This window comes from Coleofasciculus sp. (assembly GCF_046539235.1).
Lineage (GTDB): Bacteria > Cyanobacteriota > Cyanobacteriia > Cyanobacteriales > Coleofasciculaceae > Coleofasciculus.
Map to the genome: position 1 here is coordinate 1 of NZ_JBKHHI010000003.1, position 57,671 is coordinate 57,671.

At 45.0% G+C, this 57,671-nt stretch carries 51 protein-coding genes, 1 tRNA gene and 1 pseudogene (1 of these 53 running past the window's edge); 29 read left to right on the plus strand and 24 right to left on the minus strand.

What is annotated here, in order from left to right:
• The 9 genes from ACLFWI_RS00675 to ACLFWI_RS00715 form a co-directional block, all read left to right on the plus strand.
• Positions 1-284 (plus strand): roadblock/LC7 domain-containing protein (locus ACLFWI_RS00675; protein ID WP_446411292.1); only part of this gene is annotated, 284 nt, incomplete at its 5' end.
• 572 nt (positions 285-856) lie between these two features.
• A complete protein-coding gene (locus ACLFWI_RS00680; RefSeq protein WP_446411293.1) occupies positions 857-1,372 on the plus strand; it encodes a hypothetical protein in 516 nt (171 codons plus the stop codon).
• Between the two features lie 89 nt (positions 1,373-1,461).
• Positions 1,462-1,833, plus strand: coding sequence for a roadblock/LC7 domain-containing protein (locus tag ACLFWI_RS00685; RefSeq protein ID WP_446411294.1), 372 nt, complete (start codon positions 1,462-1,464; stop codon positions 1,831-1,833).
• A gap of 419 nt (positions 1,834-2,252) precedes the next feature.
• Positions 2,253-2,768 (plus strand): hypothetical protein, encoded by a 516-nt coding sequence (locus tag ACLFWI_RS00690; protein ID WP_446411295.1) that lies wholly within the window; start codon positions 2,253-2,255, stop codon positions 2,766-2,768.
• A gap of 89 nt (positions 2,769-2,857) precedes the next feature.
• The gene (locus ACLFWI_RS00695) at positions 2,858-3,229 is read left to right on the plus strand and encodes a roadblock/LC7 domain-containing protein (protein WP_446411294.1); all 372 of its coding nucleotides are present in this window, start codon (positions 2,858-2,860) and stop codon (positions 3,227-3,229) included.
• Positions 3,230-3,681: 452 nt separating this feature from the next.
• A complete protein-coding gene (locus ACLFWI_RS00700) occupies positions 3,682-4,065 on the plus strand; it encodes a hypothetical protein (RefSeq protein WP_446411296.1) in 384 nt (127 codons plus the stop codon).
• 397 nt (positions 4,066-4,462) lie between these two features.
• Positions 4,463-6,457: a tetratricopeptide repeat protein gene (locus ACLFWI_RS00705; RefSeq protein WP_446411297.1), complete on the plus strand. Its 1,995-nt coding sequence runs from the start codon at positions 4,463-4,465 to the stop codon at positions 6,455-6,457.
• Positions 6,458-6,808: 351 nt separating this feature from the next.
• The gene (locus ACLFWI_RS00710; RefSeq protein ID WP_446411298.1) at positions 6,809-7,363 is read left to right on the plus strand and encodes a protoglobin domain-containing protein; all 555 of its coding nucleotides are present in this window, start codon (positions 6,809-6,811) and stop codon (positions 7,361-7,363) included.
• Between the two features lie 157 nt (positions 7,364-7,520).
• Complete coding sequence (locus ACLFWI_RS00715; protein WP_446410528.1) at positions 7,521-8,168, plus strand: GTP-binding protein; 648 nt, start codon at positions 7,521-7,523, stop codon at positions 8,166-8,168.
• A 176-nt stretch (positions 8,169-8,344) separates the two neighbouring features.
• Here the strand turns inward: ACLFWI_RS00715 and ACLFWI_RS00720 are convergent, their stop codons facing one another.
• Entirely contained in the window at positions 8,345-9,889 is a 1,545-nt protein-coding gene (locus ACLFWI_RS00720) for an IS200/IS605 family accessory protein TnpB-related protein (RefSeq protein WP_446411299.1), read from the minus strand.
• A gap of 163 nt (positions 9,890-10,052) precedes the next feature.
• Positions 10,053-10,136: pseudogene (locus ACLFWI_RS00725) on the minus strand (MerR family DNA-binding transcriptional regulator); the annotation flags it as partial.
• A gap of 470 nt (positions 10,137-10,606) precedes the next feature.
• Here ACLFWI_RS00725 and ACLFWI_RS00730 point away from each other — a divergent pair.
• Complete coding sequence (locus tag ACLFWI_RS00730; protein WP_446411300.1) at positions 10,607-12,742, plus strand: pentapeptide repeat-containing protein; 2,136 nt, start codon at positions 10,607-10,609, stop codon at positions 12,740-12,742.
• Between the two features lie 317 nt (positions 12,743-13,059).
• Positions 13,060-15,366: a pentapeptide repeat-containing protein gene (locus tag ACLFWI_RS00735; protein WP_446411301.1), complete on the plus strand. Its 2,307-nt coding sequence runs from the start codon at positions 13,060-13,062 to the stop codon at positions 15,364-15,366.
• On the opposite strand, the gene ACLFWI_RS00740 is transcribed toward ACLFWI_RS00735, so the two are convergent.
• The 5 genes from ACLFWI_RS00740 to ACLFWI_RS00760 form a co-directional block, all read right to left on the minus strand.
• Positions 15,367-15,792, minus strand: a complete 426-nt coding sequence (locus ACLFWI_RS00740; RefSeq protein WP_446407313.1) for a type II toxin-antitoxin system VapC family toxin — start codon at positions 15,790-15,792, stop codon at positions 15,367-15,369.
• 17 nt (positions 15,793-15,809) lie between these two features.
• Entirely contained in the window at positions 15,810-16,022 is a 213-nt protein-coding gene (locus ACLFWI_RS00745) for a hypothetical protein (protein ID WP_446357187.1), read from the minus strand.
• Positions 16,023-16,241: 219 nt separating this feature from the next.
• Positions 16,242-17,600, minus strand: coding sequence for a D-alanyl-D-alanine carboxypeptidase (locus tag ACLFWI_RS00750; RefSeq protein WP_446411335.1), 1,359 nt, complete (start codon positions 17,598-17,600; stop codon positions 16,242-16,244).
• Positions 17,601-17,676: 76 nt separating this feature from the next.
• The gene (locus ACLFWI_RS00755) at positions 17,677-18,564 is read right to left on the minus strand and encodes an inositol monophosphatase family protein (RefSeq protein WP_446411302.1); all 888 of its coding nucleotides are present in this window, start codon (positions 18,562-18,564) and stop codon (positions 17,677-17,679) included.
• Positions 18,565-18,672: 108 nt separating this feature from the next.
• Entirely contained in the window at positions 18,673-18,867 is a 195-nt protein-coding gene (locus ACLFWI_RS00760; protein ID WP_446411303.1) for a hypothetical protein, read from the minus strand.
• Between the two features lie 319 nt (positions 18,868-19,186).
• Here ACLFWI_RS00760 and ACLFWI_RS00765 point away from each other — a divergent pair, with 319 nt between their 5' ends.
• Positions 19,187-19,612 (plus strand): DUF1824 family protein, encoded by a 426-nt coding sequence (locus ACLFWI_RS00765; RefSeq protein WP_446411336.1) that lies wholly within the window; start codon positions 19,187-19,189, stop codon positions 19,610-19,612.
• Between the two features lie 49 nt (positions 19,613-19,661).
• On the opposite strand, the gene ACLFWI_RS00770 is transcribed toward ACLFWI_RS00765, so the two are convergent.
• Positions 19,662-20,633 (minus strand): vitamin K epoxide reductase family protein, encoded by a 972-nt coding sequence (locus tag ACLFWI_RS00770; protein WP_446411304.1) that lies wholly within the window; start codon positions 20,631-20,633, stop codon positions 19,662-19,664.
• A 56-nt stretch (positions 20,634-20,689) separates the two neighbouring features.
• On the minus strand, positions 20,690-21,541 hold the full coding sequence (gene btpA / locus ACLFWI_RS00775; protein WP_446411305.1) for a photosystem I biogenesis protein BtpA: 852 nt from the start codon (positions 21,539-21,541) through the stop codon (positions 20,690-20,692).
• A gap of 537 nt (positions 21,542-22,078) precedes the next feature.
• Between btpA and rimO the strand changes: the two genes are divergently transcribed.
• Both rimO and ACLFWI_RS00785 read left to right on the plus strand, forming a co-directional pair.
• A complete protein-coding gene (gene rimO, locus ACLFWI_RS00780; RefSeq protein ID WP_446411306.1) occupies positions 22,079-23,416 on the plus strand; it encodes a 30S ribosomal protein S12 methylthiotransferase RimO in 1,338 nt (445 codons plus the stop codon).
• Between the two features lie 116 nt (positions 23,417-23,532).
• Positions 23,533-24,927, plus strand: coding sequence for a DEAD/DEAH box helicase (locus ACLFWI_RS00785; protein WP_446411307.1), 1,395 nt, complete (start codon positions 23,533-23,535; stop codon positions 24,925-24,927).
• A 51-nt stretch (positions 24,928-24,978) separates the two neighbouring features.
• Here ACLFWI_RS00785 and ACLFWI_RS00790 read toward each other — a convergent pair whose 3' ends face one another.
• On the minus strand, positions 24,979-25,128 hold the full coding sequence (locus tag ACLFWI_RS00790) for a hypothetical protein (protein WP_446411308.1): 150 nt from the start codon (positions 25,126-25,128) through the stop codon (positions 24,979-24,981).
• Between the two features lie 22 nt (positions 25,129-25,150).
• Between ACLFWI_RS00790 and thrC the strand changes: the two genes are divergently transcribed.
• Positions 25,151-26,281 (plus strand): threonine synthase, encoded by a 1,131-nt coding sequence (gene thrC / locus ACLFWI_RS00795; protein WP_446411309.1) that lies wholly within the window; start codon positions 25,151-25,153, stop codon positions 26,279-26,281.
• A 246-nt stretch (positions 26,282-26,527) separates the two neighbouring features.
• A complete protein-coding gene (locus tag ACLFWI_RS00800) occupies positions 26,528-28,168 on the plus strand; it encodes a sensor histidine kinase (protein ID WP_446411310.1) in 1,641 nt (546 codons plus the stop codon).
• 90 nt (positions 28,169-28,258) lie between these two features.
• On the opposite strand, the gene ACLFWI_RS00805 is transcribed toward ACLFWI_RS00800, so the two are convergent.
• The 4 genes from ACLFWI_RS00805 to ACLFWI_RS00820 all read right to left on the minus strand — a co-directional run bounded on the left by ACLFWI_RS00805 (position 28,259) and on the right by ACLFWI_RS00820 (position 32,077).
• Entirely contained in the window at positions 28,259-29,659 is a 1,401-nt protein-coding gene (locus ACLFWI_RS00805; RefSeq protein WP_446411311.1) for a DICT sensory domain-containing protein, read from the minus strand.
• A gap of 174 nt (positions 29,660-29,833) precedes the next feature.
• The gene (locus ACLFWI_RS00810; RefSeq protein ID WP_446411312.1) at positions 29,834-31,345 is read right to left on the minus strand and encodes a UDP-N-acetylmuramoyl-L-alanyl-D-glutamate--2,6-diaminopimelate ligase; all 1,512 of its coding nucleotides are present in this window, start codon (positions 31,343-31,345) and stop codon (positions 29,834-29,836) included.
• A gap of 240 nt (positions 31,346-31,585) precedes the next feature.
• Positions 31,586-31,849 (minus strand): glutaredoxin family protein, encoded by a 264-nt coding sequence (locus ACLFWI_RS00815; protein WP_446411313.1) that lies wholly within the window; start codon positions 31,847-31,849, stop codon positions 31,586-31,588.
• Positions 31,850-32,003: 154 nt separating this feature from the next.
• A tRNA-Arg gene (locus ACLFWI_RS00820) sits at positions 32,004-32,077 on the minus strand.
• 451 nt (positions 32,078-32,528) lie between these two features.
• On the opposite strand from ACLFWI_RS00820, the gene ACLFWI_RS00825 reads away from it, so the two are divergent.
• From ACLFWI_RS00825 to ACLFWI_RS00850, 6 genes are all read left to right on the plus strand, one after another.
• Complete coding sequence (locus tag ACLFWI_RS00825) at positions 32,529-33,188, plus strand: Npun_F0813 family protein (protein WP_446411314.1); 660 nt, start codon at positions 32,529-32,531, stop codon at positions 33,186-33,188.
• A 135-nt stretch (positions 33,189-33,323) separates the two neighbouring features.
• Complete coding sequence (locus tag ACLFWI_RS00830; RefSeq protein WP_446411315.1) at positions 33,324-34,364, plus strand: hypothetical protein; 1,041 nt, start codon at positions 33,324-33,326, stop codon at positions 34,362-34,364.
• A gap of 8 nt (positions 34,365-34,372) precedes the next feature.
• Positions 34,373-35,383 (plus strand): hypothetical protein, encoded by a 1,011-nt coding sequence (locus ACLFWI_RS00835; protein WP_446411316.1) that lies wholly within the window; start codon positions 34,373-34,375, stop codon positions 35,381-35,383.
• A gap of 211 nt (positions 35,384-35,594) precedes the next feature.
• Entirely contained in the window at positions 35,595-36,689 is a 1,095-nt protein-coding gene (gene bchI / locus ACLFWI_RS00840) for a magnesium chelatase ATPase subunit I (protein WP_446411317.1), read from the plus strand.
• Between the two features lie 370 nt (positions 36,690-37,059).
• Positions 37,060-37,842, plus strand: a complete 783-nt coding sequence (locus tag ACLFWI_RS00845) for an ABC transporter ATP-binding protein (RefSeq protein WP_446411318.1) — start codon at positions 37,060-37,062, stop codon at positions 37,840-37,842.
• 94 nt (positions 37,843-37,936) lie between these two features.
• Entirely contained in the window at positions 37,937-39,340 is a 1,404-nt protein-coding gene (locus ACLFWI_RS00850) for an MlaD family protein (RefSeq protein WP_446411319.1), read from the plus strand.
• 96 nt (positions 39,341-39,436) lie between these two features.
• Here ACLFWI_RS00850 and ACLFWI_RS00855 read toward each other — a convergent pair whose 3' ends face one another.
• Positions 39,437-39,742, minus strand: coding sequence for a DUF3288 family protein (locus ACLFWI_RS00855; RefSeq protein WP_446411320.1), 306 nt, complete (start codon positions 39,740-39,742; stop codon positions 39,437-39,439).
• Positions 39,743-40,178: 436 nt separating this feature from the next.
• On the opposite strand from ACLFWI_RS00855, the gene psaC reads away from it, so the two are divergent.
• Positions 40,179-40,424, plus strand: a complete 246-nt coding sequence (gene psaC / locus ACLFWI_RS00860) for a photosystem I iron-sulfur center protein PsaC (protein WP_006616272.1) — start codon at positions 40,179-40,181, stop codon at positions 40,422-40,424.
• A 523-nt stretch (positions 40,425-40,947) separates the two neighbouring features.
• Here the strand turns inward: psaC and ACLFWI_RS00865 are convergent.
• Both ACLFWI_RS00865 and ACLFWI_RS00870 read right to left on the minus strand, forming a co-directional pair.
• The gene (locus ACLFWI_RS00865) at positions 40,948-41,205 is read right to left on the minus strand and encodes a hypothetical protein (RefSeq protein ID WP_446411321.1); all 258 of its coding nucleotides are present in this window, start codon (positions 41,203-41,205) and stop codon (positions 40,948-40,950) included.
• Positions 41,206-41,255: 50 nt separating this feature from the next.
• A complete protein-coding gene (locus ACLFWI_RS00870; protein WP_446411322.1) occupies positions 41,256-42,584 on the minus strand; it encodes a hypothetical protein in 1,329 nt (442 codons plus the stop codon).
• A gap of 126 nt (positions 42,585-42,710) precedes the next feature.
• On the opposite strand from ACLFWI_RS00870, the gene ACLFWI_RS00875 reads away from it, so the two are divergent.
• From ACLFWI_RS00875 to ACLFWI_RS00895, 5 genes are all read left to right on the plus strand, one after another.
• Complete coding sequence (locus ACLFWI_RS00875; RefSeq protein ID WP_446411323.1) at positions 42,711-43,301, plus strand: CpcT/CpeT family chromophore lyase; 591 nt, start codon at positions 42,711-42,713, stop codon at positions 43,299-43,301.
• A 255-nt stretch (positions 43,302-43,556) separates the two neighbouring features.
• Entirely contained in the window at positions 43,557-48,353 is a 4,797-nt protein-coding gene (locus ACLFWI_RS00880; protein ID WP_446411324.1) for a CHAT domain-containing protein, read from the plus strand.
• Positions 48,354-48,520: 167 nt separating this feature from the next.
• The gene (locus ACLFWI_RS00885; RefSeq protein WP_446411325.1) at positions 48,521-49,474 is read left to right on the plus strand and encodes a glycosyltransferase family 10 domain-containing protein; all 954 of its coding nucleotides are present in this window, start codon (positions 48,521-48,523) and stop codon (positions 49,472-49,474) included.
• 5 nt (positions 49,475-49,479) lie between these two features.
• Positions 49,480-50,487 (plus strand): Npun_R2821/Npun_R2822 family protein, encoded by a 1,008-nt coding sequence (locus ACLFWI_RS00890; protein ID WP_446407793.1) that lies wholly within the window; start codon positions 49,480-49,482, stop codon positions 50,485-50,487.
• A 33-nt stretch (positions 50,488-50,520) separates the two neighbouring features.
• Complete coding sequence (locus tag ACLFWI_RS00895) at positions 50,521-51,435, plus strand: Npun_R2821/Npun_R2822 family protein (RefSeq protein WP_446407792.1); 915 nt, start codon at positions 50,521-50,523, stop codon at positions 51,433-51,435.
• Positions 51,436-51,495: 60 nt separating this feature from the next.
• Here ACLFWI_RS00895 and ACLFWI_RS00900 read toward each other — a convergent pair whose 3' ends face one another.
• The 4 genes from ACLFWI_RS00900 to ACLFWI_RS00915 all read right to left on the minus strand — a co-directional run bounded on the left by ACLFWI_RS00900 (position 51,496) and on the right by ACLFWI_RS00915 (position 54,710).
• Positions 51,496-52,359, minus strand: a complete 864-nt coding sequence (locus ACLFWI_RS00900) for a sulfotransferase family protein (RefSeq protein ID WP_446407791.1) — start codon at positions 52,357-52,359, stop codon at positions 51,496-51,498.
• A gap of 592 nt (positions 52,360-52,951) precedes the next feature.
• Complete coding sequence (locus ACLFWI_RS00905; protein ID WP_446411326.1) at positions 52,952-53,857, minus strand: hypothetical protein; 906 nt, start codon at positions 53,855-53,857, stop codon at positions 52,952-52,954.
• A gap of 40 nt (positions 53,858-53,897) precedes the next feature.
• A complete protein-coding gene (locus ACLFWI_RS00910; protein ID WP_446411327.1) occupies positions 53,898-54,560 on the minus strand; it encodes a TenA family protein in 663 nt (220 codons plus the stop codon).
• Positions 54,561-54,569: 9 nt separating this feature from the next.
• Positions 54,570-54,710 carry a hypothetical protein gene (locus ACLFWI_RS00915; RefSeq protein WP_446411328.1) on the minus strand — a complete coding sequence of 47 codons (141 nt, stop codon included), beginning with the start codon at positions 54,708-54,710 and terminating at the stop codon, positions 54,570-54,572.
• Positions 54,711-54,914: 204 nt separating this feature from the next.
• Here ACLFWI_RS00915 and ACLFWI_RS00920 point away from each other — a divergent pair, with 204 nt between their 5' ends.
• Positions 54,915-55,487: a pentapeptide repeat-containing protein gene (locus ACLFWI_RS00920; RefSeq protein ID WP_446411329.1), complete on the plus strand. Its 573-nt coding sequence runs from the start codon at positions 54,915-54,917 to the stop codon at positions 55,485-55,487.
• A gap of 54 nt (positions 55,488-55,541) precedes the next feature.
• Here ACLFWI_RS00920 and ACLFWI_RS00925 read toward each other — a convergent pair whose 3' ends face one another.
• The 3 genes from ACLFWI_RS00925 to infB form a co-directional block, all read right to left on the minus strand.
• Entirely contained in the window at positions 55,542-55,745 is a 204-nt protein-coding gene (locus ACLFWI_RS00925; protein ID WP_446352016.1) for a hypothetical protein, read from the minus strand.
• Between the two features lie 288 nt (positions 55,746-56,033).
• The gene (locus ACLFWI_RS00930; protein WP_446411330.1) at positions 56,034-56,666 is read right to left on the minus strand and encodes a low-complexity tail membrane protein; all 633 of its coding nucleotides are present in this window, start codon (positions 56,664-56,666) and stop codon (positions 56,034-56,036) included.
• Between the two features lie 64 nt (positions 56,667-56,730).
• A protein-coding gene (infB, locus tag ACLFWI_RS00935) for a translation initiation factor IF-2 (protein WP_446411331.1) crosses the window boundary here: on the minus strand, positions 56,731-57,671 show its 3' end. Its footprint extends 2,083 nt past the window's final position; the window shows 941 of its 3,024 coding nt (coding positions 2,084-3,024); its start codon lies beyond the right edge, outside the window — the gene reads right to left on this strand; it ends in the stop codon at positions 56,731-56,733.

Below are 57,671 nucleotides of genomic sequence, written 5' to 3' on the forward strand. Positions count from 1 at the left end.
CGGATGGTTTACCTCTGGCGACGACTTTACCCAGTGGTATGGATGACGAACGAGTCTCTGCAATGTCGGCGGCGATGCTTTCCTTAGGGGAAAGGATTGGTAAAGAATTAGTTCGCGGTGTAATTGATCGTATCTATGTTGAGGGTGATCAGGGTTTGAGTATCCTCACCAGTTGTGGTGAAGATACCGTCTTTCTAGTTTTGGCGACTAAAGCGGCGAAGCAAGGACTGTTGATGCTGGAAATCAAGCGCACCCTTGATGAATTGCGGATGGTTCTGTCGTAATCACCTTGATGGGTAAGGGTTAGTAACTGCAATCTAATCCCTATTCACCTTTCATCACGGTTTCTTCACTTGTGCAGCAAGCCCTATGTAGGGTGGGCATTGCCCACCCTACCCATATATAGCACTACCGGGATACGTTAGGACATTCCCCTGTTGCCTGTTGCCTTTTCACCCAATTTTATTGTCCTAACAACAGGTGTCAACCCAACTGATAAATTATTCCACTGTTGAGATGATAAATAAATTAAACAAACTATCGCTAAAATTAATTAATAATCACTGTATTATGAGAGAATATAAATTAAAAGAACATAAATTTTACATTTATTTTTTATGGGGCGATCAATTTTATTTTTGAGTATTACTACGAGAGTTAATTTAATCATAAATTCTATAGTTAATTATTTTAAGAAATGTTTACCATGCAGACATATTAAAAACAAACTGCTAAAACAAAAAGAGAAAACATTTACTAAGACCCCTACCATGCTTTGGCTGTTTAAACATAGTTTTGTCTGAACAGCTAAACTCTTAATGCCAACAAATTTTTAGCATCAAATGAGGAAAATATTATGGCAGATTCAGCGAAAGATCCACGTCAAGAACTGGGAGACTTTGGCAGTATTGGAGAAATGAAGGCAATCGTTAGCGGTATCGAGGATGCGCTGGGTGAAAAAGCCGCTGCGATCGCAATGCTTTCTGCAGGTCGCCAACGGGGTAAAGAGCTAGCCAAAAAACTCAATTTGGTAGACAAGGATGCCTCCGTCTCCCTGGAAGAAATTACCGAAAAAGCCCAGCTAGCCTTGGGCAAAGAGGGAACTCGTTTGTGCGTAATTGACAAGATTATCCAAGAGGGCGATGTCTACAAAGTCTATACTCGCGAAACCTTTGACTCCTTCGGTGAACTTCAAGGCTCAACTCGGGTCGCTTCTTTCACCATGGGGGCGATTCAAGGGTTTCTCGAAGCCTTTCTGAATCAGCGCTTGCAGGGAACTCAAATTGAATCACTCTTACAAGGGGGTAGCTGTGATCTGTTCGAGTACACCATTATGGGTGAAATCAACAGGAATGTCCGCCCTGAACTCTAAGAGTAACAGCGTCGGGGGAACAGGAGAAATCTCAGCTTTCAGTATCTATTACTGCAAAGACTGTTGGAAATTAAACAAGGAGTATCCAAATGGCGATTAACGCCGAAAAACTAGGAATGATCATCAAAGACTTTGCTTCAGCTACCTCTGATGTTGAAGGAGCAGCGGTTGTCACCCCGGATGGTTTACCTCTGGCGACGACTTTACCCAGTGGTATGGATGACGAACGAGTTTCTGCAATGTCAGCGGCGATGCTTTCTTTAGGTGAACGGATTGGTCGTGAATTAGTTCGCGGTGCAATTGACCGGATCTATGTTGAGGGTGAAAAGGGCTTTAGTGTCTTGACCAGTTGTGGTGAAGATACCGTCTTTCTAGTTCTGGCGACTAAAGATGCGAAGCAAGGACTGTTGATGCTGGAAATCAAGCGCACTGTTGGTGAATTGCGGATGGTTCTGTCGTGATTGATTGCTCATCTAGCTGACCAAATAAAAGTATAAGGCTGCTAGGCTTTATTAGCCTCTCAATCACCATTAGTAGGGACAGGACATGTCCTGTCCCTACTGGTGTGACACAGCTAAAATTCTGGGATATATTTTGCCATTTTTTTGCCGTATATGACCGGGTTTTATTATTTTGTTTTTATTGTTTTTTTGAGGTAATATTTTTATTCATTAATTCATTTTTTTTAGCCAAACTAATTTTCTGTTCACTTAATTAAGAAAGTATAGACTATTCGGTAATTTCGGTAATTCTCGGCTATAACAAAAGTAGGTACTATTTTCCCAGTACCCGACCAAGATTTTGCTGTTTAAACATATTTTTGTCTGAACAGTTGAACTCTTAATACCAACAAGAATTGAGATCAAATGAGGAAAATATTATGGCAGATTTAGCGAAAGAGCCACGTCAAGAACTGGGAGACTTTGGCAGTATTGGAGAAATGAAGGCAATCGTTAGCGGTATCGAGGATGCGCTGGGTGAAAAAGCCGCTGCGATCGCAATGCTTTCTGCAGGTCGCCAACGGGGTAAAGAGCTAGCCAAAAAACTCAATTTGGTAGACAAGGATGCCTCCGTCTCCCTGGAAGAAATTACCGAAAAAGCCCAGCTAGCCTTGGGCAAAGAGGGAACTCGTTTGTGCGTAATTGACAAGATTATCCAAGAGGGCGATGTCTACAAAGTCTATACTCGCGAAACCTTTGACTCCTTCGGTGAACTTCAAGGCTCAACTCGGGTCGCTTCTTTCACCATGGGGGCGATTCAAGGGTTTCTCGAAGCCTTTCTGAATCAGCGCTTGCAGGGAACTCAAATTGAATCACTCTTACAAGGGGGTAGCTGTGATCTGTTCGAGTACACCATTATGGGTGAAATCAACAGGAATGTCCGCCCTGAACTCTAAGAGTAACAGCGTCGGGGGAACAGGAGAAATCTCAGCTTTCAGTATCTATTACTGCAAAGACTGTTGGAAATTAAACAAGGAGTATCCAAATGGCGATTAACGCCGAAAAACTAGGAATGATCATCAAAGACTTTGCTTCAGCTACCTCTGATGTTGAAGGAGCAGCGGTTGTCACCCCGGATGGTTTACCTCTGGCGACGACTTTACCCAGTGGTATGGATGACGAACGAGTTTCTGCAATGTCAGCGGCGATGCTTTCTTTAGGTGAACGGATTGGTCGTGAATTAGTTCGCGGTGCAATTGACCGGATCTATGTTGAGGGTGAAAAGGGCTTTAGTGTCTTGACCAGTTGTGGTGAAGATACCGTCTTTCTAGTTCTGGCGACTAAAGATGCGAAGCAAGGACTGTTGATGCTGGAAATCAAGCGCACTGTTGGTGAATTGCGGATGGTTCTGTCGTAAATGACACCTAGCTGACCGAACAAAGGCAGAAGGCTCTAGGAATGTAGGGTGGGCAATGCCCACCCTACTTTGCTAAACACAGAAGAGTTACTAGAGAATTATGAGAACGATGGCACAAAAGGATAAGAAATGTTAACAAAATCCATCTAGGCGATTGATCATATTCAAGTTATGAAGGCGTCAAGGGTATACCATTGAAGGGTTTAGAGGCTAAATAGCTCACTCTATAGGTAGAGATGAACTGGGATCAAGGCTTGAACTCAATTGTTGGTCTGACCTTCTCAGCGATCCATAAATAGTCTACCCTGATTGTAAATTTTTTTTAAAAAAAGCTCATTTCTCCGGAGAAGTTCACTATACTGGGTTTTACCTTCGTAATTTCTTAAATTTAGAAATTGATTAAAGGTTTGTTACATAAAGACCATTTTTTATCCCCGATAGGAGGAACGTCCATGGAAATGACAACCAGTGAAAACTTAACAAAGACGTATTCACTCAACGAAAAGGTCAAAGGCTTCTTAATTTGGACATTTACCCTAACCGTAAGTCTCTTAGTGGCAGGGTTTCCGCTGATTGTGTTAATGGTGGCGCTCGGAGCAATTATGGCGATTTCCTTGCAATCGCTTTTGCCGATTAGTGCCGTTTTGCTCGTCGCCGTTGGTTTGATTGGCGCGAATGTTTTGGGAATTTTATTCGGCGCCGCCGTATTAACCTTTAAGGGCGTCAATCCGAAGGAAGTCCGTTGGTTAAGCTGGTTACATGGTGAGCAGAATATTCTGCATAAGTCAATTTTTGCAGCTTGCCCACTCACCTGCGACTGTGAACCTACAAAGTAGTACTCAATTGGGTATTCAAAAATTTGTCAACATAGTTTGATGACTGAGTAAGTTTTCCATCAAATGGTAGTGTGGCCCGGTTTGAGCCGGGTTTTTTCATGGGTAGGTCAGGGAACAGGGAACCTTACTTTTCACTGCGTCTGGAACATAAATGATGCGTCCTAACCGCTATGGCGATTGCTATATGTAACGCTTATATCTGGCGTTTTATAAAAAATTGAGTCAGGATAGATTTAAGGGAATGTCTATATTTTTTTCAGAGTAAAAATACGGTACGTTAAAGCAGACCGTTGCCAGTCTGTATTACCTGTAAGACCAAACCCATTCCGAGCTTAGAGTAGGGGTGACTAAGCGAGAGTGATGATGATTGTTTGGCGATAAACCATTGGAGCAATCGATGAGTGGAAATAAATCAAGGTATGAATTACACTTTCATGGTCTAGTGCAAGATGCGGTGACAGTTGAACCCAGTCAAGCGAAACAAATTTATCAGGACAGTTTGACTCAACCGACGTCCAGTTATCAGTTACCGCTTCAACTGGCTGATTTTACAGGTCGCCAAGAGGAACTCGAACGCATAACTGGGGTGCTAAATCAGGCAACATTGGGTCAAGCATCCCAGGCGGCGATCGCAATCGTAACGGGTGTCGCCGGTGTGGGCAAATCTGCCTTAGCGGTGCAAGTTGCCTATGAGTTACAATCTGAGTTTCCCGATGCTCAGCTTTATGTCAACCTGCGTGGAAGTGAAGGGCAACCTCTCGACTCTTTAGACGTACTCGCGGGGTTTCTGCGGGTTTGGGGTGTGGAGGCTCAGTCGATGCCTCAAAGTTTGAGTGAACGGTCTCAACTGTATCATTCTCTGATAGCCGGGAAACGGGTATTATTGATCCTGGACAACGCCCGCGATGAGTTTCAGATTCGTCCTTTACTCCCTAAATGTTCCACTTGTGCGGTTTTAATTACGACTCGCCGCCAGATTAATGGGTTGGAGGAGGCGACGATTGTCGAGTTACCGGTGATGAGTGAACCCGAAGCGCGATCGCTGTTGGAAACTCTGATCGGAAAAGACGCGATCGCGGCTGAACCAGATGCCACTCAACACATTATGACTCAGTGCGACTATTTGCCTTTAGCACTGCGGATTACTGGGGGATTTCTGCGCCAATCCCCCCACTGGAAACTGGCTGATTATGCGAGCAAGCTGGAACATGAAAAGCAGCGATTAGCACAAATGCACCTGAGTGATTTGTCGGTGCGCCCTAGCCTGGTGCTGAGTTATCAGTCACTGGATGAAGCCTCGGCGCGTTTGTTCCGTTTACTGGGACTTTTAGTCGGTGTCAATTTTAAGGCGGAAGTCGCGCCAAGGTTGTTAGAGGTGGAATCTGCGATCGCGCAGCACTCTTTTGATACGTTAGTGGCATGGCAGCTTGTCACCCCAGTAAGTCCTGGGCGCTACCGTTTTCATGATGTGGTGCGCTTGTTTGCCCGAGGACAGTTGGCGCAGCAAGAACCTGCGGATGTGCGACAAGCGGCTCGATTAAGGCTGAGTCGCTGGTATCTGGAGACGGCTGAAATGGTGGATTTGGCGATTAATCCAGAAACTCGTCGCCAGTTGGTTCAATCTGTGGTTAAGGGTAAAGAGCAAGCACCGACGGAGCGTCGTTGGCTGTTGACGGCTCTATACTGGTTTGAAATCGAGCTACCGAATATATTAGCGTCGGTGGAGTGGGCGCATCAAGCGGAGGCGTGGGATGTGGTGGTGTCTCTAGCTCAGAATTTGGTTAATTTCTTTAATACTCATGGGTACTGGGGAGACTGGGAACGCACTCATGGATTGGCTTTGGCAGCTAGCCGAGAATTAGGTGATCGCGACAAAGAGGCGCAGACACTGATTAATTTGGGCAATGTGTATTCCTTAGCCGGTCAATGGGAGAAGGCGAACCAATGTTATCAGCAGAGTTTGGGTATTTTTAACGAGTTGAGCGATCGCCCCGGAATGGCAAAGACGTTAAGTAATCTGGGGAATGTGTATTTTCAGCAGCAGCAGCACCAGAACGCGACTGAATGCTATCAGCAGAGTCTGTCCATGTTCCAGGAGTTACGCGATCGCTACCGAGAAGGTCAGACGTTAGCCAATATGGGTATTTTCTTTGCTCAAAATAATCAGCCAGAACCAGCTATTCAGTTGTGGCAAGACTCGCTGACAAAACTTCATCCAAACTTGCCCAAGTTTCAACGAGTCGCTGAATGGTTACAGTCGATTAAAGGACAAAGCGTTGAAACCTCTTCTTCCACTCAGACGCCTCAGCCTCAGCGTCTCATTCTTTATTGGGGGAGCGCATTTATCCTGGTGATCAGTTTAATTCTGTCTATCATTATGTTGACGGGGTAAAACATCTAATCCAATGGCTCGTTTTTAGAGCTACACAACTCTAGAAGTTAGCTTCATAAAACTATACAAATATACCCCCAAAAAATTACGAGATGTTCCGGATTTTGGCGAAAATCATGGAAAACCTTGAATAGCCTTAATGGTATAGCTGTCGCCATAAAGATTAGGACAGATTGAACGGCTTAAACAACCACGTACACATAATAAACCTTATGCCCTCTGCCTTTTACCATTCATTCAAAATATTCATAGTTTTATCATAAAACAAGCAGACAAGACTCTAGAAAAATTGCTAAAACTAGAGAAGACTCTATTTTGAGGCTTACCCTAAAATCCAGATCAGAGAAAAATATGACCCTGAACGCTTATGATTTTTTGCAAAAAATGCAAGATCGGATTTATTTTACTGAAACCGATAAATCCCTCTTGAAATCCCAGGCTGATTGGGGAAAAGAAATTGCACCAGAGGTAGCCGAACAGTTCTACGCCTACTTAGGCAGCGATCCAGAAATGAATGCAATTTTAAATCACACACCTGATCGCATCCATCGGCTCCGGGAAACCTTTGTTCAGTGGTTTTACGAAATGTTTACGGGTATGGATGACTGGGGTAATGCTTATGCTGAGCGTCGTTGGCGGATTGGCTTAGTACATGTGCGAATTGGTATTGGACCTCAACATGTTGTTCCGGCGATGGTAACGGTGATACGAGATATAGATAAACGACTCAAAGCCAATGACAAACCTGCTGAACTGCAAGAAGCACTCAGTCGAATTTGTATGATCGATTTAGCCTTCATTGAGCAAGCCTACATTGAAGTCAGTTCAGCCGCCGTACTTCAAGAAACAGGCTGGACTGAACGTCTATTTAAGCGACTCATTGCCGCCGGAGCTAGTTCCGTCTAAATGGTTAGACAACACGAAAGGTTAGCTAATTAATTTCAGGTGTGGTGCAATTCCGGGTAATTTTATGTTTTTTTACAGTGGTGTGCTGTAAATAAGTTACTCGCTTAACGGCTCTGACATTCATAAACTTAGGTGAAATACTGCGGAGAAAAATCTAATGGAAACAATGCGTCTTGTCGTAACCGGAACAGTGGGTGCTGGTAAATCAACTTTTGTGCGAACTTTTAGTCAAACGACAGTAATTGACACAGAACGCAAAGCGACAGATAACACATCGTTAATGAAGAAACGCACAACTGTTGCTTTCGATTTCGGTACGCGCATTTTAGGGCGGGATATGGAGTTACAAGTTTATGGGACTCCCGGTCAATCGCGCTTTGATTTTATGTGGGATTTATTGATTCGTCGCGCTCATGCCTATATTTTACTGGTGGCAGCCAATCGTTCTAGCTCTTTTAATGATGCTCGCGAAATTATCTCGTTTATGAACAGCCGAGTCCAAATTCCCATGATAATCGGTCTAACTTGTATGGATTTACCTGGCGCTTTGGGACAAGAGCATGTTGCTTTTGCTCTTGGATTTATGAACGACAAAAACCGACCGCCCATTGTTACAGTAAATCCCAATGAAAAAACGTCAGTTTTTGAATCATTGATGGTGTTAATGGCTCACCAGTTGTTACAAAGTAGTAAGAGCAAAGGAAATGCCGCTTTGGGAAATGTGGGAGGTAGTCGTCAAGCTGAACCCCTGAAGTCAAGAACGAAGTATCAGTGGCCCAAGCAACAGTTTTCATCAGGGTTATAGGATTTGATCCCAAGTTGCGTTCTAACCTGTCTGATGGGAGCGAAGCGAAGAATCTGGTCTGAACCATCAACGGTGAAGACAGTACACAATGGCTATCCTTACTACCGCTAAAAAATATCTATGCAAAACTATGCAGATACGCCGTCATGCGGTACTAACGACTTCCTGTCGGATTTTCACCGACTTCTCCAAGCTCCAAGAGAGGAATTGACAACAGTCGATGGCGGTTCGTCCCGTGACTCCCCGCTCCGTGCTGAGCGTGACCTGGAGTAGACTGTTAGTCTAGGCTGATAAAAGGAGTGGCGAGATGAGCCTTTGACTCGTTTCGCCACCAACCGCCAGTGCGTCCAGACGTGCTTTCTCGGTTCCGTTCCTTGGTAGGCGGTTCTGGCTGGCAGTCTTTCCGATAAAAACATTCCACGTCGCGCCAACACGAAGGCGGCCGCGGTGGCAGAGTTCATGCCGTACATCGACATGAACTTAATCAGTCCAATCCAGCTACTGTAAGCGGGATTAGCCTCAATAACTTGGATGCCCAGTTTGAAGCATCTGGCTAATAGGAGTTTAAGAAATTTTGAGTAAGCAAAGTTACTCAGCATACGGTTATGCCGAGCATTTAGTTCGCGCAACCGTTTTTTAAAGTCGCTAAAGTCGAGCTTTTCGACAACAATGGGACGCTTATGCTCCAAGGCTAAGTTGGTAAGTTGAGTAATGACATCAACCAAGATAGCCTCAGTACGTCCCTTAGGTTGAGACTGAATATTGACTTTGATTTGACCAAAGCCATCCAGATTCCCGTCCTTATCAGTCATTGCCCAACCGATACAGTTGGGATTAAGGTCTACACCAATGGCTCCCCAAGAAATGGGGGCAGTTATCCGAGGAGCGGGTTTGACCTCAAAGGTGATATGGATTTCCCACTCCGTCAATTTTTTTTGGATGAATCGATAGGTTAAGGCTTGTCGATTGTACCAGGCTGTGGCTAGGTTATCGGTTCCATGTTTGGGTAAACGGATAGGAAACTGAATATATTTCCCATATCGCTTGTCCAAGCGATATGGAACTCGAATATGAAGTTCGGAGCCAATTAAATCCAACTGGCAAATCTGATTTCCGTAGGATTCATCCTTGGAACCAACCATCTCCACGGTATACTTGTTCCCCAAGTTTACGTGCAAGGGAGACGCTTTGATCTGGGCGATATAAAGCTTTAACTTGTGGGCGTACCGTTTCTTGTGATGAAGTTTAACTTGGGCTTGCCTGTATAGGGTTAAATGATGAGCGCACCGTATTGGGCAAGCGTCTGGGTACTTAGGTTTGAGAGACTTGGGAACTTTCTTCTTCTTCCCTCGGTTTACCTGTTCTACGGCTTGTAGATATTTGCGGTGCGCTTTAATTTTCTTTTCTAAATTCGCAATGACTTCTGTTGTGTGCTTAAGCTTGCCTTGCAGTAATTCCAAGTGATTGCTACGGCATTCATTCGCCGACTTAACTGCACCTTCAACATAAGCGATGATGCTGTTTGCCTGTCGCTTGTTGATGTCATGATTCTGCTGTAGCTGAGTGTTCAGCTTTGACTTACTCGGAGGGTTTTGTTCTAAAAGCAGCTTCAAGCACTCAATCTTGGCATCGTAGCCGAGTGTCGCCGCATCATTCAAAAACGCAACCACCCAACGGTTGGTTGTTGTCGTGACATAAGTGCGGAATTCTGCTTGGGTCATGACCGACTAAAAATCTCTGATTTCTGTATCTTACAAAGATTTATCGGAGGTGTCAACAGCTTCATTGTTCATTGTTCATTGTTCATTGTTCATTGTTCATTGTTCATGGTAGCAATTAACAATCAACAATCAACATTCAACATTCAACATTCAACATTCAACCATGTCCTCCCTCTGTCCGCACCGATTGAATTTTGTCTTCTTTCTCCCATCGCCTCAAGGTGTCTATCGACACTCCCAAGGGCAGCGGCGGCTTCCCCTATTGACAATAATCGACAAGGGAGATTTTTAACCGAAAACCTCTGGGTATATTATCGGTAAATCTAGGTATTTCGCCTACTGCTGCAAGCCCCAGCCAAGACGGGGGGGAGGGATAGCCGCTTTTGGGTGACGTCCCAGAAAGCTAGACTAAGGTATGATCAAGAGTAGACTTGTCTTAGCAAGGGTTAGCTGACTTAGTTATGCGATCGCAGTTGCTCTTTCTCCCGTCGGCAAAATTTGGCTCGTGCAGTGGGGCGGTACTGACCCGCGCAAATCTTCCTGGCACGCCCCTATACTGCTCGGCTAAGAAGAGAGTTCAAAGAAGCTGGGGGAGCTAGAGGAGTAGAGGGAGAAGAATTAGAGCTGATCCGAGCTGTATTGTCTATTCCCTATGCTACTCAACTATAAAATGACAAAATTTTAATACTTTAATTATTGTCAACATTTTTTTTGATCATGACGGGGCGCATCTTGCCAGAAGGCGAACAATTGAATTTATCAGGTGAGGACGTTTCTGGGTCTGACTTCAATATTCAGCAGGCTCAAGAGGTTATTTATCAATTTTTGATCAAAATCGTTCATCACAATCCCCCAGAAACTGTATTACAAGAGTTTCGCCAATTATTTATATTGGGTAAAGAGCCGAGTGAGCCTCATATAAAAACTGCACTTGATACAATTATTGCCAGCAAAAATAATCAAGAATTCAGAAATACTTTAAAACGATCTTGTTATATTTTAATTAATAATTGGTCTTCAAAACGCCGTTATGATTTTATTCAAAACCTGATTGAATTAGTTGGTGATCCTCCGCTGAAGCCGACAACTCTATCCCCTTCCATGAGTCGGCTAAAAGGGTATATTTATAATTTTGTTGATAGCCACGATTATCAAGAACTGAAATTATTTTCGGCTCCCTATACGGCTGAATCTGAAGCCGAACAACAGCACTGGAGTCATCGGTATACATCTTATTTATTAGTTCCCCAATATCTGGACTCTCGCAATCCAATTGAACAGCGAGAAACTGCCAAAAATCTGTCTAGACGGCTGAGGAAAAAATTTAAGTTCGATCTAGCTATGTATACGGCTCGATATGATTCTCCTAATTTCAATTCCGAGAAAAAAATCATTAACCCAACTCGTCTAGGTCCTCACGTCATCCAACTGATTAAAAAAATAAGCTCTCGCCAACTATTGGTTAATTGCCGAAGTTATGCTGATTATTTAAATCAATACGTTCCCAATAAATGCTACCAAGACTTTAAACAGGATTTAAAGAATTATTTGTTATTTTTAATTAACACTCCCGTTTATTCGGAAATACTCGATCAGTATTTATTTGCTCGATTAGATAGTCTGTATGAAAATCATCATCTCAAACCGATTAGTGGTGACTTACTCCTACGCACATGTCGGCGAATGATTGAGGTGCTAACAACTGAAGATGGTCGAGAACCTTCAACTCTATTTATTTTGTTAACGAATCGTGGCAACCCTTTAACCTTAGTCGTGATTCTCCTGAAAATTATTTTAATTTGTAAATATGCTCAAACGCATCTTGATGTTTGTATTGCCCAATTAATTCAATATTACGAGAATTCTACAGAAAAAGACTGTCAGTGGCTGATTAATTTCTTGGAAGTTTTCAAGATTGTTTTTGCTATTTGTACCGAAGACACTCAATATAACATCGTTAAACTTAGTGATAATGACGATGAGCCAGATGCTTATGTTATGGATCTTGATAACTATCGCGTCTTTTCCCAATTAAAAGGAACGGATCTGCGGAGTGCTGATTTAAGAGGAACAGATATCCGTTATATGGATCTCAGAGCAGCAGATTTACGGGAGGCTGATTTGGCGGGGGCTGATTTGAGCAAAGCCGACTTGAGTCTTGCCAAACTTAGTCAGACAAACTTAAGCGGTGCCATACTTGATCGCACGGAGTTAAGCGGTGCGATGCTTCAAGATGCTAATTTGAGCGGTGCGAGTCTCAGTGAAGCAAATCTACGTTGTGCTGACCTGCGACAAGCTAATCTATGCTGTGCAATTTTAAAGAGCGCTAAACTGCGTCGTGCTAATCTCCAGCAAGCCGATCTGAGTGGTGCTGACTTAAGTAATGCTAGCTTGAATTCTGCGAATCTAGTGAATGCCAATCTGCGCTATGCTGATCTGAGCAATGCTGATCTCAGTCAAGCCAATCTTAAGGATGTAGATCTCAGGGATGCTAATCTTAGATGCGCTCAACTCAATTGGACTCAGCTAAACCACGCCAATTTAAGTAGTGCTAACTTGGATCGGGCGGATCTCAGTTATGCCAGTTTGTGTCATGCTAATCTTCAGAAAACGAACTTAACTCGCACAGATTTGAGCAATAGTAACCTCAGTAGAAGCGATATGAGTAAAGCTTTGCTACGTCACGTCAATTTGACGGGTGCAAATCTCAATCATGCTAATCTTCTTGGTGCCAACCTGTTTAATGCAAATCTCACGGATGTGAAGGTTAAGGGAACTCGATTTGGAAATAATTCTGGACTCTCTGAGCCAATGAAGCGAGAACTCAAACAACAGGGTGCAATTTTTGGATAAGTAGATGGGAAAATTTAAAGTTAACGGTGAGGAACTCGCTACCCTTGAGAAGCAAGCTACGTCATTCGTCATTGGTCATTTTTTATTCATCCTTTGTAAATTCTCTCTCCCATCTTCCTCATCTTCCCCATCTCCCCCATCTCCTCCATCTCCCCTGTACGCCTGCTCCCCAAGATGCTACGGATTTTGGTTACAATAAATGTTTCCGATAAAGAATATTTTGGGAAAAGGTTAAACTAGAGGCAGAGACTATCGCCGCTATGGAGCAGTAGAGGCAGATAACCACCAGGATTAGCCAACTCAGATTTTACCTATTTATGGAGGGGCGCATCATACCAGACAATCAGCAAATCGATTCTTCGGCTGATGGAGAATCAAAGCAGCAACGGATTCAGCAAGCTCAGGAGGTTATTTTTCAATTCCTACTCGATCGAGTGGAAAATGACCCTCCAGAAGCTGTTTTGCCGGAATTTAAGCAGTTATTTTTTTCCAGTGAGTGTACACAAAATCCAGACGTCACTCGCTCAATGTATGAGCTGCTTGAGCAAAAGAACGAGCAAGAATTCAGAAATACTCTGAAGCGGTCTTGCTATATTTTAATTAACAATTGGTTGGCAAGTCGGCGCTCAGACTCGATAGAGGAGTTGATTCAAACGCTGGCTAAGGTGGACTCAGTTAAATCTACTGTATCTCAGACCCTGAATCGTTTGAGAACGTGGATTGCTAATTTTATTGAAAGCCAGGACTATCAAGAACTTAAAGTCTTTACCTCAAGCCGTACCGAACGTCGAGGGTGGAGTCATCGCTATGCTTATTATTTATTATTACCGCAATATTTAGATTCTCAAAATCCAGTTGAGCAGCGGGAATTAGCTAAGAAAACGGCAAAACGGTTAAAAGAGAAGTTTAAATTTGAGCTAGCAATGTACACCGTGCATTGTAATTCGCCAACCTTTAAAAAGGAACCGCCCCCGAATCCCACTCAACTGGGCAATGGAATCATTCGTCTGCTCAAACAACTGATATCACGTAAGTTTCTGCACAGTTATTCCCATACGGCTGATGTGTTTGTTCAGCAGAGCAAAACGCTGACTTATCGAGACTTTAAGCGGAAATTACTCGACTATTTACTTTTTTCAACGAGTCCTCACCAGTCGATTGATTTTTTCAAAAAGACTCTGACCGAAAAACTCGAGCTGCTCTATGAGTCATACAATCAGGAAACGACGACCATGGAGTTATTACTGCGGACTTGTCGGCGCACCTTGGAATTTTTAACCACAGAAAATGGGCAGGAACCCTCCCCGCTCTTTATCACTCTCACCAGCCAAGGTAGTCCTCTGACAATTGTAATTCTCCTGCTCAAAATTATTTTATTGTGTAATTATGTTCGCACTCATTTAGATAATTGTATTGCCAATCTAATTCGCTATTACGAAAAATATCCGGAAACAGAATGTCGGTTTTTTATTCATTTTTTGGATATTTTTAATGTTGTCTTTGCCATTTATACGGAGAACGTGCAATTTGATGTCGTCAAAATTAAGAAGGGCGAATCAGCGGTTTCTGAGTTGGAGGCATACCGCATTTTTTGCCAATTGAAAGGCGCTAATCTACGCGGGAGTGATCTGAAGGGGGCTGACATTCGTAATAGTGATTTGAGTGCTGCCGATTTGCGGGAAGCAAATCTCAGCAGTGCTGATCTGAGTGAGGCGAATTTGAGTCTGGCTAAATTGGGGGGCGCTAATTTAAGTAGTGCCATACTCATGGGGGCTGATTTAACGGTTACTGACTTGAATTCTGCCAATCTCAATGGCGCTAACCTAAATAACGCCAATCTGAGTCGTTCAAACTTGCAAAATATTAATCTGAGTCGCGCCAGTTTGATTGGGGCGAAACTGCGACATACCAACCTCCAACAGGCGGATCTCAGCCATGGAAATTTGCATCAGGCAATTCTCACCGGTGCCAATCTCAAGGGTGCTGATTTACGACAAACTAGCCTCCAGTACGGGGATTTAAGTGAGGTTGACTTGAGTGAGGCAAACCTGAGTCAGGCGAACTTAACAGGTGCAGACTTACAGCACAGCCAATTGGATCAAGCGAATTTAGAGGGGGCGACTTTAGAACAGGCAAATCTGAGTGGAGCCAGTCTATTCAGAGCCGATTTGAGCAAAGCGAATCTCAGCAATGCTCAACTGAATCAGGCGATGTTAAGGGGAGCCAATTTAAAGGAGGTGCGATTGCGTCGGGCTATCCTCAGTCATGCTAATTTAGAAGGGGCAAATCTGAGTCGCGCTGATTTGAGTCGTGCTGATTTAAGTCATTTAAATCTCAGGGGAGCCGATTTGAGTCATACGTTTCTGCGTCATGTCAACTTGACGAATGCGGATTTGAGACAAGCCAATCTCACAGGCGCGAATCTTTTCAATGCCAATCTGAGTGGTGTGAAAGTTGAGGGAGCTATATTTAAGCAAAATGCGGGCTTATCTGCGGCTCAGGGGAAAGAATTAGAACAGCGAGGGGCTACGGTTGAATTGAGTAAGTTAACATCCCGCGATCGCAATGTCTGGAAACATCCCCTTCCTCCACATTCCCTATTGCCGAACCAATCGGAAAATTAGCTATAGTCTTGACCAATTCTCTATTTGCAATTCTTTAATTTGTCCAAAATCTGATGTATTGCGAGTAAGTAATATGGCATTATTCACAATAGAAATCGCGGCAATTTTTAGATCCATATTGCCCAGACGTGGATAGGCTTTTCTCAAGCGTTGGTGTTCTAGACCAGCATCACGATTAAATGGAATAACCACAATTGAGCGGTAATTATCTAAAAGCTGCTGTAGCCATTTATATGCTAGTAGCTGATTGTCTAACGTTTTTGCCTTAGATATTACACTGAGACGACCTCTAACTTGTTCTTCATAGGTAATGATGGTAACGGCAACTTCCGCTTCTTGAACGGTTGCCAACCTTGCTAGAATGCGTCTGCCCTCTTCCCCATTACGCTGGATAAGACTAAGATGATCTGTGTCGAGAATGTACATCGTAAAGCGCTAGTTCGCTACTCAACAGACTGCCGCCATTCTTGACCCAGACGAACAGCTTCATCAAAGGTGGGATCATTTTCAAAGCTGCCTGCCACTTTCATCCACCAAGGAGTTTCCTGCTGAAGCAAGCCAGCAAGTAGTTGCTTCAACTGGGCTAGCTCTGACTCTAAGGCTGCAACTCGCGCTTCGAGACCTTGAGAGCGGTTGTCAAGTTGCTGGGAAGTCATAGTTAAAGAGGTGGTAGTTCGGAATTATTGCCCTATTATAGCAAGCCCGCTTTCTCTGAATCACGGCGGAATTAGCCTTGCCACCAAAAATGGGCTGCGATCGCAATGTCTGGAAACATCCCCTTCCTCCAGATTCTCATTCTTCCCTATTGCCGAACCAATCTGAAAATTAGTCTTATGTCTTATGTCCTTTTTCACTGTTTCCCATTCTCTATTTCCTCATATTTCATTGACAATTTCATTGCTAGAGGTTTTATTGACTCGTTCGGGATTGGGTTGTAAGGGTTCAGGTAATGATTGAACGCCTCCCCACTGGCTAATAAAACTTTGCAGCAGTGCTTCTTGTTGGGCGCGAAATCCTTCCAGGTTGTAACCCATATTCATCGTAGAAAACCAGATAATTCCCTGCTGCTGCGTGGGTAAAGCTCCGCCTAAAGCGCTGACATTATTTAAACTTCCGGATTTAACAATAGCGAATGGGGGAAGTGGACGTTCGTTTAAAATACCTTCATCTTGTCCAACAACCGCCAATACATCGCCAAGACTCATATTATAGGGTTGAAGATATCGGGCAATGGCGAGAAATAAACCGGAAGCCGCACGGGGAGAAATCTTATTTTGATCGCTTAATCCAGAACCATTAACTAATGTAATTTCAGATTGAGGAACGCCTGCGGCGGCGGCGGCTTTTTGAGCGACAACATTCGCTCCCCCTACCGAGTTGGCGAGCATATCTGCCATTTTATTATTACTATATTGATTCATTTTTTTGATCAGTTCAGCCAGGGGGAAGGAATAGTGACGAATCAGGGGTTGGACGTTGCTGGGAGGGGTGGGGGAGACTTGTACCGAACCCGCGATCGCAACTTGTGGTTTGGGGGTGTCTGGGGGTAGGGTTTGATATTGGGTTTGGGCGGCGGGAGTCCAAAGTTGACTATTTAATCCTTGTCTGAGAAGAGTCCCTGATGTGAGTGGCTCAAACTCAAAGTTCATGTAAAATTTGCCTGTGATGATTAAATTCCCCGCTACCTGCTGGATACCCATCTGATTGAGGAGATTACCGAGAGCGATCGCTTCTTCCCACACAAAGAATGGATCTTCTCCCCCTTCAATCACTAAGTCTCCTTGGAGAACGCCGTTTTCTACTGCACCCGTTGCGCCGATGAGGGTAATGAATTGGTGATCGGGACCAAAGGTTTGCAAAGCAGCGAGGGAGGTGGCGATTTTGGTGATAGAAGCCGCAGGTAAGGGAACAGTAGCTTGATAATTCGCTAGCAGAGTATTTCCCGCTTGAATCCAGATCCCATGATTTTCCTTGGCAAATCCTTTGGCGGCTAAACCATTCATGTACTGCTCGATTTGCGCTTGAATCGCCGGATTGGGATTATCTGGAGCAGCGAGTGAGGGAACGACTGGTTTTTGCAATTCCGCTTCTGCTGGACTTTCGGCGACTGAGACAGTATCGATCTCGTTCTCGTTGACAGAGGGTTGGGAGGGATTAGATTGAGGGGAACATCCGGCGGTAAAGGTTACAAGAGTCAGGGATAGTACAGTCGTCAAGGGAAGGGGTTTGAGCATTTTCTCTAAAAAATACGAGTTATAGATCATACCTTCCCAATTTAAAAATGACAAATGACAAATGACAAATCACCCTTCAAGCAATTTGACTTCCCAAAACTTGGTTTTCCCGCTCAATTTCCCCTAAAAAACTACGGAAACTTTTTTCGTGGTTTTGTTCCCAGCGCTGAATAATATGGAGAATCTCTCGTAATAAATAGCCAGAACCACAGGTGACATAATCGACAATATATTCAGAGTCCAGACTGAGAGACTCCAGAGAATTGCCGCGAAAATCAACTAAATAACCGCCGGCTGCTTTTAAAATTGGATAGGCGAGCAAATTATAATTTTCCGACGCATGACGACATTCGACCATAAAATCAGCAGCGCCTCGGGCGATTTGACAAAGTTCCATAGCTGAGTTATCGATCGAGCGAATATCCCGACAGCATAACCACAAGGGGAAACTGCCGCTCAATGCTTCTTTTGCCCGATTATAGCCGGGACGTAAGTATGCGATCGCGTCGTCTAGGCAGACTTGAGAGTGACAGTAAATCTGACTGTAGTCTTGACTGTTAGCGCTGCTGAAATAGGCCGCGCTCAGGGTTGCATAGTAACAGTTTCCTGTGCGTAATCCTTGTACATAAGCAAATTCTAAATCTCCTAAAGTCACATCCAATGTTTTTGACGTGATGGCAATCACTAAAGACGGGTCACCCACTTGACGTAACCAGTTGGATGTCCCGTCGATTGGATCGACAAATATAGAATAGCTAGCGCAAGGATTTAGCTTCTGGTGTTCTCCTTGCAGATAAAGATTGATGGGATAGTCGGCTAAACAAGAATAGATAATTTCACCCGCTTGGCGATTAATTTCATCTTTAGCTTTTCCATTGATGATTGGCTGATGTTGGTAAGGAAGATTGTCTAAAAAAGTTGCTAGATTTGCGGCAATTGATGAACAGATGGCTAAGTAATCCATAATTCAAGAACTCCTCTGCGGAGATCTATACCCTTAATGTTTCCCGGTAATACGCCATGAACGGTAAATATTACCTGGACTGATGGGCATAAATTCAGTAAATATGTACTAAAGGTGACTGACTAATTTAGTCTTACTGGAAACAGTCGGCAGATTAAATAGCCGCTCTAGTTCTTGGATCGGTTGACGACGAGTCGTATCAACGGTGGGCATTTCCTGCCAGCAGTGTGAACAGAACCAGTAGAGGCGATGGTGGCTAATGTGCCGAAGTAAGGGATGGGAGCAGCAGGGACAAGTATTCATAAATCTTGCAGATCTTTTCTTTTGATGTTTTTTTATGTATAAATATTATTTTTACGTAAAAATGTTGACTAAATCTTGATCGATATCTCTGAGAGATTGTGATAATAAAGGCTAAAAAATGTGATTAATTTTACATGAATTGAGTGATCAATATCATGTTGAAGTGATACCAAATCTGATGAAGTCACCCTAGGCGTGAACTTGGGTACTTTTTCCTTCTACCCTCTGTGCGTTCTACTGTGTGCCTTTTGCCTTTGCCTTCTGCTGTGTACCTTTTGCTATATCATCGATCACGTTATTGTCGCCGCCAGTTATGTCTATGTCTACCCAAAACTCTACCCATCTCACCCTCTCAGACGCTCAAGCGCTTCTCGAACCCTTCAACTGCATTGAGAGTCAACCTGTGGTTTCAGATGCCGAAAAAGAGAAACTGCGGCAAGCCTTAGCGTTACTTGCCCAGCATTCAGATTATCAAATTTTTGGTATTTGCGCGAATACAGCGGCTCAGGGTTTATCGGCGCTCAAAACCTATGCTCAAGCTTTAGGTTATCAACCGAATCTTGACCTGACTCCGATTGAGGGAGCAGTGTATATCAAATATAACGGCAATTCAGGATTGTGTTATATCGATTCCTATACGGGTGAGCATCGCGGTGTTTTAGTTTCCTGCCAATCTTCTTTTGAAGGGGGTATTAATCAAATGTACGGTCATCTCCCCCTCGATTTATTTGCGTCGTCAGATTAATCCATTTGTATCACCTGTAGAGACGTTGCGGGCAACGTCTCTACAGTTTTCAGCGCAATCGGTACTTAAAGTCGCGTTTTCCTTGGTAGTCGGTTAAATCTGCCAATTCTGCCAAACTGCGAACGCCGGGATACAACTGACCATTAATTTCCCAACTCGGATACCCTGGTATTCCTGCGGCTTGGCACACTTGAGGCTGAGGATTTTCACCAGCAGGATGGCACTCGATATAATCGATTTCGCTAAAGGCTTCCTTGCCAAATAACTCCTTTTGATCGTGGCAATGGGGACAAGTATAAGCACCATATTTTTTAGCACCAACGGCGGTAAGATGACGAGCGAGTTCCATTTCCGCTTCGCCAGAGGTGGTGGTTATTTTCCAGCCGTAGGGGGCTTTAGGCGCAGTAGATACCTGAGGAATCACGCCGCCGTCTACTCCGCCAGCCGTTGTCTGTTCACCACTCATGCCATAGACACCCAAGGTGCCAATCAGCGCTACCATACCGACAACAATGCCAGTGAAAAACAGTTGTCCGACATCTTCCCACTCACGCCCAATTATTGTCAGCACAAATAAGGCAATTGAGCAGACAGCGGATACCAGGCAATAGAGACAAAATGCCCCAATGACAACGGACATGAGATAGACAAGGTAGCCACTGAAGACAACCATGGCGGTTGAGCCAGCAAACATCAGCAGCCAACTCCCATCGTCTACTTGTCGGCGAAAGTCTTTGTTATCTGAGGATTTGACAAGTTGGGGAGCAAAGGCAAATACCGCGATCGCAGTGTAGGCTAAAAAGCCAAACAAGCTTAGGGGTACGCCCAAAAGCCAAGCATAACTACTACTTAAGACAGCTTGACAGTTGATTACCTCGCCTGTGGGACATAGGGCTTCTTTAAATACCCCAGTTTCCACCAAGGTAAGGTAAGCCGTATCTAAAGCACCAAGAATCGCGATCGCACCAATGAGCGGGCGAGACTGGCGATGAATCCAGGGAGCAGAACGTCGGCGTCTCATATTTATCAATCAGCACTAGGAATTTCAGGAGCAATCGAAAACGTTACGATTCACTCTTACTTAGAATGTAACTTGACCGAAGACATGGGTGGCGGCGATGCTGTCGTGTTAACACCACGTCGTACCGCTTCCACAAATTGACTGACGCGAATCGGGTCAATGGGTTGCTCAATTCGCCCCCGTCGTTTCAGGGAACTAGACACAATCACCCCGTCGGCGGCTTGCATCAAGGTAGGAATATTTTCCCAGTTAGCACCGCTACCAATAAACACGGGAGTTCCATTGGCGGCGGCTGATGCTAATTCTAAGTCTTCTAGACTGGGAGGACTACCCGTTGCCCATCCGGAGAGGATGACGCCATCGGCTAAACCTCGTTCGATGGTTTCCTGTACCGCCGTGGTCAAATTTGGTGATCCCAAGGGACGTCCATGCTTAACCAAGACATCGGCTAAAATTTGTACATCACTACCGAGTTCTCGGCGATACCGCAACAGTTCGTAAGCTTTTCCTTCGATCAATCCTTGATCCGTTGCCATGACGCCAGTGAGAACATTGACCCGGATAAACTGGGCTTGGACACAATTGGCGATCGCGATCGCGCTTTTGGCATCATTGCGTAACACGTTGATCCCCACGGGTAATGTGACCAAATTCATCAATCGCCCCACAATTAAGGTCATCGCACTGACGACGGCGGGATCGACTTGGTTTTTGGTGAAGGGAGCATCAAAAAAATTCTCCACGATTACCCCATCAACTCCCCCTGATGCCAGTGCTGTCGCCTCTTGTTCGGCTCGATCAATCACCGCTTTTAAACTCCCTCCCCAACGGGGAGACGTTGGCAGGGGTAACAGATGCACAACGCCAATGATGGGATTGGGTGTCTTGAAAATTTGTTGTAAGTTCACGTATCTACCTGAAAACCGTTCACAAGAATTTGAATATACTCAGGTTTGACAACCACAGAGACTCTCTATCTAACTAATTCGATGGATTGACAAATGGGATATACTATGGTAAATGACAGCATAAATCTGTCAGAATCATAACCATCGCCTAATTCTTAAGCACCAACCGCTAAGTAGGGTAACGTCAGCCGACGCTCGCTAATAGTCGCCCTTCCCCCAGTCAAGCGTCAAGTTAGATTAAGTTACCGAGTGTATTGCATATATTAATAAAATTTTATATAAATAAGTAACGGGGTTAAACTAGAGCAACCAAAGAACATCCGGACTGGTGGAGCGTGGGTAAACTCTAAGACTATGCCCCGATGAATCGAGTAAAGCTGGGAAAAAATCAAGTGATCAGGATTGAATTAGCCTGAACGATGGAGACCTTCTCTCCAGAACGGTGACAGGGAACTGCTCACAACTCATGCTTACTGATTAGGAGCGCTGGAAATCAAGCGCTACTCCACTCTAGTGCCGATTGTAGTAGATAACCCCATGGGCAACAAGCCAACAATTGCCATTTCTCATTTAGGCTGTGAAAAAAATCGTATTGATACGGAGCATATCCTGGGTCTGCTGGTTCAAGCGGGCTACCCAGTCGATAGCAACGAAGATTTAGCCGAATATGTTATTGTAAATACCTGTAGCTTCATAGAGGCAGCGCGGACAGAATCGGTTCGCACGCTAGTTGAGCTAGCAGAAGCCAATAAGAAAATTGTTATTGCTGGCTGCATGGCACAACATTTCCAAGAGAAATTGTTGGCAGAATTGCCAGAAGCTGTAGCTGTAGTCGGAACAGGCGATTATCAGAACATCGTCGAAGTGATAGAACGGGTAGAAGCAGGAGAACGGGTCAAAGCCGTTTCAGCCGAACCAACCTATATTGCGGATGAAACAACGCCGCGCTATCGCACAACCTCAGAAGGAGTCGCTTACCTGCGAGTAGCAGAAGGATGTAACTATCGGTGCGCCTTCTGCATTATTCCGTATCTGAGGGGAAACCAGCGATCGCGAAGGATTGAATCAATTGTGGCGGAAGCTGAACAATTGGCGTCCCAAGGCGTGCAGGAATTAATCCTCATTTCTCAAATCACAACCAACTATGGCGTCGATCTGTATGGAGAACCCAAGTTAGCTGAACTATTGCGGGCATTAGGTAAGGTGGATATCCCCTGGATTCGGATGCACTATGCCTATCCCACCGGTTTAACCGAGCCAGTGATGGCAGCAATTCAGGAAACGCCTAATGTTCTGCCTTACTTGGATTTACCCCTACAGCATTCCCATCCAGAAGTCCTGCGTGCAATGAACCGTCCTTGGCAGGGGCGAGTGAATGATCAGATTATTGATCAGATTAAAGCCGCCTTGCCGAATGCGGTGCTGAGGACTACCTTGATCGTCGGGTTTCCTGGCGAGACAGAGCAGCAATTTAACCATTTGCTGCAATTTGTCCAGCATCACGAGTTTGACCACGTTGGTGTATTTACTTTTTCTCCCGAAGAGGGTACACCAGCCTACAACTTGCCCAATCGGGTCCCCCAAGCCGTCATGGAGAAGCGTCGCCAGACGCTGATGGCAGTTCAACAGCCGATTACGTTGAAGAAAAACCAAGGTGAAGTGGGCAAGATCGTTGACGTTCTGATTGAGCAAGAGAACCCCTCAACCGGAAAACGGATCGGTCGCTCAGCTCGATTTGCCCCTGAGGTCGATGGATTAGTCTACGTCCAAGGCGAAGCCCCCTTGGGGACCATCGTGGAAGTAGAAATCACCGATGCTGGCATCTATGACCTCTATGGTTCTGTAGTCCCTAGTCCACTGTTAGTTGTCGGTTAACTAGAGTCGATTCAGGGTAAGGGAATGTTGGCGATTGCCAACTCCTACGCCCCAGACTCTTGCTCACTGACGACTGACCTTAACCATCACGAAAAACTCACAACAACTGTTAAATTATGACCCTTTCATTCAATAATCTGGGCTTATCTGAAGAGTGCCTCCATCAACTGGAAAAATTAGGTTTTGATACACCCACGGAAATACAATCTCAAGCCATTCCGGAACTGTTGGCAGGGCAAGATGTGGTCGCTCAATCTCAAACCGGTACAGGGAAAACCGCTGCCTTTTCTTTGCCGATTTTGGAACAGATTGATCCCAATGCCCGAGGCGTACAAGCCTTAATTCTTGCTCCAACCAGGGAATTAGCCCGACAAGTGGCAGATGCCATTCGGGACTTGACCAGCAATCGCCGTGTCGGTATAGTCACCGTCTACGGAGGACAATCCATTGATCGCCAAATTCGTCTGTTACAACGTAATGCCCAAATGGTTGTCGGGACGCCAGGACGAGTGATCGATTTGCTGGATCGAGGAGATCTGAAGTTAGATCAAGTAAAATGGGTGGTCTTAGATGAAGCCGATGAAATGTTGAGCATGGGCTTTATCGATGATGTCAAGAAAATCCTCAAGCAAGCCCCGAAAGAACGCCAGACTGCCTGTTTTTCGGCAACAATGCCGAAGGCGATTCGGGATTTAGTCAATCAGTTCCTCAAATCCCCGGTGACGGTAACCGTGGAACTACCTAAAGCCACCCCAGCACGGATTGAGCAACGGGTTTATATGATCCCCCGTGGCTGCTCAAAGTCCAAAGCCCTACAGCCGATTTTGGCGCTGGAAGACCCCGAAGCCGCCCTAATTTTTGTGCGGACGCGGCGGTCAGCCGCGGAACTCACTAGCCAGTTACAAGCGGCTGGTCATAGTGTGGATGAGTATCATGGCGACCTCAGCCAAAGCCAACGGGAGCGCTTGTTGTCCCGATTCCGCCAGAGTCAGGTGCGCTGGGTGGTGGCGACGGATATTGCTGCACGGGGTCTGGATGTGGATCATCTCACCCATGTGATTAATTACGACCTGCCTGATCAGGTGGAAAGTTATATTCACCGGATTGGTCGTACTGGTCGTGCTGGGAAAACCGGAACCGCGATTTCCTTGATTCAACCCTTTGAACGGCGCAAACTGCACCAGATTGAACGGAAAGTCCGGCAGAACTTACAGGTGTCTCGGATTCCCACGCGATCGCAAATCGAAGCGCGGCGCTTGGAGAAATTGCAAGATGAGTTACGAGAGGCACTCACCGGAGAACGTATGGCATCATTCCTGCCTATCGTGCGGGAGTTGAGTGAAGAATACGACCCCCACGCGATCGCTGCCGCCGCCTTGCAAATGGTCTACGACCACACACAACCGGAGTTAGCCGCCATCGAGATTGAAAACAAAGTAGAACGTCCGAAACTGGTGAAGCGTCGTAATCACAAATCAAAAGAATCGGTCACTCATAACCGTTCTCGGTAATTGATTGAGTTCATCCCATGACCAATAGGCGTGGGATGAATTTGTCTTATGTTATTCGTCATTTGTCCAAGAGTTCTTGCACTTAGTTAGGGCGGGTTTAGTGACATCTGGGTGGCAAGCAGCGATAATGGTGAAACCCGCCCCTACAGATGTGCTATGGAATTTCTGGTCACTCAAAAGTTTTTTCGGGTCATTTGTCATGACCAAAATTCAGAAAGAAATCATGACTCTGTCTGCTACCAATATCCCTCAAACTACAGATACCTTTGCCAAGCCTTGTCAATGGTCGGGTCTAATTGAGACCTATCGGTCTTATTTACCCGTCACCACCTCAACTCCCGTAGTGACTCTCTTGGAGGGAAATACGCCTCTGATCCCCACTCCTGCCCTTTCAGAAGCGGTGGGCAAAGGAGTCAAGGTATTGGTTAAATATGATGGTCTTAATCCTACAGGTAGCTTTAAAGACCGAGGCATGACCATGGCGATTTCTAAGGCAAAGGAAGCCGGGGCAAAGGCGGTAATTTGTGCCAGTACCGGAAATACCTCTGCCTCGGCGGCGGCTTATGCTAGTCGGGGGGATATGCAAGCGTTTGTGTTAATTCCAGATGGGTATGTCGCCTTGGGGAAGTTGGCGCAGGCATTGGTTTATGGGGCACAGGTATTGGCAATTGAGGGAAATTTTGACGACTGTTTACGGATTGTCCAGGAGTTAGCGGCAAATTATCCGGTAACGTTGGTAAATTCGGTCAATCCCTATCGATTGGAAGGTCAAAAAACGGGCGCGTTTGAAATTGTTGATAATTTAGGGAATGCCCCAGATTGGCTGTGTATTCCGGTGGGAAATGCCGGGAATATTACGGCGTACTGGATGGGCTTTTGCCAGTATCATCAACATGGGTTGTGCGATCGCTTACCTCGGATGATGGGATTCCAGGCGGCTGGGGCATCACCCCTGATTCTGGGTGAACCAGTGGCGCATCCGGAAACAATCGCTACCGCGATTCGGATTGGCAATCCAGCCAGTTGGCAAAAAGCTGTTGCGGTAAAAGATGCCAGTCAGGGGCAGTTTAATAGCGTTACGGATGAGGAAATTCTGGCAGCCTATCGCCTTTTAGCATCAAAAGAAGGAATATTTTGTGAACCCGCTAGCGCTGCATCAGTGGCGGGGTTATTGAAAGTGAAAGATCAAGTTCCCACGGGAGCAACAGTGGTTTGTGTGCTGACAGGGAATGGGTTAAAAGATCCGGATACGGCGATTCAACATTGCAACAACCAATTACAGCGAGGAATTAAGCCAACCACCACCGCCGTCGCTGAGGTGATGGGATTCAGTTCAAAGATTGACGGTAGCTAATCCTGATTTGGTACTGTATCATGTCCGGTTGATCACTTGCGATCTAGGTTTAGTCTATTGTCAATTTCCCGTTCCCTGACAAAGGACGTAGCTTGCTTCTTTTCGGAAAGCGAGTATGACCAAGGACAAATGACCATTCCACGGAAATTGCGACTCAGGGGTTCGGTTCTACGACCCCGGAGAGATGACGAGAGCCAGTATCCTCATAGATAGACAAGTAGAATTGGCAGTTCATGGGGATAGATAGTGGTGCAAAAGTGGTTGTTACCAAACATCAGCGAAGTTTTAGCTGAGAATACGCCGACTGGGGTGAACAATCCGGTCGAATCTCAGGTTGAATCGACAACGGTTGTCATGGATAAGGGACAGCGCAGTGCGGCGAGTCAGCGGATCAGAGACGAAAGGAGATCGCAGCGAGAATGGCAAAGTGCGATCGCGTCTCTGGAAAAGTTACTCTTACAAGTCCTTTGCTCAGAGGATCAAGGCGACAACTCAGCCTCCCTAAACGGGTTAGTTTTAGCCGGTCCTGCACCTGTTTTAAGCCACTCGGATCTGCTTTCTCATTTTCAAACGGGGGTGTTTACGACTGAAACTGTAAACCCCTGGAGTTTTATGCCCTTTCAATTGCCTCCAGCTCATCCGGAAAAAGCTCAGGGTACGGTTAATACTACTTATGAACTCTGCTTATTTCCGGCTGACTCATTGACTGAGGAGCAGTTTTGCTTAGTCTTTACCCGTGGCTTTAGTTTAGTTATGGCGGCGGGAGAAGACCCAAATGGTGTACCTGGATTTCGCTTCTCCTTTGCTCCAGAGGACGTGCAAAAAGCTTGGGCGTCTCTTTATCCTCGATTATTATTAGCCAATCCCCATCAACTGAGTTATTTAGATACATTAGTTAAGCAGTTTGCGCCTCAGCCTCCCGATTATAAAATTGTTATGCAATTTGGGCGTCAGTTGCTGCAAAATATGCCGGAATATTCTGCAGAACCGAAGCATGAAACGATAGCAGTAACACCGATTAATTCAGTTACTCCAGTCTCTACAGACCCGGCGTATAGTGAGACAATTGAAGACCGGGATTGGCAACCATTAGCTAAATCAGAAACCCTTGTTAATCATCGAGTGTCTCAACTCCGTGAATCCGCCCCGGATGTGGAACTTCTGCAAGCTTTAACTCATGAAGTTCGCACACCACTAACGACGATTCGCACCTTAACTAAATTATTATTAAAACGTAAAGATTTAGCGCCAGAAGTGATTCGGCGTCTGGAAATCATAGATCATGAATGTACCGAACAGATTAACCGCATGGAGTTAATTTTTAGAGCCGTTGAATTAGAAACAAAAGCGGTAAAAGAAGCCCCGGTTAATCTCACATCAATGTCATTGGCGCAAATTTTCCAAAACAGTATTCCCCACTGGCAAAAGCAGGCACAACGGCGTAATATCAGCTTAGATGTGGTATTACCGCAAAATCTGCCCACGGTGGTGAGTAATCCTTCGATGTTAGATCAGGTGTTGACGGGTTTAGTGGAGAATTTTACCCGTACCTTACCCGCCGGCGGTCATATTCAGGTGCAGGTCACTCCCGCTGGAGACCAGTTAAAGTTGCAATTTCAGTCCCAATCTAACCCAGATAATTCGGGGAATTTGGATAAGTTTGGACAGTCAACCTGTCAGACGTTAAAGTCAATTGGTCAGTTATTAATGTTTCAGCCAGAAACAGGCAGTCTGAGTTTGAATCTGAACGTAACTAAGCATTTGTTCCAAGCCTTGGGCGGTAAACTAATTGTGCGTCAGCGACCGCAAGCTGGGGAAGTGATGACGATATTTTTGCCTTTGGAAGTTAGGAATAATAGCAGTAATCAAGAGGGAATATTAGTGTAGCAGTCTGAAAAAAACAGTCGGTAAGAGCGGGTTGAGTAACATCTGGATGGCAAGAAACGATAATGGTACAATCCGCCCTGACAACCTGTCTCATTGATCATCACCAACAACAGGCAATAATACTTTAAACGTCGATCCTTTCCCTACTTGACTGGTTACCGAAATCGAACCTCCACAACGCAATAATAATTGCTGCACAATGGTCAATCCCAAACCCGCTCCCATTTCTTCCCCAGGAATGGGGCGTCCTCGATAAAAACTATCAAAAATCTTGGGAATTTCACTGGCTGCAATTCCGTTTCCTGTATCCGTAAATGCCAACTGAACATATTCCCCCTGAAGACTTCCCAGTACCCTCACCTGACCTCCGGCGGGAGTAAATTTGAGACTATTGTGCAGTAAATTAATAGCGATTTGCCGTAACCAGGTTTCTAAACAGGAAACCCTCGGTAGATCAGCCGGGATCGTATAACCGACTTGAATTCCTTTCTCTTGAGCCAACGGTTGATAGGTACTCACCACACCAGGAATAATCTCTGCCAATTCTACTACCGACTTGACTCCCGCTTGGGGTTCATCGGCTTCAACCAGATCCAACAATCCCACAATTAATGAATTTTGCCGATCGCATTCATTATTGAGAAGCTGTAGATAACGTTGACGCTGGGCGAGTTTGAGTTGAGGCGATTCCAACAGACTCAGCGCTGTTTTCATATTCGTTAATGGAGTTTTCAGTTCCTGCGCCACTCGCCGTAGGAGTTCGTCTTTATGGCTGAGGTGATGGGTTAATTGGGTAATGGTGCTATCCTGTCCAGGTTCAGCCATTGTTCCTGACTGGAGAATTTCCGCCGTTCGTTGTAATTGTTTGACTAACACCTGGGTGATTAACGTCTTCTCATCTGTCGCTTGAACCAAGGAAAATCGGTTATCCCCTCCAGCAAGTAACTCGTCGGGCGTATTATCTGCGATCGCAATACTTCCTCTGAGTCCCTGCAACACCCGATAGATCACTCGTCGTTCAAACGTACAAATAGCCAGCCATGACTGAGACTGATGAGGACTTTCCCCCTCAGGTAGCTGATCTGCCACAATCAAACTGGTCAATTGCTCAGATAGAACTAATAGAAATAACTCCCGTTTAAGCTGGCTTCCGGCGGCTAGCTGAATGGGGAACAGTTGAGCATCCGAGTTAACGGCTGGCTCATCCTGGGACGCGATCGCATCAGATACTTCACCAACACAGTTACACCAATAGAGGGTTTGCGGAATACCCCTCTGTTGTCGATATCGCCACAGTTCCTCCCGCCAACCTGCAACAGATGGGGACTTCACCCAGATTGTGGCGGGAATTTGTTCTGCAATCAGTACATCAACCATAGCTCCAATCAAGCTTTTGAGTCCCACTGGACTGATTGAGAAAGACTGAGGTGTTGTCAAATTATCCAGCGCTAGCTGGTAAAGGGACAAATCCGGTGTCGGTGGTGGGTTCATTAGGTTGCTGGAGTGCAGGGAAGTTATCAGTTATCAGTTATCAGGAGATGGGGGAGATTGTGTAGGGGCGGGTTTTACTACTATCTTTTTGGTTACACCCAGATGTAACTAAACCCGCCCCGACTTCACGTAATGACAAATGACAAATGACCAATGACAAATGACCAATGACGATCAAGTATTTTTGCTACGCTGAACTAGAGCTTCTCGCGCTTGTTCACGGTCATCGAAGTGAATTTTTTCGGTTCCTAATATTTGATAGTCTTCGTGACCTTTTCCAGCAATTAGCACCCCATCACCCGGTTTGGCGTCTAAGATAGCCGTGCGAATCGCCGTGGCGCGATCGCTAATTACGATTGGCTCTACAGTCGCCGGAATCCCTTCTAAGATATCTTGAATAATCCTTTCTGGGTCTTCAGTACGGGGATTATCGGAGGTCACCACGGCGACATCGGCTAATTCTGCGCCAATTTTCCCCATCTTCGGACGCTTGGTGCGATCGCGATCGCCTCCACATCCAAATACGCAAATCATTCTCCCCTGAATAAATGGTCGGGCGGCTTTGAGCAGGTTCTCTAAACTATCTGGTGTATGGGCATAATCGACAATTACGCTAATATCCTGATCCGGTTGAAGTTGCACCCGTTCCATCCGCCCCGGTACTCCCGGAAATTGGTTTAAGGCGGTGACTACTGTTTTTAAATCTAACCCTAAATTTAACACTGCACCAATAGCAGCCAAGACATTGGACAAATTGTACTGACCCACCAAGGGTGAATTAAATGTCACTTCACCCATTGGCGTATGCAGTGTTCCTGTAACACCAATTAGTGTATAAGTCAAGTCACTCGTATATAAATCTGCCGAGGGATCTTGAACCGAGTAACTCCAAGTGCGATCGCGTCCAACTTTTTCGATTAAGCGCTTACCATACGGATCATCGGCATTAATAATCGCTTTGCCGTGGAGATAATCTGGATTAAACAATAATGCCTTTGCCGCGAAATAATCCTCCATATCGCGGTGGAAATCCAAATGGTCTTGGGTGAGATTGGTAAATACAGCGACATCAAACTCACATCCTAGCACCCGACCTTGTGCCAAGGCATGGGAACTGACTTCCATCACTGCTAATTCGCAGCCTGCAGCTACGGCTGAATGTAACTGTTGTTGCAGTTCTACGGGAAACGGTGTGGTGTGAACCGCTGTTTGGGAAAATCCTTGCCATCGGGCATAAAGGGTACCAAAAAGGGCAGTGGGACGCTGGGCTTGGGTGAGGAGAAATTCAATTAGATGGGTTGTGGTGGTTTTGCCATTCGTACCCGTGACACCCACTAACTGAAGCTGGCGGGTGGGGTAGTCGTAGAACGCCGCCGATGCTTGGGCGCAGGCTACCGTCATGTCAGTGGCACAGATAATGCAGGGCGGTTCAGCATCAGGTTTTGGCTGAGGCGGGTGTTTTTGTGCCGCTTGGGGAGAAATTAACGCCGCGACAGCACCATACGCGATCGCACTTTGCCAAAATTCCCCACCATCAACACGGGTTCCGGGCATGCCAATAAACAAATTTCCCGGTTGACAGGCGTGGGAATTGGTACAGATTCCCGTGATTTTGGCGTCAAGTGCTGGATGATTCGGCATTTCCACCACGTTAGGAATTGCCCTGAGTAGGTTATGTAGCTTCATCTCAATTAACTCCTCACGACGAGAGGGATAGGGGGCCAATAAGAACTTCAGATTAGCACTCCTGTAGCTTGGTAGGATTACACAGACGCGATCGCATCAGTAGCCAGGTTCTCGAAGAACACTCGATAAATCCTGCCTAAGGAACTGGGGAAGCTTGAGAGTTTTTTTATAACCCGCACCATATTTTAATCACCAGATAAACCAACGTCCTCTGTCGAGTCGGCTGCTGTTCTTTCCGGCTTACAAATATTTCTGTAACATTTTCTCTAACTGCGGCACAGTCAAACGGGGTGAAGGGCGAGGAAGCGGTGTTTCTTTTCCGTCTTTGTGATAACACAGCACGGGTACTTGATATTGATAAGCTTGGAACCAATCGTCCCGTTGGGTAATGTCCCGCACCTCTAGCTGAAAATCTAACGTTTGAGTTTGTGCGAGCTTTTCTTGTAACCCTTCGCACAGGTGGCAACCCGGTTTGCTGTACAAAATTAAGGTATCATTCGTCATTGGTTATTAGTCAACAGCATCTAGAGTAATGAAGATGGGGAAGCTTTGAGTAGGAGCGGTTTGGATTAACACCCAACTCCCGGAGGGCGTCCGGCTGGGTTTCGCTAATGCTAACATCCACCTTTGTCCCATCACCTTTGCCCCAATTTTAGAGCGCCCTCGGTAGGACTCGAACCCACGGCCAAAGGATTAGAAATCCCTTGCTCTATCCACCTGAGCTACGAGGGCATAGATTCATAATACAAAAATTAAATCCCTAACAGGCAATATTCATTGTAGTTCAGGGTAGCAGAAATATAGGATATCGTTGATGATTGTAACATTGTAACCGAACATTGGGTTTTGCTTGTGCGAGGTGTTTGTCCCAATATTTAAGGAAACTAAAGACTCAAGCAGCTTGAGGTCAAGGTAAACTACTATAGACCAACATAGATAATGGATCAAAACTTGTGTCAACTATCTATCCCACTCATACCTTGGGGCATGGATCAGGTATCCTGCCGCGACAAACATAAGAGTTGTCAGTTGAGGAGATTGGCTCACAAACTGGATGTGCTTCTGTGTGACTCGCCCAAGTCCCAGACAAGACCAGACAAGACAGACAACAAAGATGGTTAATTAGATTACAGCTCGTCCTGTAGCACCCCCCTAGCCCGGTCAGGAGTCATTTGCCAGTGTTATGTTTATTCTGAAAAGGCAGGATGTTGAAATTTCTAGCATTCAGCACCCGAAGCGAGAGCAGCAAATCCCGATTCTCAGTTATCAAGGGCAAACCTTTCGCTTGATCAGCGTGTTTCGCGCTGATCAGGAAGAAGAAGCCCGCTCCTTCTGGCGAGATTTGACAGATAATCAGGGAAAAGCTTGTGTTTTACTAGAAGAACCTGACCGCTTTAGTGTGTGGGGAAAAATTCGTCTAGAGCAATTAGGTACAGAAGGCGGTCCTGATACCAAAATTGCTCCCTATACCCAAGCCTGTCTCCTACTGCTGCAAACAGTTTACCTGGATGTTGAAGATTTACTTGGAAATAGGCAAGCGGGATTGTTTCAGAAGGATATCACGGAAGTCTTCCAACAATGGCATTTTCCCCAAGCCGATTCGCCGGAAGCCGTAAATCACTTACTCACTGTCGATCCGCTCAACACCCTGCAAGTTCCACCCTGGGAAGAACACCATCTGATCACTCTATTGCAGGAACTCTATCGCTTGGGGAAGGAATACTTTGGCAATGCGAATTTTGCCGAAGGAGTGGGCGATATCTTGCAGGATATGCCAGCAAATGAGCAAAGTCAGTTTATGGAGTGGCTCAAATCCTCTCCCCTAGGAAAGTTGTGGCAATAATGGAACGTCAAGGATAAATAAATGTATCATGGATGGTTGCCAAGATGGAATTTTAGGACATCAGCCGCTAAGTTTATAAATAAGTATTGCTTACGTAATTGCCATTGTTAGAGATTTCAAGATAAAGAAAGCATTATGAGCAGCTCTGTAAATAAGCCATCTGGAACTCAATCCCTACTGACCAGTCAGAATATCGTCTATATAGGAATTGGGTGGGCAGTAGTGTCTATGCTGTTTTTTCTACTGTTTAGCGTCAAACCACCGGGAGAAGAGTATCCCTTTTGGTACTCCTTTAGCACATATGTCCTGGAGTGTTTACCCTTCTTAGGAGCTGCATTACTCTGCTATAGAAATTGGCGTAGCCCTCAGATTGCCAGTGGACGCAATGTCTGGCTGGGAATTGGTTTAGGTATGCTTTTTTACTTTATCGCCAATTTGATATTTGGCGTATGGGAGCTATACTTTGGTCTTGACCCAGATGTATCCCCTGCCGATTTCTTTTACGTGATTTCTTATATCTGTATTGGTTGGGGCATGATTTTAGCCGTTCTGCCGAGGCGCTTAAATTTAGAGTGGAAGCAGTGGGTAACGGTGGGATTAATCGCTGCTTTGGGGATTGCTTTAGCCGTTTGGGTTTTATTAGCTCCTCCTGTAGCCGTAGAGTCAGAGGCTGACAATGCGGTCTTGCCCACAACTGAGTCAGCCACAGCGACAGTATCCCCCCGATTGGTTGCTTCTCTTTCACTACAGGTGGCAGTTAGCCCAACTGAAGCTGCCGCAACGACTGAAGCTGAGGTTCCAGAAACGGGTAATTTGCCCGGTTGGGTTATTTCCCTGGATCAAGCCCTGAGTCCTTTATCCAAAACGTTGAATTTTGTATACATCGTTTTTGATGTCTTCCTACTCATCATTGCCTCAACACTTTTGTTAGCATTTTGGGGGGGGCGCTTTGCTCAATCATGGCGCATGATTGCCGCAGCAACATTTTCCCTATACATTGCGGATATGGGGTTTAAAGCTTATGGTGCTCTGGCTCAGGCTCGTGGTCAGGACTATGAAAGTGGGGGTCTCCTAGATGTCTTCTTTATATTTAGTGCCGTACTTTTTGCCATAGGCGCTGCCCTGGAATATGACGTCTCCAGTCGTTCTCGTCGCGGTTCACGTCGGCGAACTTAAAATTAGCTATGAGTCCAAGAAAACTAACTGAAATCGATAAAAAAAATATTTTGAACTTGTATCGACAGCCAGAAGAGACAACCTCAACCCTGGCTGATCGTTATGGTGTCAGTAATTCAACGATTAGCCGCCTGCTCAAAAGCACGTTGTTGGAGTCGGACTATGAAGCCCTGATCCAGCAAAAGCGAGCTAATCGCACGCCAGGGTCAGGGACATCAGCGACGACGAAGCCAAAACCCAAGCTAGTGGAACGGATTGAACCTGAATCGTTGTCGGTTTCTGCCTCTCCCCAACCCTCGATACAATCGCAAGAGGAAGAATCAGAAGACGAAGAATCAGGATTTGAGTATCCCAATCAACGCCGGCGGCGCAAACGTTCTTCTGTAACTGATCAATCTGATCCAGAATCAAAGGCAAAACCAGGTGAGTTGCCTCTGGAGTTTAATCGAACAGAAACTCAAAGGGATACAGAAGACTCAGAAGATCTGCTTGAAGAAATGGATCAGGCAGAAACCAGCCACCTAAAGGATTTGTTGGATGAGGATTTAATGGATTTAGATGAAGATTTAGAGGAAGATTTGGATGAAGATTTAGATGAGGATTTTGAGGAGGATTGGGACGAAGATTTAGATGAGGAAGATATTGCGACTCCAGAACCTCTGACGACGACTCATGTTCCCAGGGGGACAAATATTCAGGTTTTACCCCTGTCGGAAGCTTCTTTTCCGAAACCCTGCTATTTAGTGATAGACCGAGCCGCCGAGTTAATTGCGCGACCTCTGCGAGAATTTAGTGACTTGGGAGGTATTCCGGCTGAGGAAGTCCAGCAACAAACTTTGCCAGTTTTTGATAATCATAGGGTGGCACGACGCTTTTCCAACCGTTCCCAGCGCGTGATTAAAGTGCCTGATGGAAAAATGTTACAGAAAACCTGTTCTTATCTACAAGCCAAAGGCATTACCCGCCTTTTGATTGATGGTCAGGTCTATTCATTGTTAACCGCATCTTTATTTGAATAGGGGCAGATTTTGTCATTTGTCATTTGTCATTGGTCAGGCAATAGGCAATAGGCAATAGGCAATAGGGTAATGGGTTATAGAAATTTTGTCTCCCAGCTCCCCCAGCTCCCAGACGTAGCATGCTACGTCTCTACAAGCTCCCCCTGCTCCCAGACGTTCCATCGGTGTGGCACAATAAAAGGCGTGATTTATCGGTTATCAGGTAATCAAAGTGAGTCTGACTGCCCAAGCCCCTAAGACTGCTCGTCGCGTCGTTTTTCCGTTTACCGCCATCGTAGGTCAAGCAGAAATGAAGCTGGCTCTCCTGCTGAATGTGATTGACCCCAAAATTGGTGGAGTAATGATTATGGGCGATCGCGGTACGGGTAAGTCCACCACCATTCGGGCGTTGGCTGACTTGTTGCCAGAAATTGAAGTGGTTGCCGACGATCCCTTCAATAGCGATCCCAACGAACCCGACTGGATGAATAGTAATGGAGGAGTACAATCTGCTTCAACAGTCAAGAAAAAAGTGCCGATGGTTGATCTGCCCTTGGGCGCAACCGAAGACCGAGTGTGCGGCACGATTGATATTGAAAAGGCATTAGCCGAAGGGGTGAAAGCCTTTGAACCCGGACTGCTAGCTAAAGCTAATCGCGGTATCCTCTATGTCGATGAAGTGAATCTACTTGACGATCACCTCGTTGATGTGCTATTGGACTCCGCTGCTAGTGGTTGGAATACCGTCGAACGAGAAGGCATTTCCATTCGCCATCCGGCTCGTTTTGTGTTGGTAGGTTCTGGCAACCCGGAAGAAGGAGAACTGCGTCCGCAACTCCTGGATCGTTTCGGCATGCACGCGGAAATCCGCACTGTCAAAGAGCCAGCGCTGCGGGTCAAAATTGTGGAGGAACGCGCCGCGTTTGACAAAAATCCCTTGGATTACATCAAAGAACACCAGGACGCCCAAGAGACATTGCAGCAGCAAATCGTCACCGCCCAGGCGCAACTACCCCAAGTTGAAATGGACTATGACATGCGGGTGAATATTTCTGAGATTTGCTCAGAATTGGATGTCGATGGATTGCGAGGGGATATTGTCACTAACCGTGCTGCCAAAGCCTTGGCTGCTTTTGAAGGGCGCACGGAAGTCACAGTGGATGATATTCGCCGGGTGATTACGTTGTGCTTGCGTCACCGCTTGCGGAAAGACCCCTTGGAGTCGATTGACTCAGGCGATAAGGTGCAAAAAGCCTTCTGTCGTGTATTTGGGTTGGAGGCAGAATCAGAAGCGGATTCAGCCATGGCAGCGAGTGGATCTCGTTAAGGCGTATTTGGGGAATTTTTAACTTATCTGGCGGAATTCCCCAGCCGCCTGTGCGGTGGGAATGGATAGTGAGTGAAATTGAGAAAACCAGCCAAGAAAATTGACTGTAGAGGTGAGTTTAGACGCTTTCCTAGGAGGAAATACCGATAACATTTCAACAAAACCCGCCCTTATTTAAGCAGATGTGTTTCTTCTCAGGTAGCACAAACCTGCGCCAAGACAATAGGAACGAGGTTAATCATGATCGCGATCGCTCATTGTCTCAATAGTACAGTCTCGCCGCAATAACTCTCCAGTTGAAAAAGGAATAAAAAACTTACTGTACAAGCTTTCTTCCCTTCTGTCTCCTGCCTTCTTGGACTAGTTCCTTATGAAAGAACCACTGATTGAACTAAAGGGAGTCTCCAAGTCCTTTGGGGGTAACGTCATCCTGGATAATGTTGATCTGACGATTTATCAGGGCGAAGCCTTAGGTATCATTGGACCCTCTGGTACGGGTAAGTCTACGATTCTACGCATGATGGCAGGTTTAATGCCCCTGGATGGGGGGGAAATCTATGTGCAAGGACAAAAGCGTTCGGGTTTAATTGAAGATGCCAAAGACCCAATTGGCATCGGTATGGTATTCCAACAATCCGCTTTGTTTGATTCCCTCAGTATCCGTGAAAATGTGGGGTTTTTCCTCTACCAGCATTCTAAACTGTCTGAGGAGCGTATTCGGGAATTAGTGGATGAGAAGCTAGAGATGGTGGGGTTACCCGGAATTGCCGATCAGTATCCGGCTGAACTTTCAGGCGGGATGCGTCGGCGAGTGAGTTTTGCCCGGGCGATTATGACGAACCCGGATAATCCCCAAGACAATCCGGAAATTTTACTCTATGACGAACCCACGGCTGGACTTGATCCGATCGCTTCTACTGTAATTGAAGATTTAGTCCGTCAACTTCAATGTGCTGAAGGTGGATGTAAAACTTACGTGATGGTGACTCACCAAGATAGTACAATTCGCCGTACCGCTGACCGAGTTGTGTTTCTCTATAAAGGCAAGGTACAGTGGCAAGGTCCTATCGGCGAGATTGATACAACCGATAATCCTCTGGTGCGACAATTTTTCAGTGCCAGTACCAGCGGACCAATTCAGGTGGTTGGTTAGGATGGGAGCAAGGGCTTGATCGGTCATTTGCCATTGTCATCTATCCCGGCAAATGCCCGCCAATTCACCACTTAAGGTACAGTGAGGAGAAACCATGCGATCGCGAACCATTCGAGAAGGCTCAGTTGGCTTATTGATTCTAGTCGGACTAGCCGTGCTTGCTGGCTTGGCGGTTTGGATTCGGGGTTGGAAGTTTGGCGATCGCAGTTACAGCTTTGTGGTCAACTTTCCCAACGTCGCCGGGATGAAAGAAGGTGCCACTGTGCGCTATCGCGGGGTTGATGTGGGCAACATTACCGATATTCAAGCCACAACCAATGGCGTTGATGTCACCATCGAAATTGCATCAGAAGACTTAGTCATCCCAGAAGATGTCGCCATTGAAGCCAATCAATCTGGTTTAATTGGTGAAACCTCGGTAGACATTACTCCACGTCGGGAAGTGTCCTCAAATATCCAGTCGATCAATCCTCTGAGTTCTGAATGCAATTCGGATATGATTATTTGTAGTGGTGAGCAGGTTCAAGGTGAGATTGGGGTGAGCTTTATTGAACTTCTCCGCAATACTGATCGCTTAACCACCATCTATACCGATCCGCAATTTTTTAATAACATCAACACCCTCGCCCAAAATGCCTCCCTCGCCGCCAGTGGTATCGCTCAACTTGCGGGTGAATTGTCCTTATTATCGCGTTCCGTGCGTCAAGAAGTCGGCGGATTTTCTCAGGCGTCTGATGCGATTACCACAGCGGCTACCCAGACAACTCAACGCATTGGTGATACAGCGGATCAATTTAGTCAGACAGCCGTGCAACTCAATCGATTAATTGCCTCAACGAATGATTTAGTCAGCAGAAATCGAGCAGTTTTAGTCGGGACTTTAGATAGTGTTGGTCAAACCAGCGATCAGTTGGGCGTTCTGTTAAGCGACTTGAGACCCACTCTCCAAAATGTCAACACGACGATTGATTCAGTAAATGCACAAGTCGATCAAGCGGATATCAGCAACATCCTCGAAAACGTCGAAACCGCCTCCGAAAATTTAGTCACCCTCTCCGCTAATGCAGCAGCGGTATCTGCTGATCTACGTGATATTTCCAATTCCCTGGACAGTCCCAGCAATGCTATCGTATTGCAACAGCTATTAGACTCAGCACGGGTAACGTTTGAAAATACGCAAAAGATTACATCAGATTTGGAAGATTTAACGGGTGATCCGGCGTTCCGTCAAAATCTCAAAGAGCTAGTCAACGGGCTTAGTGAACTCGTTTCTTCCACAGAACAGTTGGAACAGCAAATTGAGGTAGCACAAGTTGTCGAAGCCGCCAGTACTGAAATTACAACGGCGGCGGTTCAGGTAGTGGATCAATCCCGTGAGCTTAATCCAAAATCCATTGATGAGGAGTTAACTAAGTCTAAACATCGACTGAATCACCATCAACATATCATGAAAAAATTGCCGCCAATTCCTAAAAAATCACTGGCGGATACGGATTAAGGGGAGCTGGGGAAGATGAGGAAGATGAGGAAGCTGGAGGAGATGGGGGAAATGGGGACGAAGGACAAATGACAAATGACAAATGACAAATGACGATTAAGTCCAGTCATCTTGGCTCTCGACAGACTTGGGTTGCTTGTAAACATGACCCTGGCTGTGGATTTGACGGGTTAACTCAAATAACTGTTCTTCTGTCAAATTCCACTGATGGAGAATCTGTTCGAGCCCCTGTTGAATCTTCCTAGCGCCAGGAAACCGAGAATAACGAATCCGTAATCGCGCCAATTCTGTCAACTGGTAATCCGTCGGATCAGCTTTTATTTCCAACAGACGATCCACGATCGCGCGATCGCTCTTTTCTTGGGGATGTTGTTGGTCTTTGTTTTCTAAGATTGATGACATAATTGTACTTGACTTTTTTGCCGTTATTGTTTATGTGTCCGCTTTAAGTTCCCCACAAATGTTACAGAGTTTGAAGTTCTGTAACTTAATGCTCAAACAGATGAGAGCGCTGCGGTAAACTAAACCTTAATCCATTGTCTGTCTTACTGCGATCGGCGAGAATACTCCTGTCATAATCGTTGATTAGACGGCGAGAGCGATCGCCCGTGTGTGAGCAGATCCATCTGCAATAATAGATTGCGTACTGTCACAGAACCTACCGTTAACTTGAATAAGGGATAACGGGGGCTTGTCAAAAGTTGGGACTGTGACCACCTTACCTGAGTCATCAGGTAAACAGTATGCCATTAGAATCCCTGACTATCCCCAATTCGGGTTAGCGTGGGGAGGATATCTAAATCAATCACCGATAACTCTCGTTTGGAGTCGTTATTCTATGTCTCATAGCGTCAAAATTTACGACACTTGCATCGGTTGCACCCAATGTGTACGGGCTTGTCCCCTCGATGTGTTGGAGATGGTACCCTGGGATGGCTGTAAAGCTGGTCAGATTGCCTCGTCTCCACGTACTGAAGATTGTATCGGTTGCAAGCGCTGCGAAACCGCTTGTCCGACCGATTTCTTGAGCGTTCGAGTTTATCTTGGCGCTGAAACCACCCGCAGTATGGGTCTTGCCTACTAACGGGGTTTTGAACAAAAGTTGAGCGCAGTCCCTACCTAGAATCTTGATTTAGGTAGGGCTAGTAACTGTAACCTAATCCCGAATCACCTCTCAGCAAATCTCCTCATTTTGCTCAGATATCAGTTCATTCACAAACTGCCTCATCCGTTCCTGCCAATTGGGAACTGATTTTAATTTATCCTTTTGTCCTTCATACCCTTTGAAGCAAATAGGAGTTCTGTCGAGTGGCTTGTCTAATATTTTTTTAGCTCCCAATTTGTGATTTTTCTGAAATGGCATTGTCGATGGGAATATATATTGGTATACTAATATAATACACCAAAAATAAACCTCATGCAGATTATGCTATTAGGGTAGGAGGAAAATACGCACCGCACTAATAAACTGATGTGCATGGAAATTATGCAGTTGTTATCCCTCAACCCTTACAAATGACAAATGACGAATGACGAATGACGTAGCTTGCTTCTCAAGGGAGCGAGTATGACGAATGACAAATGACATAAACAAATAACCATTAACGTTACTTGTCCCCACCGACTGACTTATTTTGCCAAATCTGCCAGACTGCGCCAACCGAAGCACCAGCGCCCGCTAATAAACCCATTCCCATACCTTCGACAGTTTTAACCATGGGCTCTTGCAACAAGCACTCATCGGTCGGTGTCGCAACACCTAAACACTGATTCAGTTCCGCTTGAGCAGCAGTTCCTCCCAGAACAAGTCCCACCGCACTACAACTCACGACTAATAGGCAAAGGCGAATGATTTTTCTATCCATAGATAGAGATATTAGTAGATAATTTGCCCTATCCTAACCTATCCAAAGGATTATTGGAAGCCTTTGGCGGCTTTCTTTTTCCGCTTACCTTTGGACTTGGATTTGTGAACCTCCGCGACAGCCGACTCAAACAGATTGTGCAAATGCAGGGGAACGCTAGCAATTTCTGGGAGTTCCGGTTCTAATGGTTTATGAAACTCGTGGTGCAGTGTGGGTTCTAAATCCTGCGGGAGATTAAAATCTGGACGATCTAACACTGTTTGTAATACCGTCTCCAGTTGAGTAGGATACTCCTCGGCTAGCTGTTGCCAGATAAACAGGTTAATCTGAGGATCATTTAAGTATTTGTGGACTCGTTGTTCAGCATTGGGATAAGTTTGCCAGTCTTCGGATGCTAGCATCTCTTGAAACTTAGAGTAACTGGGAAGAAACATCTGACCCCAACGGGGATGAGAAAAAACCGTCACCTGTTCAGCGTTGCGGATATCGTCCGGTAAATCCACCTTAGGTATCATCATCGGAGATTTAGCGGCATTATCCAACATATTGGTTACTGCTGTGGCGTCTGCGCCTGCTTCTACCGCCGCTGATTTAACGTCTTCCTCATCCGTACCCGAATCTTGAATCATCTCTTTGAGGGATTTCGATGGATCAATCCCAGCCGCCGCTAGACGTTCTTGGGTCATTTTATCCCGCAGTTGAGCCAATTTTTGATTAAGCTGGTATCCAGGGAGGGTAACGCGATCGCGTCCAAAGAAGTCTACAAATGACTGATGATAAGTCGCTACAGAGTCCCAAGCCTGTTCTAATAGTTCTGATGCGTCACTGTACAGGGCATTTTTGTAGTTGTTCTTGAATTCCCCAATGGCTACAGCTAGCTTAGGCTGACTCAAGCGCCCTTTGGAAATAATTGGACTGAAAATCATCCAGTAGGTATCGGTGACAGGGGCGAGGCGAGTGAGGAAGATTTCCCCAACCTTAAACCCCTGCATCTGGTCTATGGTGGTAGGATGAGTGGGTTTGACGGTGTAATGCTTATCCGTTAGCCAATTTTTCAGTTCAAAGCCATCGGGGAGGATGTGGGTGAGTTCAAACAAGCCGATAAAGCTATCTCGCCAGCGGTTTAGCAGCGTGCGATCGCTGGCTGTTAAATTAGGATGGTGTTCCTGGAACAAATCCAACGGCGTCTGATTGTCCACCTCACCCTCAGTTAAGAAGGTATCAATCGCCAAGTTGCGCTGGTTGATATCGTAGGGTTCTCGCGTCAACTGATCCGCCGCATAGGTTTCTAAGGCGACGGCTAACTCTCCGTCTGCTTCCAGTACGAAGTTGGTTAGGGCTTGTTTGAGATCTTTGGCTTGCTCTAGAATTGCATCCACAGAGGTTTGCTCACCGCTCGACTCTCCTAGGGTACAGCAATCCAGATGGAAATGCCTCTGTGATTAGGAATATACGCCACGTTTTACAATTGATCCAGATCCAATATCTTGATTCAAACACCGTTAATGACTCATTCTACTGACATTGCCACATTAGCCCGTTGGATGGCGGCTGACTTTAGTAACCAACAACAGGCTTTTGACAATCCGCCCTTTTATGCCCATATCCGGGTGTTTATGCGTCCCCTCCCCGCGCCACTCCTAGATGGAGTCAGTTTGTTTGTCGAACAAGCCTATGACTATCTTCTCAACGCCCCTTACCGCTTACGGGTGTTGAAATTAATGGTAGTTGGGGATCATATTGAAATTGAAAATTACACCGTTAAAGAACCCGAAAAATTTTACGGCGCCTCTCGTGATCTTAACCGCCTGCAAACCCTAACCACCGATCAGCTAGATAAACTTCCTGGTTGTAATATGATTGTCGAATGGACAGGGAAAAGCTTTCAAGGACAGGTTGAACCGGGCAAAGCCTGTAAAGTTTTCCGCAAAGGTAAGGAAACCTATCTAGATAGCACGTTTGAAATTGACGAAAATCAGTTTATCAGTTTAGATCGGGGACGAGACCCCGTAACTGATGAACATATTTGGGGTTCCATTGCTGGTCCCTTTTACTTTGTCCGTCGGGCTAGTTTTGCCGATGAAGTGAAAGTTTGAGCAACTGGTTAAATAGGAGATTAAATATCGCTGATTTAAGACCTGATAAATAGCTGTAGTGGCATGGCATTGTCGTGTCCTTATAGAGATCAGGTTTAACTGTATCATTTAATTTCTAAAATTAGCAGATCGCGAATCCCTCGACTACGATAGAGAGTAGAATTAAGCACGCGATCGCACCAGCAGATCCCAGTTGTTTCCACCGTTTGATTATCCACGCATCAAAAACCCAAAATCACCCTTCTGGAGGATGCTATGACTACCGCTATTTCTCTTGTCATCACCACCTATAACCGAGAACGTTACCTCGGTGCAGCGATTGACAGCATACTGGCACAAACCTGGGGGGATTTTGAGGTGATTGTGTGGGATGATGGGTCAACGGATGGATCAGTTGCTATTGCCCAAGACTATGCTAAACGTGATCCACGAGTCCGGGTAATTGCGGCTGAACATCAAGGACGAGTTGTTTCACTTAAAAGCGCGATCGCCCAAACCACAGGTTCCTATATTGGTTGGGTGGATAGCGATGACTTACTCGCACCCACAGCGCTGGCGGAAACCGCCGCGATTCTGGATACTCAGCCAGATGTAGGAATGGTTTACACCGATTACTTAGACATTCATAAAAACGGTAAAATCATTGGTTACGGACAACGCTGTCTTGTTCCCTATTCTAAACAACGACTGCTGACAAACTTCATGACGTTCCACTTCCGGTTAATTCGTCGTTCTATTTTCGATAGAGTGGGTGGAATTGATCTCCAAGCTGAATATGCAGAAGATTACGATCTGTGTCTACGGTTGTCAGAAACAACAGAAATAGCCCATATTTCCCAACCTCTCTATTATTACCGCAGCAACCCAGATAGCCTTTCTTATCAGAATCGAGTCCAACAAATTTACCATTGCCATGCAGCAATGAAACGGGCACTGCAACGGCGGGGATTGAGCGATCACTGGGAAGTGGATTTACAAACAAAAGGGACAGGCGCAACAATACAGGCGCGGTTCGGTTTGAAACGCAAAACGCCGCTTCTATCCTCAACATTAAAAATTGCTGGCTTATCTTTGGCAACTCTTTCCGGGGCGGCTATGATTGGGCAAAAAACAGTTCACGCTCAATCTATTACACCCGCTAATGATGGCACAGGTACAATTGTCACGCCCTCAGGCAACCAAATCAACATCACAGGCGGTTCTAAATCGGCAGATGGCGCCAATCTATTCCATAGTTTTGAAGAATTTGGCGTTGATAATAATCAGATGGCTAACTTTGTTTCTGAGCCAAGTATAAACAATATATTGGCAAAAATAATTGGCGGTGATCCCTCTATCATTAATGGGATTATTCAAGTTACGGGAGGTAACTCTAACTTATTTTTAATGAATCCGGCGGGCATAGTCTTCGGAGCCAATTCCCAACTAAACGTCCCGGCATCCTTTACCGCAACCACAGCAACTGGCATTGGCTTTAATGGAAACTGGTTTAACGCATTTGCCAGTAATGACTATACTAACCTGGTAGGAAACCCCAATAGCTTTCGGTTTGAAACATTGCAGCCAGGAAGTATTATTAATGCGGGAAACTTAGCTGTAACAGCCGCCGCAAATCTTTCCCTAATTGGAGGAACAGTTCTGAGTACAGGCACGTTGACAACCCCAGAGGGAAACATCACTATAGCCTCAGTACCGGGAACCAGTAGATTACAAATTAATCAAGCTGGACAAATCCTGAGTTTACAAATTGAACCGCCCACGAATAGCCAAGGTAATCCGATACCGATTACACCTCAGATGTTACCTCAACTGCTCACAGGTAATGGTGTAGATAATAATTCAGACGTGACAGTTACTCCGGAAGGACAAGTTCAACTCACCAATTCAGGTACTGAAGTCCAAACTGGTGATGTCGCCGTTAATCAAATCAATGCTGGAACAGCTACCCTTTCAGCCCAGCAAAATCTTACGCTCATCGAGAGTCAACTGAGAACAAATGGGGATATGAATCTCCTCGCTAACAACACAGTCTTTGTGCGTGATAGTATTGAGAATCCTTTTATTGCCCAAGCGGGTGGGAATCTTTATATTCGAGGAAATCTGGGCATTGATATCTTAGCGCTGAATCATCTTTACCAGACTCCCTTTGTCAGTGGAGGTGATCTAAGTTTAGTCAGCGATGGAATTATTTCTGGAGATGCTCACTTTGCTAGTGGTGGCAGTTTTTCAATTTTAAACCTGTTGGGTAATTCAGGAACATTTTTAAGTAAAAAAGATCCGATTATTAGTGCGATTGGTGACGTTACTTTCGGTGATTACACAGGAGTTTCGCTGAAAATAGAAGCCACAGGTAGTATTTCCGGGGGAAATATTACGATTACAGATGCAGACTTTACTCTCAGTGATAGTTTAGATCCAGATAGTGATATATTAAGCAGCCAGCCAGCGCTGATTTTACGAGCAGGTCTGGATACATTGGACAATCCTCCAAATGTTCCTATAGATGCGGGAGAAACTGCTTTTGATTCATCAGGAGAACCATCGTCCCCTGGTAATGTAAATGTTGGCGATATTGCGGTTGGTCTAAGAGATGTTGGTGAAGGAAGTATTGACCATTATGGTGGTCCAGTCATTATCAAAGCAAGTGGAAATATTACCACAGGTACGATTGATTCCTTTAATGATGGCTCTGGTGGGTCAGACGCGGGAAGTGTTACTTTAGAGGCTGGAGGAAATATTGAAACTGAAAATATTAATTCCTCTGGTTTTTTTAGTGATGGTGGCAATGTAGAGTTGCGAGCTGATGGCGCGATAAAAACAGGTGCAATTAATTCCTCGACAACAGGGTTTGATCAGGTGGCAGGTTCTGTAATCTTAGAGGCAGGAGGGAATATTGAGTTTACCACTATAGATACTTCTGCGATCGGTCAAATGATATCAAATGCAACAGCAGGAGATGTCAGCATTATCGCTAATGGAGTTGTGCAAGGAACGGGATTACTGGGTGCTACAAATACGACTATACTAACTCGGGCAAGTATTGAATTGGGTGGGACCATTCAAAATGGTTTGGTTGAAATCCAGCATGATGGCGGCTCAGAGAATGTACCCTTTGTTGTTGGCAGTTTAACGACTAATGGTTTAGCCGGAAGTATCGATACTGGCGAGACTTCTTTACCTTCAGGCTCATTTCCCGTTCTCCCAGAAGGCGGTGACGCAGATGATACTCCCAGTGGGATTACGATTACATCCGTTAATAGTCCACCCGAATTAACCCTAAATCCAACGCTATCCGACACAGAAGAAAATCAGCCGATTACGTTTACCTTTGACGATTTACAGGCAACTCTAGAGGATGCAGATGGTGATACAAGTTTGTCAATTGTCATTGATCAAATTAATGCCGGAACATTAACCAGAAATGGAGTCACCCTAGAACCTGGAGACACAATTGAGGAAGGAGATACTCTGGTATACACCCCGCCAACTGACGACATTGGCGACATTCCAGCGTTTACCATTGTAGGGAGCGATCGCGTCTCCTTCTCTGAACCACAACAGGTTAGCGTTAATGTTGAGTTACCGTCAGATGATGGTATGCCAGATGATGGTATGCCAGATGATGGTATGCCAGATGATGATATGCCAGATGATGATATGTCAGATGATGATATGTCAGATGATGATATGCCAGATGATAGTATACTGGAATTTTCTTCACGTCTAACGGCTATCCTGCTACAAAATGAAGTAGAAAAGGAAATCGAATCATTCTCGGTTGTCCAACCCATAGCATCTAATCGCTTAAGTATCCCGATAAAAAGTGAGGCAGAAGCGCGTCGAATTTTAAGTGAAATTGAACAAGCAACTGGGGAAAAACCCGCACTAATTTATGTCAGCTTTGCCCCAACCGAAATTTCAGAAAACACCAACTATACAGGATTAGAAACGAATAATACCGAGGCGTTTGATAACTACTTCAATCGCTCCGGACCCCACATTACCATTACCCCCCAAGATAGTGATCAATTAGAACTGCTGATCATTTTTGCAGAGGAACCCCCCATTCGGCGACGTATAGCTGGAGTAACCCGTGGAAAAGTGCTAGAAGTCGCTCAGGAATTTCGCCGCAACGTGACTAGCATCGCAATTCCCCGTGACTATCTCACCCCAGGGAAACAGCTTTATCAATGGCTAGTGGCGCCCCTAGAAGAAAATTTACAAGCCCAAGACATTGATAACCTCGCCTTCATCATGGATGCGGGATTACGTTCTTTACCTGTAGCCGCACTCCATGATGGCGAAGGATTTCTGATCGAACGTTATAGCGTTGGTTTGATGCCCAGTCTATCGCTAACCGATACTCGTTATGTGGATATCCGCAATGTTGGTGTTCTCGCCATGGGTGCTGATACATTCGAGGATCTCAACCCCTTACCTGCTGTACCCTTAGAATTATCCGCGATCGCAGGTCCGCTGTGGCAAGGTAAGGCATTTCTTAACCAAGAGTTTACCTTAGAAAATCTCCAGAAAATCCGCTCATCTCAACCCTTTGGAATTGTCCACTTAGCCACTCATGGCGAGTTTCAATCGGGTAAGGCGTCTAACTCCTATATCCAGTTATGGAACCAGAAACTCAGATTAGATCAATTGCGGCAACTCGGATTAAACAATCCTCCCACAGAACTGTTAGTCCTCAGTGCTTGTCGCACCGCCTTGGGCGATAGAGAAGCCGAATTAGGGTTTGCTGGGTTAGCCATACAAGCTGGGGTGAAGTCCGCCTTAGGAAGCCTCTGGTATGTTAGTGATGCGGGTACTCTGGGATTCATGACCAGCTTTTATGACCATTTGCAACAAGCACCAATTAAAGCCGAAGCCCTGCGACAAGCTCAACTGGCGATGCTCAACGGTGAAGTCCGGTTAGAGGAACAACAGCTAATCGCCGGGGATCTGCAGATTCCCTTAAACCCAGAACTCGCCAAATTGGAAGACCAAGACTTTACCCATCCCTACTACTGGAGTGCTTTAACCCTGGTGGGTAGTCCCTGGTAGTAGTAGTGTGGCACACCTAAGCAAGATGAATTAACCATTAGCCTGGAAACCGTAGGGGGCCCACTGATGTGCGCCCGATTTAACCCGAAAATCTATTCCCCAATTGTTTCAGTTGGCTGACTGACTGGATAAATGCTAAGACTGATACGGTAGACTGACAAAAAAACATGGGCAGAAAAATTGTCGGAATGATTAGTAGTTATCGTGGGCTGAATCAAGCGGACTGGCTATGGCAACAAACGCCAAACCCTTGTGGAATCTGGGATAACATTCAAATGCTCTCCCAAGCCCCTGAGCCGGATTTTCTGCTCATGTACCAGTATTCGTTTCCCAAATCTAGCGCCCAACTCCCTTGGTGGAAACGTTTGCGCCAAAAAAAGAGTTCAAAACCTGATGTAGCCTCCCAGTTACGCGGTGTTCCCAAAGAGCGGATCATCTACTTATTACGAGAACCGCCCCTAGATAAAGTGGTTCACAACCACAAGGCAAACTACGAAGCGGCAAAAAATTATTGCGGTTATATTTCCGGACCCGATGATTTTGCTCCCACCCCTGATTATATGCCCGCGATTTGGTATCACGCGAATTCCTTCCGAGAATTAAATGAAATGATACCGCCGGAAAAAATACACCCTTGTAGTTGGATCACCTCCGGAATCGATCGCACTCCTGAACATCGTAGACGGTTAGCCTTCTTGAAGTCACTCCGGGAGAGTGAATTTGAGTTTGACCTGTATGGGCGTGGATTACCAGACTGGGCGCAGGGAAAGGGTAGCCTGAAAAATAAATGGCATGGCATGGCACCGTACTACTATAATCTCGCGATCGAAAACTATGCTGGGAATGATTGGTATGTCAGCGAAAAACTCTGGGATGCTCTACTCGCCTGGTGTTTACCCATCTACTATGGTGGTTCAGCAGCGGATAAATTACTGCCACCCGGCAGCTTTTTGCGACTCCCTAGCCTCGATGAGCAGGGCATCGCTTATATTAAAGAGGTAACATCAACCCCAGATGCTTGGTATGCTGCCAAGGACGCGATCGCTGAAGCCCGTCAGATAATTTTGCATAAATTGAATCTGCTTAACTTCATATCTAACCTAGTGGAGAAACTCAATTAAACCTGATGAAAGAAGGAATTTATACCCTAGCTAACGATGCCGTTTATGATCAACTTGTGGCGTTGCTCAATAGTATTGAAGCCAATGCCGGTTCCGACATACCTGTGTGTGTGATTGCCTATAACAATCAGTTAGATAAAGTCCGACTAGAAGTAGCCAATCGCAAAAATGTTACCTTGCTTGAAAATACTGCCATGTTCCAACGCTGGGAAGATTTCTCCTATCAGGTATGGAAAACCCATCCCAATGCTTTACAGGTATGGCAGGAGCAAGGAATCACCACGAAATTCTATCGAGTGGGTGAAAATCACCGCTACTGTGCCTTTGATCCGGACAGTCCGTTTGAGCGATTCATCTATCTTGATGCTGACACTTTGGTCATGAATTCGTTAGATTTCATCTTTAAACAGTTAGAGGAGAGTGATTTTGTTGTTTATGACTTTCAATACAAAGATCCAGGACATATTTACAACATAGAATCATCAATGCTATTTAAAGTATTTGATGACGTGAAAATCAAATCGGAAATATTTTGTTCTGGATTTTATGCCTCAAAACAAAATATGTTTCCCCAAGAGAGACGAGACTGGTTGATCTCGCAGCTAGCTGCAGGAGAAGCCGAGGTACTATACTTGCGAGCGCCTAATCAGTCTGTTTTAAATTACATGAGAATGCGGTCTGATCTCTCCATTCATAATTTTGCCTTAACTCTACCAGCTACTCAAAAAACGGGAAATTCTGTCACGTCTTCACATTTTACGAATAGCGACAACATACTATACGATAAAGGTACACGCTTAACGTATCTTCACTACATTGGTGTTTCCTCTAAACTGATCAAGAAAGTTTGTGCAGGTGAAAATTTAGACTTTCCCTATCGTGATATTTTTTTGCATTATCGCTACCTTCATGAACCCAAAAATTGTCCAAAATTCACCACTCGACCCAAACCCTATAATCGACCGCCTAATCTAGCGACTAAAATCTTGAGGAAACTCAAACTAACGCCCTAGATAGTTTAATCAACATAAGTCGAGGAGTTTTCAATGAGTCGTGGAATTTATATTACCGCTAATGACAAAGTAATCGAACATGCGATCGCGCTGCTCAAGAGTATCCGCTTGCATGATCCGGATACACCAATTTGCTTAATTCCTTATGATGATAACTATCAAACTATTGCTAAAATCTTAAAAGACTCCTATCAGGTAGAACTCTATCAAGACTTAGACTTTATCGAACGTCTTTCCAATCATTTATACGAAATATTTGGCAAAGGATTTTTTGCTCGCCCCAATCAATTCCGTAAACAAGCTTGTTGGTTTGGTGCGTTTGAGAAATTTATTTATATCGATACGGATATTGTTGTCTTTGATAAAATTATAGAGACAACCGACTACTTAGATAAGTATGATTTTATTTGCTATGACTATCAACATAGCGGTGGAATCAAAAATGTATTTACACCAAAAGTCTTAGAAGACGGTGTATTTAGCGAAAATGATATTCAGGATATGTTCAATGGCGGGTTTTGGGGAGCCAAGAGAAATACGATATCCGAGGAGACATTATATCAAACATTTACGGAATGTGCCTCTCATCCGGAATACTTTGACTTTTCGCAAAAAACCTCCGATCAACCAATCATTAACTATATGATATTGAAGCAGGTTTCCCAACGATTTAATATCGTGCGTCGCCCTGGTGGTGCGCCAGGAAGTTGGGCTGGTAGTAAACATTTCCAGGTTGAAGATCATCACCTGATTGATCCGAATGTAAATCAGCCCCTAGACTATTTACATTGGGCAGGAATTCGCATCCAGCCGGGTTGTCCCTATTGGGACATCTGGAAATATTATCGCTATCTCGGTGAACCTATTCCTGATGATGAATCATTCCAAACCGCCATCCCCAGAAATATTTGGCAGAAAATTAAAGGTAAAATAAATAGAAAACCCTAAAAAAAATAGATCTAATAAATACGGTGCTATCATTGATGTTCAGAGTATTCATCGATTTGTTTATGATAGATATAACCAATTTGATAAATCTCTTTCAATTAAATCTTGAAGCTTAAGGATATCGCTTTTATAAATTTCAATTAATTGTTTCCTTGCTTCTGGAGAGAGCTGCGCTTTGTAAGTATTCTTCTTAATCATACCTGATCTTATTTGTTGCCGAAGCTGTAATGGCATAGTTAATTTCAAAACAGCAGCAATAGAACGTCTTAATAGATTAGGTTTAGTTAATAGATTATTTAAGTATTTATTTTTAGGTAGTCCACCTTTTCTCCCCTTTTTACTCATGTCAGGAATGAAGTTATTATCTACTCCAATAAAATTAAACAAATCTTGCATAAACTCTAGGGGATTTTGGCACAAATCATCATACAATAAAATTTTAATAGACTGGCGTTCAAAGGTTTTAAAATAAGGAATAATTTCCGAGAAATAAAATCCCCGTTTAACATATTTACTGTCCGGAGAGAGAACTTGCTCAAAACTTCTCTGTTCAATTCCCTGACGAACATGCATTTGGTAACTTGAAAATGCTCGTTCTGCTGGATCTCGAAAAATAGCAATTATTTTAACTGTTGGTATATGGTTGTAAATCAATTGGGCTGATTCAGGATAGGCATAGTAATTCGTGGAGATTTCTCCAAGTACACTACTCTTGGGCGCATCTTGAAATAAGGAACAATAGTCTTCAACACGAGTCAGCGCTCCCCATGGCTTGAGTTTTTCTCGCGTTTCCTCATTAATAAAAAAGAATGTTTCTTTTTGGGGACATATATAGATTTGAGGATGTTGATTGAGATAGTCATGTAATGAGGTTGTGCCACACTTACCCGCACCAATAATGATAAAGTTAGGAAATATGTTCATGTTATAACTGAATCTAATAAATCTTACTCACACATCGCAGCCTAAGCATAACATAGTAATAGTTTAGATTTCACAGGGAGAGTCTGAGAGTTGGGAATATTGATCCGTCAACATTTCTTGTTGCTGCATTGTAACAAAAACTCGATCAGTAAGAAACCCTGAAAACATTGTAATTCATCCTTGCCAAAGAATGTTGATGTTTTCGGCTGCTCAAGCGAGATGGAAAAGTCGCTCCCGCAGTATGTTATGTGGCTCGTTACCAAGCTTAAGGGCAAAAGAGTACTTACTGGTATTATAATTCTGATGGAGGTGTAGTTCTTCGAGAACGTCGCCAGTGAGATTATGAAACGTGTTAAATCCATCCAAGTAAGGACATTGAACACAGATGAATAGTGTTAAAAGCCTATACGCCATCACTGATAGAATTAGTCGCGGAAATGTATTCTGAGGATATCAAAACATTTGGGTATAAGTTTGGTGAAGATGGTGAAGAATGAAAATGGTTTTCAAAGGTTAAGGTAGGCTATCAGTTCGGGAAACTTGGCATATCGAGTCGTCAGCAAGTATAGTCCTAAGTAACCATTTTCACTTGTTATTTGTTTCGCCAATACCAACGTGTCCAGCTAGTTATTGTTTTTCGCAACTTCTTCGGCAAGCTTATTTTTATACCTAATAATTGGTAGGGTAATTCTCCAGTGACATGGTACTTTTTAGATACTTCAAAATTTTGGGGAATTTCTAATCCCCATTTTTTATGACTAGCAACACAGTTCTCTGTTAATTGTCCTCTATGTGTACTTTCGCCAAATACAATTAAATTTTTTTCGGGTACATAACATTTTTCTCCTACCAACTTTTCTTTTGTCAACAAATCCATTTCTTTGGGTATGAATGGTCTATTTGGAAAATTTTCAAAAATCCTCCTCAAAACTTTAGCTCTCAAAAATTGAGGTTCCCATATATCTACAATTGCCGTCTTATCGGTATAAATAGTTTCAATTAAACGGCATTTTTTATTAATTGTAATTCCAGATTCTTTTTTGATGAATTTATCTTTTAAAAACCGTTTTCCCCTAAGTAATCTGACAAAACAGATAGTTTTATCTTGTATATTTGCTAAATAATTATATATGTCATCAGCATCCTTGGTTTTTAATTTGATTAGATATCGATCATCCATAGACCAGAAGATCCATTCTTCATCAGGAATATTCTCCAACAGTTTTAACATCGTTGGTTTTACTAAACTTACTTTTTTGATTCTTTCTGCTGTTTTTACTTCTTGCTCAACAGGATGAATAACTCTAGCAGCTTCTGTATAAATTAGCTCGATTTTATTTTTATATTTTTCTTTCAAAAACTGAGCATATTCTCCATCTTCATCTCCATAAGGAACGATAAAGGTAAAAGGGTTGCTGGGCCATACTTTTTGATAAGTATAGATTAGATGATCAACTAAATAGATGTATGTATCACAGGTTAATACTATGGCTTTCATGACTTATAAAATATATATAAAGCTTCGGAAACCTTTTTATTCAGCTATTAAACTGGGTATTGATTTTTCCGGTATCCTTAACTTGGATCTGCCAGACTGCCTGAAAGAAGTCTCGCTCACATAGCATAGCATAACGATAGCTAGAATTTACAGACACAGAAAGTGTGGCGTACTTATCCGTCAATCTCTCTAATTGCTGCGCTAACTGTTCAAACCCTGGATTACTATACGTGCGAATCCAATTCGTATAGGTGTGTTCTGGAATACCATCCTTGGCTAATTCTTGACCCAAAAACGCATACAAGCGCATACAGGGTGTCATTGCTACTGTAATTAAACCAATCTCACTTCCCCAAGCTGTTGCCAACAAGAAGTCAGTATAACGCCGCGTCGCTATGGCTGGTTCAATCTGGTGTAAGTTGACTCCCCAGTCTGTGGCATAATTCTGATGCAGGCGTAATTCTTCGAGAACGCCGCTAGCAAGATTATGAAAGGTGTTAAATTCATCCCAGTTGGAACATTTAGCGGCAGCTACGCTATAAGCGCGAGCAAAGGCTGCTAAGAAAAAGGCATCTTGACCAACATAGTAGGCGAATTTCCGACGCTCCAGTGTCCCTGTGGCGATACCTTGGACAAAAGGGTGCGTGAGACACTCTTGTGCTAAATCTTGATTGGATTGCCATAAATCGCTGCTAAGTGTCATAGCCCTTGTCTATTGCCATGGACTCAGATTTTGTTCGGGAAAGGTGGGAAGTTGTAAGACTGAAGGGATCGGTGTTTTGTCAAATCCACCGTCTACCGATAGATACACACAGAATGTAACCGCGATCGCTAGCAGTAGTCTTTCTAGCATAACCCACTCCTCTGATTGTCGCTCTTGTCACCTGTCAACTGCCAGTATCTTCTCACTATCGGTGATTTTAATTAAAGGGCGAGTGATACAAACCGTTAATTTTTAGTGATGATACTCTAAGCTTTAGGTGATAGGAGTCATAGATTGTAGAGCCTTGGGTTTAGTTCCTCTAGTTAGCCATCAAAAAAAGCGTATCCTCATGCCATGACATTTAAAGTTTTTCCCCCTCTCATCCTGCTTGCCTCTCTCTGGCTACACCCCTCAGCGCCAGCCTTCAATCCAGCACACCTAGAACAATTGCGACAAACAGGTAGCTGTGTTGAGTGTGATTTGAGTGGGGTACAATTGGCAGATGCTCTCTTGAGCAATACGAATTTAAGGGGCGCTAATCTGGCTGGTGCTAATCTGATCCGCGCCGATTTAAGACGTGCCAATCTTGAGTATGCCAACCTGAGTGGTGCGAGTCTGGTTTCTGCGAATCTTACGGAGGCGAAGTTAACCGGCGCTAATCTGATTGTGGCAGCATTAATCGGTGCAAATCTAACTCGTGCGAATCTGGCTGGCGCTGGATTAAGTCTAGCTAAACTAGCGAATACTAATCTAGTTGGTGCCAATTTAAGCCTTGCTGAACTAAGGGCGGCGGATTTAAGTAATGCGAATTTGACCGCTGCTGATTTGAGGGGTGCTGACTTGAGAGAGGCAGACTTGGATAATACTATCCTCAATAACGCTAAACTTAGCTATGCCATTATGCCTGATGGCACTTTATTACCTTAACTTATGTTGAAGGCGATCGCTTAGCGGATATCCTGCAACAGATTACCCGCCTGATTAATAAGCCAGAGTCTCTAGGGTATCCCGCAAATACCGACGCACCCGATGTTCCAAGCTGCGATCTTGAAGGTGATGGGCGGCGGGATGCTCCATCTGCCAGCGTTGAAATCCAGAACTGGCTGCGATCGCTTCTTTGAGATTGTCCCAAACTGGACTATCTGGGGAAATTTGGTTGGATTCGGATACAGTTGTGCTTTTCATAAACCTTGCTCGTGATCTAAACAAAATGAGTTCGTAGCAATTTTTAACTGTTGTTTGTATTTTTTAACCTTATTTTCAGAATAACGGAACTGCGTTGTTTAAATTGTTACATTGGCAACAACTGATTGCCAACATGCCTATTTTTTTTTGACGTCGTGATGTTGAACAAGAAGGGCGACCCGAGTAAATTGAGTGGACACCGTCGTTTATTTGTGCAAGCGGGTCGCCCCTACCATCTGGACGTAAGGATAACAAGCTCCCTTGACTTTTATGTCACGCTAATCCGTTTTAATCCACCTGTTCAGGGGACGATTCGCCCACGGAAGACTCTGGGGCGATCGCCGGTAAAATTTGTTTGACCCGAAACCCTGGTACTGTAAAGTTTTCCGGTATTTTTTCCACTGGATAAGGTTGAGTTGCTGCCCACTCCGCCGAGCTAGTGAATAGAACTTGAACCACACTCAAAGGCACTTGCAAAAATAAATGGCTTGCCAGAAACCCAACTCCTGCCAAAGCCAATCCAGCGATGTGCCCTTGAACTGTCCAGGGAACGACCCCTGCGGCTAAAGGAGCGATGCTATAAATTTGCCACAGAACCCATACCATAAAACCTGCTGCCCCAATCGTTAGCAGCGGGTTGGTTTTCCGGTCAAATAAGCTCAACAGTCGCCGTTGGGATTCCGTTAGGCGATCGGGTTTCAGAGCCACCACGAGCAGACTAAAAATGTCAAAGGGGCGGGTCAATTGCATCCACAAAACTGGTGCGATGCCGATAACTGCCACAATTAAGAGTTCTAGCCAGATAGGTAACAGGGGTTCACCCGTTGCCAGTCCTAGGGCGACAACCTCTAACGTTAGGGGCAGTGCGGCTAAACCCGCCAAATGTATCCACAAGAACGGTTCAGACCAAAAAGAGCGCATTGGGTTGTCCTTTATCTTTTGTGATTAGTCCTTAGTCATGAACCAAGGACTAATCACTTATCACCTAAGTCGCTGATAGAGTCCGGCGCTTGCTCACCATCTTATAGGTTTCGATGATGTCACCTTCAGTCCAATCATTGAATCTATCAACACGAATACCGCATTCAAATCCGGCATTGACCTCTTTGACATCATCCTTCATCCGCTTCAGCGAATCAAGTACCCCTTCGTAGATCATTTGACCCCGACGTTGCACTCGGATCTTGCAGTTGCGCACTGCTTTACCTGACTGTACGTAGCAACCTGCCACCGCACCACGACCGACGGGGAAGACAGCTCGGACTTCCACTTGACCCAAGGGTTCTTCCACCAATTCTGGCTCCAGTAACCCTTCCATCGCCGCTTGAATGTCATCCAAGAGATTATAGATGATGTTGTATTCGCGCACATCAACACTCTCTTGTTCAGCAGCAGAACGAGCGCCGTGAGCCAAAGTGGTATTAAAGCCAATGATTACCGCACCACTAGCCGCTGCTAAGTCAACATCGGTTTCGGTGACTTCTCCAGCCGTCGCTAATAGGACTCGGATTTGAACTTCATTTTGGGGTAACTGTTTGAGTGAACCCAGAATGGCTTCAACGGAGCCTTGCACATCTGCTTTTAGGATCAAGTTGAGTTCTTTGAGTTCCCCTTCTTGAGCTTTGGCAGAGAGGCTATTCAGGCTGACTCGACGAGACGACATCACCTGTTGCAGGCGAGATTCGCGCTGTTCTTGGCTTCTCGTATCCGCAACGGCGCGAGCTTCTTTTTCTTGTTCAAAGACATCAAACTCATCACCAGCAGCCGGGACATCGCTTAAACCCAATACCTCTACGGCAAAGGAGGGTGCTGCCTCGTCTACTCGTTTGCCTCGGTCATCGATCATGGCTCGTACTTTACCGAAGACCGATCCCGCAACTAGAGTATCACCCACCCGCAGCGTGCCATTTTGCACCAACAATGTGG

Coding starts and splice junctions, on each gene's coding strand:
- ACLFWI_RS00680 (WP_446411293.1), top strand. CDS start 857: ATGGCAGATTCAGCGAAAGATCCACGTCAAGAACTGGGAGACTTTGGC.
- ACLFWI_RS00685 (WP_446411294.1), top strand. CDS start 1,462: ATGGCGATTAACGCCGAAAAACTAGGAATGATCATCAAAGACTTTGCT.
- ACLFWI_RS00690 (WP_446411295.1), top strand. CDS start 2,253: ATGGCAGATTTAGCGAAAGAGCCACGTCAAGAACTGGGAGACTTTGGC.
- ACLFWI_RS00695 (WP_446411294.1), top strand. CDS start 2,858: ATGGCGATTAACGCCGAAAAACTAGGAATGATCATCAAAGACTTTGCT.
- ACLFWI_RS00700 (WP_446411296.1), top strand. CDS start 3,682: ATGGAAATGACAACCAGTGAAAACTTAACAAAGACGTATTCACTCAAC.
- ACLFWI_RS00705 (WP_446411297.1), top strand. CDS start 4,463: ATGAGTGGAAATAAATCAAGGTATGAATTACACTTTCATGGTCTAGTG.
- ACLFWI_RS00710 (WP_446411298.1), top strand. CDS start 6,809: ATGACCCTGAACGCTTATGATTTTTTGCAAAAAATGCAAGATCGGATT.
- ACLFWI_RS00715 (WP_446410528.1), top strand. CDS start 7,521: ATGGAAACAATGCGTCTTGTCGTAACCGGAACAGTGGGTGCTGGTAAA.
- ACLFWI_RS00720 (WP_446411299.1), bottom strand. CDS start 9,889: ATGACCCAAGCAGAATTCCGCACTTATGTCACGACAACAACCAACCGT.
- ACLFWI_RS00730 (WP_446411300.1), top strand. CDS start 10,607: ATGACGGGGCGCATCTTGCCAGAAGGCGAACAATTGAATTTATCAGGT.
- ACLFWI_RS00735 (WP_446411301.1), top strand. CDS start 13,060: ATGGAGGGGCGCATCATACCAGACAATCAGCAAATCGATTCTTCGGCT.
- ACLFWI_RS00740 (WP_446407313.1), bottom strand. CDS start 15,792: ATGTACATTCTCGACACAGATCATCTTAGTCTTATCCAGCGTAATGGG.
- ACLFWI_RS00745 (WP_446357187.1), bottom strand. CDS start 16,022: ATGACTTCCCAGCAACTTGACAACCGCTCTCAAGGTCTCGAAGCGCGA.
- ACLFWI_RS00750 (WP_446411335.1), bottom strand. CDS start 17,600: ATGCTCAAACCCCTTCCCTTGACGACTGTACTATCCCTGACTCTTGTA.
- ACLFWI_RS00755 (WP_446411302.1), bottom strand. CDS start 18,564: ATGGATTACTTAGCCATCTGTTCATCAATTGCCGCAAATCTAGCAACT.
- ACLFWI_RS00760 (WP_446411303.1), bottom strand. CDS start 18,867: ATGAATACTTGTCCCTGCTGCTCCCATCCCTTACTTCGGCACATTAGC.
- ACLFWI_RS00765 (WP_446411336.1), top strand. CDS start 19,187: ATGTCTACCCAAAACTCTACCCATCTCACCCTCTCAGACGCTCAAGCG.
- ACLFWI_RS00770 (WP_446411304.1), bottom strand. CDS start 20,633: ATGAGACGCCGACGTTCTGCTCCCTGGATTCATCGCCAGTCTCGCCCG.
- rimO (WP_446411306.1), top strand. CDS start 22,079: ATGGGCAACAAGCCAACAATTGCCATTTCTCATTTAGGCTGTGAAAAA.
- ACLFWI_RS00785 (WP_446411307.1), top strand. CDS start 23,533: ATGACCCTTTCATTCAATAATCTGGGCTTATCTGAAGAGTGCCTCCAT.
- ACLFWI_RS00790 (WP_446411308.1), bottom strand. CDS start 25,128: ATGACAAATGACCCGAAAAAACTTTTGAGTGACCAGAAATTCCATAGC.
- thrC (WP_446411309.1), top strand. CDS start 25,151: ATGACTCTGTCTGCTACCAATATCCCTCAAACTACAGATACCTTTGCC.
- ACLFWI_RS00805 (WP_446411311.1), bottom strand. CDS start 29,659: ATGAACCCACCACCGACACCGGATTTGTCCCTTTACCAGCTAGCGCTG.
- ACLFWI_RS00810 (WP_446411312.1), bottom strand. CDS start 31,345: ATGAAGCTACATAACCTACTCAGGGCAATTCCTAACGTGGTGGAAATG.
- ACLFWI_RS00815 (WP_446411313.1), bottom strand. CDS start 31,849: ATGACGAATGATACCTTAATTTTGTACAGCAAACCGGGTTGCCACCTG.
- ACLFWI_RS00825 (WP_446411314.1), top strand. CDS start 32,529: ATGTTTATTCTGAAAAGGCAGGATGTTGAAATTTCTAGCATTCAGCAC.
- ACLFWI_RS00830 (WP_446411315.1), top strand. CDS start 33,324: ATGAGCAGCTCTGTAAATAAGCCATCTGGAACTCAATCCCTACTGACC.
- ACLFWI_RS00835 (WP_446411316.1), top strand. CDS start 34,373: ATGAGTCCAAGAAAACTAACTGAAATCGATAAAAAAAATATTTTGAAC.
- ACLFWI_RS00845 (WP_446411318.1), top strand. CDS start 37,060: ATGAAAGAACCACTGATTGAACTAAAGGGAGTCTCCAAGTCCTTTGGG.
- ACLFWI_RS00850 (WP_446411319.1), top strand. CDS start 37,937: ATGCGATCGCGAACCATTCGAGAAGGCTCAGTTGGCTTATTGATTCTA.
- ACLFWI_RS00855 (WP_446411320.1), bottom strand. CDS start 39,742: ATGTCATCAATCTTAGAAAACAAAGACCAACAACATCCCCAAGAAAAG.
- psaC (WP_006616272.1), top strand. CDS start 40,179: ATGTCTCATAGCGTCAAAATTTACGACACTTGCATCGGTTGCACCCAA.
- ACLFWI_RS00865 (WP_446411321.1), bottom strand. CDS start 41,205: ATGGATAGAAAAATCATTCGCCTTTGCCTATTAGTCGTGAGTTGTAGT.
- ACLFWI_RS00875 (WP_446411323.1), top strand. CDS start 42,711: ATGACTCATTCTACTGACATTGCCACATTAGCCCGTTGGATGGCGGCT.
- ACLFWI_RS00880 (WP_446411324.1), top strand. CDS start 43,557: ATGACTACCGCTATTTCTCTTGTCATCACCACCTATAACCGAGAACGT.
- ACLFWI_RS00885 (WP_446411325.1), top strand. CDS start 48,521: ATGGGCAGAAAAATTGTCGGAATGATTAGTAGTTATCGTGGGCTGAAT.
- ACLFWI_RS00890 (WP_446407793.1), top strand. CDS start 49,480: ATGAAAGAAGGAATTTATACCCTAGCTAACGATGCCGTTTATGATCAA.
- ACLFWI_RS00895 (WP_446407792.1), top strand. CDS start 50,521: ATGAGTCGTGGAATTTATATTACCGCTAATGACAAAGTAATCGAACAT.
- ACLFWI_RS00900 (WP_446407791.1), bottom strand. CDS start 52,359: ATGAACATATTTCCTAACTTTATCATTATTGGTGCGGGTAAGTGTGGC.
- ACLFWI_RS00905 (WP_446411326.1), bottom strand. CDS start 53,857: ATGAAAGCCATAGTATTAACCTGTGATACATACATCTATTTAGTTGAT.
- ACLFWI_RS00910 (WP_446411327.1), bottom strand. CDS start 54,560: ATGACACTTAGCAGCGATTTATGGCAATCCAATCAAGATTTAGCACAA.
- ACLFWI_RS00915 (WP_446411328.1), bottom strand. CDS start 54,710: ATGCTAGAAAGACTACTGCTAGCGATCGCGGTTACATTCTGTGTGTAT.
- ACLFWI_RS00920 (WP_446411329.1), top strand. CDS start 54,915: ATGACATTTAAAGTTTTTCCCCCTCTCATCCTGCTTGCCTCTCTCTGG.
- ACLFWI_RS00925 (WP_446352016.1), bottom strand. CDS start 55,745: ATGAAAAGCACAACTGTATCCGAATCCAACCAAATTTCCCCAGATAGT.
- ACLFWI_RS00930 (WP_446411330.1), bottom strand. CDS start 56,666: ATGCGCTCTTTTTGGTCTGAACCGTTCTTGTGGATACATTTGGCGGGT.